Consider the following 56,423-nt stretch of genomic DNA (forward strand, 5'->3'; position numbering starts at 1 on the left):
GGTGGATCAGTCCGACGCGGTTGATGCGGTGACGGATCTGGTGGATCAGTCCGACGCGGTTGATGCGGTGACGGATCTGGTGGATCAGACCGATCTCGTTGACACGGTGACGGACGTGGTTGACCAAACCGATGCCGTCGACGCGGTCACCGACGTGGTGGACACGGTGACGGACCTGGTTGACCAGACGGACGCGGTTGATGCGGTGACGGATCTGGTGGATCAGACCGATGTGGTCGACACCGTGACCGACCTGGTCGATGAATCTGATGTGGTAGACGCCGTCACGGATCTGGTGGATCAGACTGACGTTGTCGATGCGGTAACGGACTTGGTGGATCAGACCGACGTTGTGGATGCGGTCACCGACATTATTGATTCGGCAGACCTGGACTCCGTCGACAGCACAGACGGTTCCCATGATCCGGGTCCCATAGCGCGGTTCTTCAAATCCCTCTGGGACCTCTTCTGGGGCGCAATCATGTTTGTTGTCAATCTCGTTGGACAGGTCATCGAAGTAATCTTCGGCGGGCCGTCCGGCAACGGCTGGTGGGATCTGTAACCGATGGCCACAAAGCGAGAGGTCCGTCCCCCGCAAGACGCCGCAGCGCCGAAGTCGAAGGCTCGCACGAAATGGACACGTGCCAGTGAAGTGCTGATCAGTGCTTTGGTGATCGTCATCGTGTTGGTCGGCGTCGTCGGATCACTTCCAAAGTCAGCGATAAAGAGCACTGCCGCACCGGTTGTCACCCCAATCGCGCGTGCATCAGGCCTGGATCAGAGTTGGGGCGTGTTCTCGCCGAATCCGCCAAGAATAGTGACTGAGTTGGAAGTCCACGTCGTGATGAGCGACGGTGAAGACCGACTGTGGCGACTCGATGCCGACCGTTCGCTCCCCGAGTATCGCTGGCGCAAGTTGAAAGAGGCGGTAATCAAGCACAAAGGGCTTCGCCGCGGATTCGCGCAATGGGTGGTTAGCCAGGTGACCAACAAGACCGACAAAGTGCGGCCGGCCCAGGTACTCATCATCATGCAGACAGAGACCTTGCCGCTGCCCGGTAAGGGCGAGCCAAAGAAAGTAAGGAAGTTGCTGTACAACGGCAAGGTGGCGAGGGCGAAATAATGCTCCAGAAGCTCGACGCTCGCCGGCGCGGCCAAACGGTAATCGAAGCCTGGCGCGGATTTTGGTTTCGCGTCGAACCCGCGTACACAATCGGCTTGATCCGAATCGCCTTTGGCGCGTTGGTAATTCTGTGGGCGCTCGAACTCAAGACCAACCTTTACATCCGATTCGGCACCGAAGGCGTGCTCCCACGGCCGCCTTCTTCGGCGTATACCTGGAGTATCTTCGAGCGGTATTCCACCGACACCGCACTGCTTGTCGGGTGGATCGTGCTGATTGTCGCGGCCATCGCATTGACAGTCGGTTGGCACAGCAGAATCGCCGCCATACTGGTCTTTATCCTGATCGTTTCGTTCGAGCGTCGCAATCCATGGGTTTTCAATGCGGGGGATATGCTCATTCGCATCGAGGCGCTTTTCCTCGCTCTGGCCCCAAGTGGAGCGGCATTGTCTTTTGATCAGCGGCGCCGAACGGGATCATTCTGGTCGGCTCAGCACCGCACCGTTTGGGCACTGCGCCTGATTCAGATCCAGGTCTCAATCATCTACGTCTCCACGGTCATTGCGAAGCTGCGCGGTGAGACGTGGCAGAACGGTACGGCGGTGTTGTATTCGCTACGGCAGTACGACATGTTGATGATGCCGACACCGGCCTGGGTGACCGAGAACCTGGTGGTGGCAAACGCAATGACGTGGGGCACCCTGGTGATCGAATTGGCCATCGGTCTCCTGGTTTGGAATCGACGATGCCGCCCATGGGTACTCGCCGCCGGCGTTGTGCTGCACGTGTCGATCATGTTGACCATTGCGGTCGGCCTCTTCAGCTTCGCGATGTTCGTGCTGTACCTCGCGTTCATACCGCCCGAACGTGTCAAGGCGATGGCCGACAAGCTGAGCGACGCGCTCGACCGAATCGCCGTGCGGTTGAAGCGGCGAGGCCTCGCCCTAGTCGGAGACGACGCGAGCGCGCCCGGCCAAGACGACGTGGCCGTCCTCGAGGATCTCGATGCAAGCACTGATGACCGCGAAAGCAGCGGGCCGTCCGCGCGCAATGGCGATACCCCGATCGGGGCGCGAGCCAGCCGCCAACGTCTCGACGCTGGCCACCCGGATCGACGGCTGAACGGCTCGCATCGCGCCGCCAATCCGGCTCCCAGCCCTGTGTCGGTACCTCAGCTTGGCGCCGACGACGGACCAGCCGGCCGCCACGCCCGCACTGCCCAGACGAGGGCGAGGAACCCGTCCACCGACTAGCCGTGCCCCCGGGCTGAACACGTGTTCGGCCGCCAAGGTGCCAGTCGGCGCTAACGTGGTCGTCGATGAAGCACACACTGTCGTCGAAACTGGTCGCGCTGGCGGCTGCAGCTCTTTTGGTGTTGGCCGGTTGCGGCCGCGAAGCGCCCGAGGACCCGGCGCCGTCCACACCGCCCGGGCCCAGTAAGGCCGCCACGGACTTCGCCGAGACCCTGAGGCAGCGGGTGACGGGTGATGCGCTGTCGGCGCATCTGATCAAGCTGCAAGAGATCGCCGACGAGCACGACGGCAACCGTGCGTTGGGCACCCCCGGCTACGACGCCAGCATGGACTATGTCGTTAACGCGCTGCAGGACAAGGGTTTCGATGTGCAGACCCCAGAATTCGAGGTGCGCATCCCGTTCGCTGAGGAGCCGGCGCTCACCGTGGGCGACGCCACCATCGCCGCCAAGCCGCTGAACTTCACCATCGGCACCCCGCCCGAAGGCGTATCCGGGCCGCTCGTACCCGCCCGTGTCGAGGACTCGCCGGGGTGCACTCCCGCTGACTACGACGGACTACCCGTCGCAGGTGCCGTCGTGCTCGTCGACCGCGGCACCTGCCCGTTCTCCGAGAAGGAGAGCGCCGCCGCCGAGCGAGGCGCGGTGGCGTTGATCGTCGCCAACAACGAGGACGGTGACGAGATGGGCGGCACGCTCGGAGAGCACACCGAGGTGAAGATCCCGGTCATCAGCGTCACCAAGGCCGCCGGTGAGCGGTTGCGCGCCGACCCGGCCAACACCACCATAAAACTCAACGCCGGCGTGCGCACCGAACGCACCCGAAACGTCATCGCCCAGACCGAGACCGGCTCCACCGACAACGTGGTGATGCTCGGCGCCCATCTGGACAGCGTCCCGGAGGGACCCGGGATCAACGACAACGGTTCCGGGGTGTCGGCGGTTCTGGAAACCGCGCTGCAGTTGGGCAGCTCACCGGACGTGAACTACGCAGTGCGGTTCGGCTTCTGGGGCGCCGAGGAACTCGGTTTGCTCGGCTCCAGCGACTACGTGTCATCGTTGAGCGTCGATGAGCTCAAAAACATTGCGCTGTACTTGAACTTTGACATGATCGCATCACCTAACCCGGGCTACTTCACCATCGACGGTGATCAGTCCGCGCCGCCCGACCCGAGCCAACCCGTTCCCCGGGTGCCCGAGGGTTCGGCGGGTATCGAGCGCACGCTGGTGTCGTATCTGGAGAACGCCGGAAAACCGCCCGCCGACATCAACTTCGAAGGCCGCTCCGACTACAGCAGCTTCACCATCGCAGGCATTCCGGCGGGCGGCCTGTTCACCGGCGCGGAAGCAGAGAAGTCTGCCGAGCAGGCTAAGAAGTGGGGAGGTCAAGCGGACGAACCCTTCGACCCGAACTACCACAAGGCATCCGACACGCTGGAGAACGTCAACCGGATGGCGCTGGAGATCAACGGAAAAGGCGTTGCGTACGCCGTCGGGATCTACGCGCAGGACCAGGGCGGCCGCAACGGTGTGCCGATCCGTGACGACCGCACCCGGCACGCCCTCGAATCATGATGAGGTGGGCGGCACTCCTCGCGGCGGCCGCGGTGCTGACGTCATGCTCGACGGCCGATGACCAGGTATCCGCGCCGGAGTTCGCCCGTGGGTTGGCCGAGGCGGTCACCGCCGACGGGATGTACACCCACCTGCAGAAACTGCAGGAGATCGCCGACGCCAACGACGGCAACCGGGGTCAGGGCAGCGCGGGTCTGCAGGCCAGCGTGGACTACGTCGCGCAGGTCCTGCGGGATAAGGGTTTTGACGTCGAAACACCGGAGTACGAGCGGCTCGACCGGATGGCGGGCGGCGACCCGTCGATGACCGTCAACGGTCGTGAGCACAGCGTCGATCAAGCTTCGCTGCTGATCACAACACCGCCGGGCGGTCTCAAAGCCGTCACCCTGCGACCCGGGAAACCTTCCGGGTGTCGTACCGCCGACTACGACGGGGTCTCGGTCAAAGGGGCGATTTCGGTTGTCGACGACACCGGATGCTCCGTGGTCGACAAGCAGAATGTGGCGGTTTCGGAGGGCGCCGTCGGGCTGCTCGTCGTCAGCGACCCGGGTCAGCGCGGCAGCCCGCCCGACCTGTTTCCCGCGGGCTACTACCGTGAGCTGACCGTCCCCGTGGGGATCATCGACACGGGCACCAACGCGGCGCTGCGTCGCACCACCGCACAGGTGTCGCTGGTGCTGGATAGCAAGCCGGTGATGGCCAAGGGCCGAAACGTGGTGGCGCAGACCAAGACCGGCAATATCGACAACATCGTGGTGGCCGGGGCCCACCTGGACAGCTCGGCGGCCAGCCCCGGCATCAACGACAACGGCTCGGGGGTCGCTGCGCTGTTGGAAACCGCGTCGGCACTGGGAGCCCAACCGCGGACGGCCAACGCGGTGCGGTTCGCATTCTGGGGCTCGGAGAAGAACGGGCTCGCCGGCGCGACGAGCTACCTGCAAGGTCTGTCCGCCGAAGAACTCAACCAGATCGCGCTGTACCTCGACTTCGACATGCTTGGGTCGTCAAACGCCGGCTACTTCACCTTCGACGGCGATCAGTCGGCGCAACTCAACCCCGATATTCCGGTGGACTCCGTGCCGGAAGGGTCGGCTGCGATCGAGCGCACCCTCGCCGGGTATCTCTACTCGGCGGGTGCGCGGCCTGCCGACATGCCGCTGAGCCGGGTCACCGACTACAACGCATTTCTGACCGTGGGCGTGCCGATCGGCGGCTTGACCGCAGGGTCCTCGCAGCGCAAATCCGAAGCGCAAGCTCGTCTTTGGGGCGGGCAGTCCGGTGTCGCGTTCGATCCGAATTACCACACCAGACGCGACACCATCGACAACATCAACCGCGATGCGCTTTCGGTGATGGGTTCGGCAGCCGCGTTCGCGGTCGCGACCTACGCGCAGTCCATCGAAGGGGTCAACGGGGTACCGGCTCTGGCGCAGCGAAATCGCGGCGCTCGTTAGCGTTGCGAAACCCGAACAGCCGCATCCCGTGGTACACCAACAGCGCGGCGATCGAGCCGAGCGCGATGCCGGTGAACGTCAAACCGCGGGCGTGCCAGGTGAAGTCGGCGATACCCACGACCAACGGTATGGCGGCGGTCATCTGGCCGACCAACTTGACGTGTCCGAGGTTTTCGGCGACCAGCGCGATCACCGCGGGCAGAAGCATCGGCAGCACAGCCAAGCTGAATGTGGGCGACTGGCCGCCGGCGCCAGGTTGAAGCCGATCAGCGCGACGACCGCTCCGGTGACCACCGGCGGCAACGTCACGTCGATCCAGTGGGTGCCGACGATGTGCACGACCATCCCGATCAGGATGAGCGCGACGCCGACCGCGACCAGACCACCCAACGCGCTGCCGGTTCCCTGTGCGCCCACTGCCGCGGTCACCGGGGCGATCACCGCGAAACTCGAGCCTGGTGTAAGACGCTATGCCAGCGGAGCCACAAGTGAGAACGCCAACACCAGACAACCGATGATTCCCGCGGTCGGAATCGCCCTGCGCCCCAGCGTGAACGCCGCGGCGTTGGCGATCGCGTAGTACACCAGCACGGCGAACGAGGATACGGCGATCACGCTACGCACATCGACCACCGCCGCCAGCACGGCCACCACGGCGCCGACGGCGACCTCGGCGCGGTGGGGGCCGCCGAAGCGCGGGTGCACCGCGGCAAGGGGGCGGGGCAAGACCCCGTCACGCGCCATCGCCAGCGTCGTACGCGATACCCCGAGGATGAGCGCCAGCAGCGAACCGAGCGCCGCCACCGCGGCACCCGCACGGACCACCGGCTCGAACCCGCCAAAACCAGCCGCCGTCACCGCATCGGCCAGCGGTGCCGTCGCCGAAGCCAGTGTCTGGCTACCCAATTCGGACAGCACGGCGACCGCGACTGCGGCGTACACCACCAACGTGATCGCCAGGGCGATCGGGATGGCACGCGGGATCGTCCTTGCGGGTTCGCGCACCTCCTCGCCGAGCGTGGCGATCCGCGCATAGCCGGCGAACGCGAAGAACAGCAGCCCGGCTGCCTGCAGCACACCGCCTGCCGAGACGTCATCGCCGAACGTCAGCCGCGCCGCGTCGACGCCGCCGAAGCCCAGCACGAGCACGACCACCGCGGCCAACACCGCGAGCACCACCGCGACCAGGGCGCGGGTCAGCAGCGCCGACTTCTGAATGCCCGCGTAGTTCACCGCCGTGAGCACCACGACCGCGCCGACCGCGACGGCGTGCGCCGCGCCCGGCCACACGTAGTAGCCAACCGTCAACGCCATCGCAGCGCACGACGCGGTCTTACCGCCGATGAAGCTCCAGCCGGCGACGTTGCCCCAAAACGAGCTGAGCCGCTCCTTGGCGTAGACGTAGGTGCCGCCGGACTGCGGGTACAGCGCGGCCAGCCGAGCCGACGAGGTCGCGTTGCAGTAGGCGACGAAAGCGGCGATCACCAACCCGACCAGCAGGCCGGAACCCGCCGCGGCGGCCGCGGGAGCGAACGCGACGAAGACGCCGGCACCCATCATCGAGCCCAGCCCGATGGTGACGGCGTCGAAGGTTCCCAGCCGCCGATGCAATCCGGGACGCTCCGGCGTGCTCACGCCGAAATGCTAATTCAGGCTGCGTCGCCGTGCCCCACCAGCGATTCACGCACCGACGTCGTCGCCGACGCGAGGACGACGGTCAGCAGCACGACACCGGAGAGCACCGCCAGCGGAATGGTCCACAGGCGGCGGGATAGCAGCGCGCTGTGGCACTCGTCGACGTAGTCGGATTCCCCGACCGCTTCGGCGGCCTGGGTCAGATCCGAGATGTACCCGGTGCCGCAGTTGATCTGGAACCCCCACTGGTCATAGGTGTCGAGGTAGACCGGGAAGTTCATCGCGAGCAGGGCGACGCCCAAGAGAATGGAGGCCACGATTCCGGTGTAGGCAAGGCGGTGATGCCGTTGGCTCAAGTGTCCCCCCGTCAAGTCATACAAACGTCAGAGAAGAGCAGCACGGGCCACGACGCAATCGATCCGAGATAGGAAACCGCCAGGTCGATGCCGCTCATGTGCTGCAGATGCTCGGTGTGCGTGCTGGACCAGAAGACCCCGATGACCAGGTAGGGGGTGCCGATGACCAGGGCGAGCACGATGAGCTCGCCGACCGTCACCCGGAAGCCCAGGACCTTCCGCAGCGCGCCCAACACCCCCATTATGTTAATGACTATTCTTCCGACTGCCAAAGATTTGCTCATGATCTGTAGGCGAACCCGGCCGATATGTGTCCATAAGGTCCGTTATCGTGAATGCCATGTCGCCCAGCGGGTCATCCAACCCGGACACGGTGCGACGTCGGCCGAAGGACCGCAAGGCCCAGATTGCGCAGGCGTCGGCCGAGGCCTTCAGCGGGGTCGGATATTACGGCGTAAGCATGGAGGCTATCGCGTCGCGCGTCGGCATCTCCGCGGCCGCGCTGTACCGCCATTACGCGAGCAAGTACGAGCTGTTCCGTGATGCGGTGTTGAGCCTGGGCCAGCAGTTGGTGGACTGTACGGCGTTCGCCGACGGGGTCGAACTCGACGATCCGCAGGCCCTGCTCGACCAGTTGGTCGCGGCGCTCATCGACACCGCGATGCGAAACCGGACATCCGGCGGGCTGTATCGGTGGGAGGGCCGGTACCTGCGCGGTGACGATCAAGCGTCGCTGATTGCGCAGATGCGCGTCGTCAACCACCGAATCCAACGGCCGCTGCGCGCAATTCGTCCGAGCCTCACCTCACGGCAGCGATGGACGCTGTCCAGCGCGGTACTGTCGGTGATCGGCAGCATCGTTGATCACCGGGCCAAGCTGCCCGCCGTCCAGGTCCGGGCGCTGCTGGCCGACCTGGCCGGGGCGGTGCTCACCACCGATCTGCCCGACCTCGTCGAGGCCGAACCTGCGCCGCGGGTGCGCACGCCTGCCGACTCGTCGAAGTACGAGGCGCTGTTGACCGAGTCGATGTGGTTGTTCCACATCAACGGCTACCGCGAGACCAGCATGGAGGACATCGCAGCGGCGGTGGGCATGCCCGCGTCAGGCATCTACCGGTACTTCTCGGGTAAGAGCGACATCCTCGCCGCCGCGTTCCGGCGGGCAGCCGACCGGTTGTCGGCCGAGCTGGCGACGATCACCAGTACCATCCCCGACCCTGAGGACGCGCTGACCGCGGTTATCGACGCCTACGTCGAGCGGTCCTTCAACCAGCCCGAGCTGGACTACGTCTACTACGCCGAGCGGCTCAACATGACCGCCGCTGACCAGAAGATCCTGCGCAACATGCAGCGCGCCACCGTGGAGGCGTGGGTTCACCTGGTGGTCGCGGTCCGCCCGGAATGGACGCCCGGTCAGGCGCGGTTCGCCGTACACGCTGCGATGTCGTTGGTGATCGATCTGGGCAGGCTGACCCGCTACGACAATTCGCCACAAAGCCACCTGGTGATACAACGGGTACTGGATCTGACGTTGTTGGGCCGCTACCGGTTACGTGCGACGTTGCCCGCGAGGTAGATCAGGTAGCCGACGGTGCCGGCGATGGCCAGTTTGCGGGTCTTGCGGGCGGCCAGGCCGAGGCCCAGCGCGGTCTCGATGGCACCGTTGATGTAGATCTGCTGGCGGCTCTTGGTCGCGAACGCCTGTTCGGTGATCGACTCGAACAGCTCAGGCTTGGCGAAGTGTGCCAACCCGGTCCCAGCGAGAGCTAAACCGGCAAGGGTTGCGGCACGCGAGTTTGTTCCTGATTCGTCTTGGGGCACAGCGGGTGTCCTCTCTGATCACGCAATCTGATAGTCGCTCAACGGAAACTGTGCCGCCTCTTTGAGAGCGGTGCGCGTCGACATCGGCCGGAGCAGTGACGCCTCCCCAGCCGGGTCGAAGTAGTAGGAGCGCGACGGCGCGCAGTTACCGAGCGTGAGCACCGAATCCCCGATGAGTTCGGTCATCCGGTCCAGGTAGCGGGTGTTGGCGTGTTCGGTGACTTCGAACGTTTTCGCGTTGCGGCGCTTCATCTCTCCGAGCAGTCGGTCCATGTGCCGCATCTGGTATTCCATGGTGTTGAAGAAGTTCAACCCGAGGAATGCGTAGGGGCTGGCCAGGCTCAGATAGTTGGGGAAACACGGTACCGCCATGCCCTGGTAGGCCTGGAACCGGTTGTCGCGCCACCACTTTCCGAGGTTTCGCCCGTTGCGTCCGACAATCTCGATCGCGGGGAAGTTGGCCTCCCACAGGTCGAATCCGGTGGCCAGCACCAACGTGTCGATGACGGTCTTGGTGCCGTCGTTGGCGACGATGCCGTCGGCCTCGATGTGTTCGATGCCGTCGGCCTGCAAGTGCACATGCGGTTTGGTGAAGATCCGGTAGTAGTCGTTGGAGAAGGACGGCCGCTTGCAACCGAAGTCGTAATCCGGCGTCAGCTTCTTGCGCAACTCGGGATCGCGCACCGAGAAGAACCGGTGCATCTTGGCTAGATCGGATGCCGCGACGTTGAGACGACGGAACAGCAACTGCCGGTGATGGAGCACGACGTAGATGAAGAACTCGTAGAGCGAGTCGGTGACGGCGCGGAGAGCACGCTGCGCCAACGGAACCCGGGCGAACAGCCGCTTCGCGCGCGGTGAGAACCGGAGGTCGAGCTTGGGCACCACCCAGATCGGGGTCCGCTGGTAGACGGTCAGGTCGGCCGCCTTCTTGGCGAGCTCGGGTATCAGCTGTACCGCGGTGGCGCCGGTGCCGATGATCGCGACCCGTTTACCGTCCAGCTCGTAGCCGTCGTCCCAGGCGGTGCTGTGGATGATCTTGCCGGCAAAGCCGCTGAGGCCTGGGATGTCCGGAGTATTCGGCTGGGAGAGAAACCCCGTGGCGGTGATCAGATAGCGCGCAGTCAGCGTCTCGCCGCCGGCCAGCGCGATCCGCCAGACCTCGGCTTCTTCGTCCCAGCGCGCGCCTTCCACGGTGGTGCGGAAGCGCATGTGTCGGCGCACGTCGTATTTGTCGGCGACGTCATTGGCGTACTGCTTGATCTCGTCACCGGTGGAGAACAGCCGCGACCAGTTCGGGTTCGGCTCGAAGAAGTACGAGTATGTGGTCGTCGGGACGTCGACGGCAAGCCCGGGGTAGCGGTTGACATGCCAGGTGCCGCCCAGGTCGTCCTCACGGTCGACGATGAGGAAGTTCTCGTAGCCCAAGCGCTTGAGTTGGATGGCCGCACCGATTCCGGCGAAACCGGCGCCCACGATGACGGCGTCAAACTGCTCGGAAAGCATGTGAAAAAGGTACCCCAGGTACCGACTAATTCTACGCGCGCCTCGGCGTCGTGATCATCCCTTTATCGTGCCTGTGCGCGGCGGATCGAGGGTTGCGATGCAGGTCACGGCCCGGTCGCCCTCGGCCCAAGTTTCGGCAGTGGGATAGAGCACATACATCTGAATTGTGTCGTCTTCCATTGCGGCGGGCGAGTAACTGGCCAATTCGGGACCGCACTTATCCGCGTAGTCGTCAATGGCATCCTGGCCCGGGAAATCGCCGTCGGGCATCAGCAACACGGCGAACACCTCACCGGCATGCGGCTCGTCGCATCCGGTGGTCTGCACCGTCAGCACCCGGGTACCGCTGGGAATCTCCTTGAGGCAGTCGCCGACCTTCACGTCGGTCGCGGTGACGGTGTCCTTACCCACGATCAGGAACAACGCGATGATGGCGCCGACCACGAGCACGATGACCCCGACGATGACGCCGAGGACGATCAACAGCACCTTGGTGCGGTTTGACTTCGGGTTCTGCGGGGGCGGGTAGTAATAACCACCCGGCGGCGGCGCCGAGTACGGCGGGGGAGGAGGCGGCGGGTACTGCTGCCCACCGTACGGCGGCGGAGGCGGTCCGTACGGCGGCGGTTGGCCCGGCGGGGTGGTCACGCGAGCAAGCGTAGTGCGGCATCGACCGCCATGGCGGATACATCGAGCGACTTGGACCCCAGGTCATGGCGGGCTCCGGTGACCTCGACGATCTCGGTGCGCGCGGCGATGAGCGCCGCCGCGGTACCCAGCTCGGCGATGGTGCCGAACGCGTCAGAGGTGCCGTGGGTGAACACCGTCGGCGTGGTGATGCGCGGCAGGTGCTCGGTGCGCAGGCGTTCCGGTTTGCCGGGCGGGTGCAGCGGATAGGAGAACAGCGTCAGCACGTCGATGTCGACCGCCTGGTCGGCGACCACAATGGAGGTCATCCGGCCGCCGTACGAATGCCCTCCGGCGACCATCGGGCCGTCGGCCAGCGTGCGGGCCACGGCGATGGCCTCTGCGACGCCGGCTTGATCCGCGTTGGCCGATCCGGACGGAGGGCCCTTGGGCCGGCGGCGCCGGTACGGCATGTTGTAGCGCACCGCCAGCCAACCGCGTCGCGCCCACTGGTCGCAAATCCGCGTCAGCAGCGGTGAGTCCCTGCTGCCACCGGCACCGTGGGTGAGTACGACCACCCCCGTCGGCGCCGTGGCGGGTTCGTGGGCGATGCCTGCGATCTGATCGAGGTTCATCTGGTGAGCCTGAACAGCGGTGAGACCGGTCCATGGCCTTGTCCCAACGGGTAGGCCGCGTTGAGACATTCGGTGACCCAGCGCTTTGCGAACGCGACGGCATCGGGCACCGAGTAGCCGTGGGCCAGCGCGCTGGCGGTCGCGGCGGCCAGCGTGTCACCCGCCCCGTGGTCGTGGCCGGTGTCGATGCGCGTGGCGTCGAACTCGAAGAAGTCCGTGCCGTTGAACAGCAGGTCCGGGCTGTGCGATGACGTCCGCAGATGGCCACCCTTGACCAGCGCCCACTGCGGCCCGAGCGCGTGCAGGGCACGCGCGGCGTCGTGCTGGGTCTCGGCGTCGACGACCTCGATACCGGTGAGCAGCCGAACCTCGTCCAAATTGGGTGTCACCAACGTGGCCAGTGGAAACAGTTGGTGCCTAAGGGAATCCAACGCGCTGGGATGCAGCAGTGGGTCGCCGTGCATCGATGCGCACACCGGGTCGACCACCAACGGGACGTTTCCGACGAGGCCCTGCCGGCGCCAGACGTCAGCCACGGTGTCGATGATCGCCGACGACGCCAGCATGCCCGTCTTGGCCGCCTGCACCCCGATGTCGGAGGTCACCGCTTCGATCTGACCCGCGATCACATCGAGGGGAACCTCGTGAAAACCCTTGACGCCCAACGAGTTCTGCACGGTCACCGCGGTGACGGCAACGAGGCCGTGCACGCCCAGCAGAGCGAACGTGCGCATGTCGGCCTGGATGCCGGCGCCGCCGCCGGAGTCGGAACCCGCGATCGTCATCACCCGCACCGGGGTGGCGCCGGGTTTTGGGACGGGCAGAAACGGTTGGTTCATGCCAGCGGAAGGTAGACGCGGTTGCCGTGCTCGGCGAACTCCCGGGACTTCTCGGCCATGCCGGCTTGCCTGGCGGCGTAGTCGCGGACGTCCTGGCTGATGCGCATGGAGCAGAACTTCGGACCGCACATCGAACAGAAGTGGGCGGTCTTGGCCGGTTCGGCAGGCAGCGTCTCGTCGTGGAACTCCCGCGCGGTGTCCGGGTCGAGTGACAACGCGAACTGGTCGTTCCACCGGAACTCGAACCGTGCGCGCGACAGGGCGTCGTCGCGGTCCTGTGCATGCGGATGCCCCTTGGCCAGGTCGGCGGCGTGTGCGGCGATCTTGTAGGCGATGACGCCGTCCTTGACGTCCTTACGGTCGGGCAGGCCCAGATGCTCCTTGGGCGTGACGTAGCACAGCATCGCGGTGCCGGCCTGCGCGATGATCGCCGCGCCGATGGCCGAGGTGATGTGGTCGTAGGCCGGTGCGATGTCGGTGGCCAGTGGACCCAGCGTATAGAACGGCGCCTCTTCGCACAGTTCCTCTTCCAACCGCACGTTCTCGACGATCTTGTGCATCGGCACGTGGCCGGGTCCCTCGATCATCACCTGCACGCCATGGGATTTCGCGATCTTCGTCAGTTCACCGAGCGTGCGCAGTTCGGCGAACTGGGCGGCGTCGTTGGCGTCGGCGATCGACCCGGGGCGCAGCCCGTCGCCGAGCGAGAACGTCACGTCGTAGCGGGCCAGGATCTCGCACAGCTCCTCGAAGTGGGTGTAGAGGAATGATTCCCGATGATGGGCCAGACACCAGGCGGCCATGATCGAGCCGCCGCGGCTGACGATGCCGGTGACCCGTTTGGCGGTCAGCGGAACGTAGCGCAGCAGCACACCGGCGTGCACGGTCATGTAGTCGACGCCCTGTTCGCACTGCTCGATCACGGTGTCGCGGTACAGCTCCCACGTCAGCGCGGTCGGGTCGCCATTGACTTTCTCCAACGCCTGGTAGATCGGCACGGTGCCGACCGGCACCGGGGAGTTGCGCAGGATCCACTCGCGCGTGGTGTGGATGTCGCGGCCGGTGGACAGGTCCATGATGGTGTCGGCGCCCCAGCGGGTGGCCCACACCATTTTGTCGACCTCTTCGGCGATCGAACTGGTCACGGCCGAGTTACCGATGTTGGCATTGACTTTCACCGCGAACGCCTTGCCGATGATCATCGGCTCGGTCTCAGGGTGGTTGTGGTTGGCGGGTATCACCGCGCGTCCGCGGGCCACCTCGTCGCGCACTAACTCCGCAGGAACACCTTCGCGCGCGGCGATGAATGCCATTTCCGCGGTGGTCTCACCGGCGCGGGCGCGCTGCAGTTGGGTGCCGCGGTCGCGTTCGACGCCCGGCCGCGGCGCAAGCCCGCGCTGCAGGTCGAGGTCCGCGGCCGGGTCGGTGTACGGCCCCGACGTGTCGTACAGGTCGAAATGTTCGCCGTTGGACAGGTTCACTCTCCGAAACGGGACCCGGGCGCCGTCCTCGAGTTCCCGGTAGCTCTTGGTGCTGCCCGCGATGGGGCCGGTGGTGATGGACGGAGTTGCCACGGAAGTATCCGACAGCGCCATGGAAATCCTCTCCCTACGCCGGCATTACCCGGTCAGGTTCGTACGGTCGACGGGCCCACCCGTCCTCTCAGCGCACTGGGCGTGCACTCCCGTGTATGGACGCTGCCCACGGTAGCGCAGAGGTCAACCAAACGGGAGACCGCTAGAACGGTGGGTCGGCGTCGTCGGGCAGCGACGGCGGCTTTGGTGGCGGCTCCCAGTCAGGTGGAAGCTCTTCCGGTTCCATCGGCTCGTTGATCCACGGGCACCACGGACTGGTACTGGGTTTGCCGCCCTTGAACAGCAGGAGATATTTCCGCGACCTGTTCCGCCACTTGCGAAGTTCGATCTCTTGTCTGCGGGCTCGATCGCGGTAGCGAATGGCGGCGTTGATTGGCCGCTCTTCTCGAAGTTTGTTGCGGATTCGCTTGATTCGGGCCGCTTTGTCGCGTGCGCGACTGGCCTTGCGCGCCGTGGGTGCCGCGCAAGCCGGCCGCATCTGGGGAAACAGTTCGGCTCCGCCCGGCGTGGTGCGGTAGGTCCGTCCGGTCGGGGAGGTCCACACGATGGTGCCGTCGGCCAGCTGTTCGTCCTTCCAGCCGCCCGGTCCGCCATGGAAAGTCTTGAGCCGGTGGTGTTGTCGGCAGTAGTCCGCCAAACCGGACGGCACCGTCAAACCGCCTACGGTGGGGTTGGCGTGGTTGAACGGTGTGGTGTGGTCGGTGTCGCAGCGGGCCGCCGGCCGGTCACAACCGGGGAATCGGCACGTCAGGTCGCGCAGCCGGACCCAGCGCGCCACCTCGGCCGACGGCTGATACCGCGTCGCCTCCTCTTCGGTGACGGTGGGCGGCTCGATCAACCGCACCGCCGCGGCGGTATCGGCGAGTTCGCGCACGTGGGCGGCGTCGATCACGCCGAAACCCTCCAGGTAACCAGGTTCTTCGCCCTCACCGGTGACGGTGTCCTCGCTGGCGATCACGTTGATGACCGTCCGAGGACCGTTGTCGGCGCCGTCGGCGCCGCGTGCCGGGCACTCCGGTCGACCGCAGTCGCATGGCAGCCCGCGGCCTTCGCTTAGCGCAAGTACGGCATCGGCGCGCCGCTGGTCCATTGTCCGGGAATCCTTGGCGCACACTGACATCGCCAGCTGTGAGATCCGTTGTTCGAACGCGGCGGCCGCGGTGGCGCTGATGCGCCCATTGAGGTCTGCGGTGCCGTCGGGCCGCGCGGTCGTGCTGACGTAGCGGCGTCTCTCGGCCGATTCGCGCCGCTCCTTGGCGGCGTCGGGATCTATCTCCCGCACCAGCTTGTCGACCGCGTTGATGAGCCGCCGGCGCGACCAGCTCGACCACTCGATCAGCCGGGCAGCCAGGCGTTGGTCGACCTGTTCGATCAGGTAGTCCTCGACTAACTCGGTGCGGGTGATGATCAACTGCGTCGTCGGCCAATCGATGTCGGCGTCCTCGAGCAACTCGGCGATCATGGGCAGCCGGGTGTCCAGCGCCTCTGCCTGCGAGACCAGTCGACTGGCGGCCATCGGCGCCATGTTCATCGCGGCGCCCACCTCGGCGCAAGTGCGGGCGAACCCGGTGATCACGGCGTAGCCCGGGTCGGGGTCAGCGCCCTCGGCTTCTTCGGTGCGCACCGACAACAGGTCCCCGATGCTGGCCATCCGGCGCGCCATCAGCATCGATTCTTCGCGGTGGGTCGACTCGATCTCCGCGATCAGCACGTCGGCGCTCGGGTATTCGAACAGTTGTTCGATCAGCATGTCTCGATGATGCCACGGCCCACCGACAAGTTCGGCGGTCGTCCACAGAAATTTTCAGGACAGCTCCACCAGCACCGGCGCGTGGTCGCTGGGTGACTTACCCTTGCGTTGTTCGCGCACGATCTCGGCGTGGGTCACCCGTTGCGTCAGCGCGGGTGAGCCGAGGATGAAGTCGATGCGCATACCGCGGTTCTTGGGAAACCGCAGCTGCGTGTAGTCCCAGTAGGTGTAAACGCCGGGTCCGGGCGTGAAAGGCCTTACCACATCGGTGAATTGGCCATCGACGATGGCGTTGAAGGCTGCCCGTTCGGGTTCGGTGACGTGGGTGCTGCCCTGGTAGAACTCGACACTCCACACATCCTCGTCGGTGGGCGCGATGTTCCAGTCCCCGGTCAGCGCGATCTGGGCGGTCGGATCCTCGGCCAGCCAACCGGCTGCAGCGTCACGCAGCGCGGCAAGCCATTCCAGCTTGTAGACGTAGTGCGGCGAGGCGATGACGCGTCCGTTGGGCACGTACAGGCTCCACACCCGCACGCCGCCACACGTCGCCCCGAGCGCACGCGCTTCGGCGGCCGCCTCCACGTCGGGTTTATCGCTCCATGTCGGCTGACCCTCGAACCCGACCTGTACGTCGTCGAGGCCGACGCGCGACGCGATCGCAACGCCGTTCCATTGGTTGAACCCGCAATGCACCACTTCGTAACCGGCGGCCAGGAACGGCATGACCGGGAACTGCTCGTCGGAGCACTTGGTCTCCTGCATGGCGAGCACATCGACGTTGTCGTGTTCCAGCCAGTTCACGACGCGGTCGACCCGTGCACGGATCGAGTTGACGTTCCAGGTCGCCAGTCGCATGGCTACAGGCTACGAAAGGCCCGCGAAGACATGGCGAACAGCGGTAGCGTTCGTGGCTATGAAGCGCTGCGTCGTCGCCACGGTGGTCGCGATGCTGACGGCGGCGGGCTCGATGGCGTTGGCGCCGCCGGTGGCTGCCGGCTGTCACTACGGGGGAGCCTTCATCAGCAAGTGCGACGGCCCCATCCAGCCGGACGGCACCTGGGAACGGTGCGTCGGAGTGCCCCGGGTGGTGCACAGCGGCTTCAGTACCCACCTCGTGCCCGTAAAGCACTGTGGTCTGATGGGCCCCGGCCAGCAGCACGCGGACCTCGCGTTCGCCGACCCGCCAACGCATATTCCCGGCTGACTACAGTCTCAGGGCGTCAGCGCGCATATACCGCGAGCGATGGTGCTCGATGAAACCCATCGACTCGAACAGCCTTCTGCCGGGCGCGTTGTCAACCAGCACCTGGGCGTACGCGTGGGAAGCACCGCGGTAGTGGCCCCAGGACAACACGGTCGAGCACAGGCGCCGGGCGTATCCGCGTCGAAGCGCGGCCTCGACCACCCGCAGGGCCGAGATGCCCACCCACCGGCCGCGGTCGATCGTCGTCGTCACCGCGGCACGGGCGACGGCCGCACCGGAGACCGTGGCGAACACGGCCTCGCCGTCCACGACGGAGGTCAGTACGTCGACTGGCACGTCGCGCTCATAGAGCCGACGCCATTCGTCGCTTGGATCCGCGGCGAGCAGCACCGCCGGGTCGTGTTCTTCGGAGGGGCCGAGTTCGCGTGCGAACACCACGGTTTCGAGATGCGGCTCCGCATCGGCGAGCCGGAACAGCCGGTCCGGAATCGAAAGCCACGGCGTGAGTTCCCGCGCGGCGTACCACTCGAGGATCTCCGGCAGCGCCGAGGCGGTGGCGTCGAACCCCAGCGGCACAGCCGAATTGCCGCGGTGGGTGTGACCGTTTGCGGCCCGCAGGAACCAGCCTTCGATCCACCGTTGTTCGACGCCGGGCCACGCCATCGCGGCTGCGTGCTCGAGCTTGCGGATATCGGCGGTGCGCACCGTTGCGGGGGGCAGTTCTCGAAGCACCATCACGTCGTCGGCCGGAACGGCCACGACGTCGCCGGTTTTGGTGCGCACGGTCAGCGTCGGGCCGACCTCGAGTAGCTGGCCGATCACGTCGCTCAGCGGCGGTTCGGAACCGGCAGGCAGCCGATAGCGGATCACGACACGAGCCCCGACCGGCGGAATCTGCATCAGTGCCCGAACGGGTCCGGATCCTCGCCGGGCATCCACGTCAGCCCCGGCACACCCCAACCGTTCGACTTCACCGCGCGTTTGGCGGCGCGGGCATGCCTGCCGACCAACCGGTCCAGATACAAATACCCGTCCAGATGGCCGGTCTCGTGCTGCAGCATGCGGGCGAACAACGCGGTGCCCTCCACGGTGATCGGGTTGCCGTCGGCGTCGAGGCCGGTCACCCGCGCCCAGTCGGCGCGGCCGGTCGGAAACGACTCACCGGGCACCGAGAGGCAACCTTCGTCGTCGTCATCCGGATCCGGCATGGTCTCGGGCACCTCCGATGTCTCCAGCACCGGGTTGACCACCACACCGCGGCGGCGGGTGGTCTTGCCCCGTGCATCGGCGCAGTCGTAGACGAACACCCGCTTGGCGACACCGATCTGGTTGGCCGCCAAGCCAACGCCGTTGGCAGCGTCCATGGTGTCGTACAGATCCTGGATCAGTTCCACGACATCGGCCGGCAATGAACCGTCGTCGTTGACGATCACAGGTTCGGTAGCGGTGTGCAGGACGGGATCTCCTACGATGCAGATCGGTACGACGGCCACGGGGAAAGCTTAAGGCGGCAACCCTTAACCCCCGACTCGCGGGCGTATCTGACGCATCACACTACGAACCCGTGATTGAATGAGCGCCGAACCACAGCGATGTAATTTCGATTGTCGGAAGGGTCCAAGGGCGAGATGGACGGCGCGATCGCGCGGACTGAGCAATCCGGGGACGACTCTGATCGCGGTGACGGGCTGACCCGCCGAGAGCACGATATTTTGGCGTTCGAGCGCCAGTGGTGGAAGTACGCCGGCTCCAAAGAAGACGCCATCAAAGAGCTGTTTTCGATGTCGGCCACCCGCTACTACCAGGTGCTGAACGCGCTGGTCGACCGTCCCGAGGCGCTGGCAGCCGATCCGATGCTGGTCAAAAGGCTGCGCCGGTTGCGGGCCAGCAGGCAGAAGGCGCGTGCGGCGCGTCGGCTGGGTTTCGACGTCACCTGATCTTGAGGGGCCGGACGGGCCGATACAGTGGGCGCAATGAACCAGCGAAACTCATCCCGCCTACCGCTGCGCGCCATGGTGATGGTGCTGCTGTTTCTCGGCGTGGTGTTTCTTCTGGTCGGTTTTCAGGCGATGGGTTCTGACGACGACGAAGACGCCGAGCAGTCGACGATCGCCACGAGCACCATCACCACGACCCCGAGAAGTCCGACGGAATCGCCGGAAGCGGCCAGGGCCGACGTGCGCGTATACAACGTCTCAGAGGTCCAAGGGGCTGCCGAAGCCACCGCCACCCAGCTGCGCGACGCCGGCTGGGACGTCACCGAGACGGGCAACCTGACACTGCCGGAGGTGCCGGTCACCACGGTGTATTTCAGCGACGCGCCCGGTGAGCAAGAGGCCGCCGATGAAGTGGGCAGACTGTTGGAAGCGCCCGTGGAACCGCGGCTACCCGAACTGATTGAGCAACCGCCGGGCGTGGTTGTGGTGGTCACCGGCTAGGCTCTTGCCCATGCTCAAGACCGCAGCTGCCGCCGCCTTGTTCGCCGTTCCCGCTCTTGCGCTGAGCGCATGTGCCGCACCCGAACAACCCAGCGAAACGCCGGGCACCACGCCGTCGATCTGGACCGGTTCGCCCTCGCCGACTGCCGCGCCCGGCGCGCAGCAGGAGGGTCAGGGCGGCGAAGGCGGTAGTGAGACGTTGACCGCCGATCTGAAGATGGCCGACGGCAGCACCGTGGCCACGGCGGACTTCGAGTTCGCCAACGGGTACGCCACCATCACCGTGCAGACCACCCAAGCGGGCAAGTTGAACCCCGGGTTCCACGGTATGCACATCCACTCAATCGGTAAGTGCGAGGCGAACTCGGTCGCCCCCACCGGTGGCGCGCCCGACGACTTCAATTCCGCGGGTGGACATTTTCAGGTGCCCGGTCACACCGGACATCCGGCCAGCGGTGACCTCACCTCGCTGCAGGTCCGTGAGGACGGTTCAGCGCTCCTCGTGACGACGACCGACACGTTCACCGCAGAGGACCTGCTGGCGGACGAGAAGACCGCGATCATCATCCACGAGCAATCCGATAACTTCGCCAACATCCCGCCGGAGCGCTACCAGCAGGTCAACGGGAACCCGCCACCCGACGAAACCACCTTGGCTACCGGCGATGCCGGAAAGCGCGTGGCGTGCGGTGTTATCGGTACCGGCTAGCAGCCACATAGATTTCGCCGGATCGCCCCGGCCGACCGTCGGGGTGGAATGGGAGTTCGCGCTCGTCGACGCCGAATCCCGCGATGTGAGCAACGAGGCCACCCACGTCATCGAGGAGCTCGGCGAGAACAACCCGCGCGTGCACAAGGAACTGCTGCGCAACACCGTGGAGATCGTCACCGGCATCTGTGATTGCGTGCCGGATGCGATGGAGGACTTGCGCGAAACACTGGTGGCTGCCCGCAGAATCGTGCGCGACCGCGGGATGGAGCTGTTCTGCGCGGGTACGCATCCGTTCGCGAAATGGTCGGCGGGCAGCCTGACCGACGCGCCGCGCTACGCCGAGCTGATCAAGCGCACCCAGTGGTGGGGTAGGCAGATGCTGATCTGGGGTGTGCATGTTCACGTCGGCATTTCCTCGGCGCACAAGGCCATGCCCATCATCACCTCGCTGCTGAACCACTATCCGCACCTGCTTGCGCTGTCCTCGTCGTCGCCGTTCTGGGACGGCGAGGACACCGGCTACGCGTCGAACCGGGCGATGATGTTTCAGCAGCTGCCGACGGCCGGGTTGCCCTTTCACTTCCAGACGTGGGCGGAGTGGGAACGCTTCGTCCATGACCAGAAGAAGACCGGCATCATCGACCACATGAACGAAATCCGTTGGGACATCCGGCCTTCACCGCATATCGGTACCGTGGAGATCCGAGTCTTCGACGGTGTTTCCAACCTTCGCGAGCTGAGCGCACTGGTCGCGCTGACCCACTGTCTGGTGGTCGATTTGGACCGGCGCCTCGACGCCGGCGAGCGGCTGCCGACGATGCCGCCGTGGCATGTGCAGGAGAACAAGTGGCGCGCAGCGCGTTACGGCCTGGATGCAGTGATCATCTTGGATGCCGAGAGCAATGAGCGGTTGGTCACCGAGGATATCGACGAGCTGCTGAACCGGCTCGAACCGGTGGCCAGGCTGCTGCACTGCAGCGACGAGTTGGCCCGTGTCGCCGACATCTACCAGAGGGGTGCGTCCTACCAACGGCAGCGCCGGGTCGCCGAGGAGCACGACGGCGATCTGCGTGCGGTGGTCGATGCGCTGGTCGCCGAGTTGGACATCTAGTCATGCCCGCGATGCCGATGTTTCCGCTTCAGGTGGCGATGCTACCCGGCGAGGAGTTGCCGCTGCGGATCTTCGAACCGCGCTATACCGCACTGGTTTCGGACTGCTTGGCTACCGATGACCCGTCGTTCGGCGTGGTGCTGATCGAGGCGGGTCGTGAGGTCGGCGGGGGCGACGTTCGCACCGACGTCGGGGCGTTGGCCCGCATCGTGGAGTACGCCGACCACGGCGACGGGCGCTACCGGTTGCGCTGCGTGATGGGTGAGCGGATCAGGGTACTCGAATGGCAGCCCGACGACCCCTACCCGCGGGCGGCCGTCGAGCCGTGGCCTGATGAGCCTGGTGAGCCGGTCGGTGTCGACGCGATCCGTGACGTCGAGGATCGCATGGTGGCGTTGTTCGAGAGGATCGCCGCTGCCCGCGGTGCCGAGGTCAACGGCCGTGACATCGTGGTCGGCGCCGACTCCTCAGGGGACGCGGGGATGTGGTTGTACGCGTTGACGTCTCGGCTTCCGATCGGGCCGGCCGACCGGTATGCGGTGCTGGCGGCACCGAGTGCGTCGGCACGGTTGGCGGCGCTCGGCGACGCGGTCGAGACATTGACGGCGATGGTGGAGTTTCAACTGTCGTCCGAGGAGTAGCGCCTAATCCCCAAGCGCACGCTCGGCGGATCAGGAGACGTCGAACTGCTCGTTGCGAAGACGCTCGAGTGCTCGTCCGTCGGTGAGTTCGTCGCGCCTCTCTGGATGCTTCCAGTAGTGCCGGACCATCCAATACAGCGCGGCGCCGCTGGGCGCGTATCCACTGGCGTTCTTGACGACGATAGGCTTGTCGTTCTTGATGACGAAGACAATCGGGTGTCGGTCCTGCTTGTTCGCTGATTCGTCCGTGATGTCGATGATGTCGTCCCAAGAACTCTGCCGGATGAACACAATGTCGACGTTTTCCACTCCCTTGGGCCCTAGCCGCAGGTGGCCGGCTCCACGCCGGTGAGCAATGCCGATCAATCCGGCCGCCGCGATGATAACCATGGTGCCGATAAGTACCGGGTCGAATATTCGATCCGCGCTGGTCAATGGAAGGTCCACTGCGCCTTGGGGAACGAAGATCACGAAAAGCGTACCGCTCACAACGGCCGCGACGAATGCGATGGTGACCAGCCAAACTCCGACTAAGTCGGACAGCAGAACGGTCCCCGACGGATCGAACGTTGCCCGCAGTGGCAGCGTCATGAACTGAGCACGCAAACCCAAGACGGTGAAGCAAGAGCATAAGACCGCGGCGCCGAGCGTGATTGCCGCCGTTAGGTACTCGGCGTGTTGCAATTTGTCAAAAGTCAACACGACGGCCGCCACCGCTGACGCGGCGCCGAGGAGTATCCCGAGCGTAATTAGGACGTTGCGGTCGCGCCAATTCTCGGGCTGCGGAAGCTCGTTTACTGGCAAATCGCCGCACCGACCTTCGCGCCGACATCCTTCATCCATTCCCCAGCCGTATAGGAGAAAGTGATAGCACCCAAGGGAACCGTCGCAAGTTGTGCCCCCGGCGGCGCAACGATAGTGCCGAGACCCGCGCCAAATGCGCCGCCTGCCACGTCTCCCACGACCTCGAACCCGCCGGCGAATCCCGCAACACAGCGGTCGTACGGTGTTTGCGCCGAGCCCATCTCGTACACCGTAGATAAGATGCCTAGCGCGGGTCCACCAAACTTCGCGCCGGCTCCGACCTTGTCTACCGCGTCCATGGACAACATCGGCAGCTTGCCTCCACGACCGATATGCGCCTCCAAACCTGTCAAGGAGTGTCCGACGGCTTTTGGACCTGCGCCCGTGAAGAACGGATTATCGGGAGGCAGGACGCCGTGACGGCCGTCAGGCAGTGTGAATGCCGCGGTGCGGTGGCCATCTGGTGTTTCGGTCGCGTTGAAGACGGTGCCGTCGGCCCATTCGATGTCGGTGTGCTTGATGTCATCGAGTGGATTGGTCCACGACGTCGTGCTCGAGATGATGTTGCCGCTGGCGTCGTAATGGCTGTCGGTCACTTTGGGGACCAACGGACCGCCGAATTCCCAGAGCACGTGCTTGCTGCCGTCTTGCATCGTCAAGGTCTTTCGGTACTCGTCGTCGTTGACGATCTCCTCCTTTGTCTCTCGCACGGAGGTCGCCATGTCTTCGCCGCGGATGGTGGCCTGTTGGAACAAACCGATGTGGTCACCAGGATCGGGTACGTCGTCATCAGGCTTTTTGACACCGGGAATCATCATGCCGCCCAACCCGTCCGAAGTCGGCGCGGTGAACCCGAACGGTTGAGCCGCCGCGCTGACTTTGGCGGCGGTGCCGTCGTCGGCCTCGCCCACCGCTTGCAGCAGACCGTTGATGACGCCTTGCTGGACAGCCGCCTGTTCCATCAATTCTGCGACATCGTCGGCAGACATCGGCGCGGGCTTGATCAGTACAACCCAGTTGTCCGAGACATGCAGCCGACCCTGATCTATCTCGTCCGCCTTGTTGAGGAGCGCCGACCGTGTGTCGACGATCCAACTCGCGCCCTCCTTGAGGGCGTAGCCGATTGCGGTGGTGTATTCGGAAAAGCGATCTGCATGATGGCGCGCGCGCTCGAGCATCTCCGCCGCCGCGTCATGCGCCTGCCCGGACCACACCTTGGTTTCCGGCATGACATCGAGACTGTTGTGGATTCTGGTGACGGCCTGCGCCACGTTTGCTCCGGCGGATTCGACCGCGGGACCGGTGAACGACAACGAGTCTGGTTTCCAGCCTTCCAGCCGGGTGCGTGACGGCAGCATGCGGGATCAGATCCTGCCGAAGCGTTCTGCGAGGGCCGAGTCGGTCGCCTCGTACGTGTTGCCCGCACCGCGGACTGCCTCGCCCATCGTGGCGACATTCGCGGCGATGGCGTCGACCTGCTCGGCCACGTGCGCGCCGACCAGTCGCGCGGCCCACTGCGTGCTTGATCCGTTGAGTCCATCAGCAGCAGTGCGGACCTTGTTCCCAGCATCTGCCTCTCGGAGCGCTGCACCCGCCACGTCGACTTGACCGGCGAAGGCTCGCAAGATTTCGGGATCGACCTCCATGGAGTTGAAGCTACCCGACGTCAGCGCTCGTCCCGCGCGCTAATTTTCGGTCGAACCTCGCCTCAGCAGACCAGCCGGGCGTCAATGAACTCGGTGCGCGGCGTGTTCTCCGCTGATTCGTCGGAACCGCAGCGGCCGTAGCGATCCATGAGTTCGGCCGCGGAGGTTGTTGCGACCTCCCACCCCTGTTCCGTCAGCCACTTAACCACGTCGGTGCGCTCCTCGACGTACCACAGGTCCTCGACATCGAAGACGTTCTCGTCGTCGGTACCGGATTCTTCCCGTAGCTTGCGCATCTGTTCACGCCGGCCGGCCAGGTAATCCGCATCGAAGAAGCCGGTCCCGAACGCTTCCACGGCGATGCGGCTGCCGCTCGCGCTGAGTTCATGGATGCGGTCGAACAGCAGATCCTGGCCGTCGGCCGGTAGGTAGGGCAATAGCCCTTCTGCCGCCCAGGCGGCCGGTTCAGCGTCGTCGAATCCGGCGTCCAGCAACGCCTTCGGCCAGTCCTGCCGCAGATCGATGGCCACCTGCACATACCGGGCTGCCGGCCGGACATCGTTGGCCCGCAGCGTCTCGGCCTTGAACGCCAAGACTTTCGGCTGATCGATCTCGTAGACGACGGTCTCGTCTACCCACGGTAGCCGCCACGCCCGCGAGTCCAGCCCGGCGGCCAGGATCACCACCTGCTCGATACCGTTGGCGCCCGCGGCGATGAAGAACTCGTCGAACCACTTCGTGCGCGACGCCGCATAGTCCGCGATGGAGCGGATCCGCTTCACCACGTACGCGGGCGGCAACTGCCAGCCGCGCGCCATGGCGGCGTCGATGAACATCTGCGCGTACGGATCGGTGAACAGCGGGCACTCCGAGGCGTTCTCCTGGGCGCGCGACCACGCCACCCCCAGCGCCGTCGCGCCTACGCCCTCGGTGACATCCCAATGGTCGTCGTCAGTTCTCGCCATTCTGGTCGAGTTCCCTTTCCGCGACAGCTTCACGCATTTCGTCTCGGGAGAGCAGATCGTCACGGAAGCTGTGTTCGCGGTAGGCCAGCTGTCCCACCCGGTTCGCGATCACCGGCGCAGTGATCACGGCGAACAAACCTGTCAGGATCAGCATCCCGACATCGGCGTTACCCCGTAGCCGAATCACCGCCCCGGTGAGCACCAGCAGCAACCCAAGGGTCTGAGGTTTGGTCGCAGAATGCATGCGCGTCAAGGTGTCTGGGAATCGGACGATCCCGATAGCCGCCGTCAGCGCCAGCGTCGAGCCGCTGAGGATCAGCACCGCGGTGATGATGTCCGCGACGTTCATCGCGCCCCCCGTCCACCGCGTGGTTTCTCGACATCTGGAACACGGAAACGCGCGACGCTGATCGTGCCGACGAACGAGACCAACGCCATGGCGGCAAGGGAGTAGGTGACGGTGGAGTCTTGGCTGTACGCAGCCCACGTACCGATGCCGCACATCGTCACCGCCGTCAGGGTGTCCAGTGACACCAACCGGTCCAGCGTGCTCGGACCTGCCAGCATCCGATACATCGTGACGCCGGCGGCAGCGCTGAGCAGCACGCCGGCGATCATCCACACGTAGCTCACGCGGACTCCTTGTCGGCCGCCGGACGCCAGTCCTCGTCGCGTTCCAGCGCCGCCTTCAGCATTCGCTCCAGCGTTGCCATCTGGTCGTGGAAGTCTTGGACGCGTCGCTCAGTGTGTGCGTTGAGCACATGGACGTAGACGACCCGGCGCGCCTGGTCCACCTCGAGTGCGATGGTCCCCGGGGTGAGGTTGATCAGGTTCACCGCCATCGCCAGCACCAGGTCGGATTTCAGTGCGAACTGCGCACGCAGCACCGAGCTGACCGGCGGCGGGCCCGGCTTGACGGATAGCCAGGCCACCTCGATCGAGGACTTCACCAACCAATAGACCATCTGGATCACCAGCCGAAGCAACGACAACGGGTGCAGTTTGCCTTCGACAGGCACCACCGGCAGCGGTAGCAGCAGCGTGATCACCAGCGCGACCCCGAGACCACCGAGGAAGTTCGCCACAGAAACGCTGCCCCACAACAGCATCCACACCAGGGTCAGTCCGGCCAGCACGCTCAGCCGCAGCAGCGTGGCCCTCATCGGTCCACCACCAACACGGCGGAGATGTACTGGTCACGGTTCAGCACCTGATCGGCGGCGCGGTCGCTGTAGGCGATGATCGGGCCGGCGAAGATGGTCAGGGCCAACCCGACCAGGATGAGGCCGGCGGTGGGCACCAGCATGCCGACCGGCATACGGCCGACGTGGAGCCGGTCGGCGAACTCGACGTCCTCGGAGTCGTCGAGCAGCACCGCAGGCGTCGCGGCCGCGAGGTGCCCCTCGGGAGCGTCGGACCGGGTCCGCCAGAACGCCTTCGTCCACACCCGCGTCACCACGTACAGGGTGAGCAGGCTGGTGACCACGCTGCCACCTACCAGCATCCAGGCCAGTACCGATCCGTTGTCAGCACCGGCCTGCATCAGGGCGACCTTGCCGATGAAGCCGGAAAACGGTGGAATACCACCGAGATTGAGTGCGGGCACCACAAAGACGAACGCGAGCAACGGGCTGGCCGCGGCCAACCCGCCCAGCCGCTGAAGTGTCGACGCGCCCCCTTGCCGCTCGATCAGGCCGACGACCAAAAACAGCGTCGTCTGCACGACGATGTGGTGGGCGACGTAGTAGATCGCACCCGCGGTGCCCAGATCACTGGACAGCGCGATGCCGAACACCATGTACCCGATGTGGCTGACGAGCGTGAACGACAGCAGTCGTTTGATGTCGCTTTGGGCGATCGCGCCCAGAATTCCGACCAGCATGGTCACCAGCGCGGCTACCAGCAGCACCGGGTCGAGGCCGCCGTTGGGGAACAGCAACGTGTGGGCCCGGATGATCGCGTAGACACCGACTTTGGTCAGCAGGCCGGCGAACACCGCGGTGACCGGTGCGGGCGCGGTGGGGTAGGAGTCCGGTAGCCACGCCGAAAGGGGGAACACCGCGGCTTTGATGCCGAACGCCACGAGCAGCACGGCGAACATCGCGGTGCGGGTGCCACCGCTGACATGGTCGAGGCGCACAGCCAGTTCGGCCAGGTTCAGCGTTCCGGTGGCCGCGTAGACGAACGCGATGCCGAACAAAAAGATCATCGACGAGACCATCGACACCATGACGTAGGAGGCGCCTGCCCGTACCCGGTCTTCGCTGCCGCCGATGGTCAACAGCACGAAGCTGGCCGCGAGCAGCACCTCGAAGCCGACATACAGGTTGAACAGGTCACCGGCGAGGAACGCCATGCACACGCCCGCCGACAGCACCAGATAGGTGGGCAGGAAGATCGACACCGGTTGGCGTTCGTCGCCGTCGCGGATACCCTGCCCGATCGCGTAGAGCATGACGGCGAGCAGCACGATCGAGGACACGACGAGCATCAGCGCCGACAGCCGGTCGACCACCAGCGTGATGCCCAGCGGACCGATACCGGCGACCGTGGGGCCCCAACCGCCGACGTGTAGCGCCATGGTGCCGCCGCCGTCGGACAACCCGAGCAAGACCGAACACACCACCACCACCGCCGACAACGCGACGGTGGTGATCAGGCGTTGCAGCCGGACCCGCCGTCCGGCCAGCAGGGTTGCGGCAGCGCCGAGCGTGGGAATCAGCACCGGCAGCGGCGTCAGTACGCCCGCGAGGGTCATCGCGACCCCTCGTGTCCGGGCAACGCGTCGATCTCGTCGGGCGCGTCGGTGTCCTTGTATATCCCGGGTGTGGACGGGCGGTCGGCGTCGATGGTGGTGGCTTCCTCGTCGGACAGCTGCGAAACCCTGGTGTCCTCGGGGTCGTCGCTGACTTCATCGACCGTGGTCAACCGATAGGAGCGGTAGGCCAGCGCCAGGACGAACGACGCGATGCCCATGGTGATGACGATTGCCGTCAGGATCATCGCGTGGCGCAGCGGGTCGGCCATGTTCTCGGAGGCGTTGCTGGTGGCGCCGCGGATCGGCGGGCTGCCCGCCTTGCCGCCCGCGGTCAGAAGGAGCAGGTTGACGGCGTTGCTGATCAGCAACAGCCCCATCAGCATCCGGACCAGACTGCGTTCCAGCAGCAGGTACACTCCGGCGCTGGTGACCCCGCCGATCACCAGGAGCTGAACGGTGTAAGAGGTCATCCGACCCGCGCCTGTGTGCTTCGAGCCGAACTCGACTCGGCCAACTCGACGTCAAGGCGCGCGCCCAGGCTGCGTAACACGTCGAGAACCAGGCCGAGCACGATCAGGTAGACCCCCGCATCGAAGAACAGTGATGTGACGAGCTTGACGGTGCCCAACACCGGCACGTCGAATTCGAGCACCGCCGAGGACAATGCGGGCGCGCCGAGTAGCAGCGAGCCGACCGCGGTGCCCGCCGCCAGGGTGAGGCCCGCACCGAGCACCTTACCGGCGTCGAATGGCAGCGTTTCGCCGAGTTCGTAACGGCCACCGGCGATATAGCGCAACACCACGGCGAGCCCCGCGGTCAGACCGCCCGCGAAGCCGCCGCCGGGAGTGTTGTGGCCCGCGAAGAAGAAGTACACCGACAACACCATGATCAGCGGGAAGATGATGCGGGTCGCCACTTCCAGCACCAGGGACCGGTGTTGCGGGTCGCGCAGGTCGCTGCCGCGCAGCCAGGTGATGTCGCCGACGGCCGGGCTGATGTTGATGAACGACGCGATCCGGCCGATGTCGGGCTGGCCTGCGTCGGCGACGCGCGGTGGTGTGCCAAAACGCCGGTGCCGGAACACCATCGACGTCACCCCGGTGGCCGCCACCAAGAGCACCATGATCTCGCCCATGGTGTCCCAGGCGCGGATGTCGACCAGAAGTACGTTGACGGTGTTGGAGCCGTGGCCGCGGAAGTAGGCGGCGTCGGGCAGCAGTTCGGAAACCGAAACCCCGGTGCGCGCGGCGGCTGCGAAACTCGCCAGCGTGACGACGGTGGCGCCCACCGCCAGCGCGAGCACGGCGCGTGGCAACCGGCGCGCGTTGACGTGGGCCCGGTCGGCCTCCGCGGGCAGGGTCCGCAACACGAGGACGAAGACGACCAACGTGAGCGTCTCGACCAGGAACTGCGTCAGCGCCAGATCCGGGGCGCCGTACACCGCGAAGATCGCGCCGCATCCGTAGCCGGTCACGCCGACCAGCAGGGCGGAAGCCAGCCGGTTGCGCGTCACGGTCAGACCGATCGCGGCTGCCAGCATGACGAACCCGATCACGGTGTTCAGCGGGAGGTCCCACATCGCGAAGGTCGGGCGGTCGCGCGCCCCCAGGGTCAGCCCCACCGTCGGCACCACGACGAGCGTGGCCAAGATCGCCGACTGGGTCGCCGGAATCGATCCACGCTGGGTCAGGGCCGTCACGCGCACCGACCACACGTCGAGTGCGCGGATCACCGCGTCGTACATGTGGTCGGCGTTGCCCAGCGGTGTCGGGGCGGTGCGCATGCGCCGCAGCTGCTCCCGCCCGACGTAGGCGGCAGTGCCGGCGGCGAGCACCAAGATCGACAGGTACAGCGGCAGACCGAAGCCATGCCACAGCGCGAGCTCGTAATCGTCCACCCCGCCGGGAACCGTGTCGGCGTAGTCGTCGAGGACGTCGTCGATGCGCGACGGCCACAGCCCCAAGGTCAGCCCCGCAACCGCGAGGATGGCCGGTGGGAGCTGGAAGCTGACCGCCGGACGGTGCATCTCGGCGACCAGCTTGCTGGGTTTCGATTGCCCCTTGCGGCCGAACGCGCCGAACAGGAACCGCAGGCTGTAGATGACGGTGAACACCGACCCGAGCACGATGCCCGCCAGCACGAACGGCGACGCGGCGCCCAGCGACGGGCTGTGCAGCACGGTTTCGAAATCCGCTTCCTTGGCCACGAAGCCGAAGAACGGAGGCAGACCCGCCATACTCGCCGTCGCGAGGACAGCGATGGCCAGCAACGGTTTCGCACGATCGCCCAGCCACGCCAGCCGCCGGATGTCACGGGTGCCGGTGGCGTGGTCGATGACTCCGACGACCATGAACAGGCACGCCTTGAACATCGCGTGCGCGACGAGCATCGCCAGCCCGCCCAGCATCATGTCGCTGCCGCCGCCGCCGACCATCACGGTGATGAACCCGAGTTGGCTGACCGTGCCGAACGCCAGGATCAGCTTCAGGTCGTACTCGCGTACCGCGCGCCAGCCGGCCAACAGCATGGTGAGCAGGCCGAGCGTGAGCACGACCGGACGCCAGATCGGGAAGTCCGCGAACCCCGGCGCCATCCGCGCAATGAGATAGACGCCGGCCTTGACCATCGCGGCGGCGTGTAGATAGGCGCTCACCGGGGTGGGGGCGGCCATCGCGCCGGGCAGCCAGAAGTGCAGCGGCACGATGGCCGACTTCGACAACGCGCCGACGAGGATCAGCACCAGGCCCACCGAGGCGGCCATCCCGGTCGGCGGCGACGCGATCAGCTCCGAAAGCAGGTAGGTGCCCGCGAGGTTGCCGAGCACGACGATGCCCACCAGCATCGCCAGCCCGCCGAAGGTTGTGACCAGCAGCGCCTGGGTGGCCGCGCGTCTGCTGGTGGCACGTTCGGCGTAGTGGCCGACCAGCAGGAACGACAGCACGGTGGTGAGCTCCCAGAACACGTAGAGCATCAGCATGTTGTCGCTGACAACCAGGCCGAACATGGTGCCCGAGAACGCCACCATCTCGGCGGCGAAGCTGGGTAACCGGTTCTCCATGCGGCCGTCACGGCGGTGAAAGTAGGGACCGCAGTAGAACAGGATCAGCGAACCGATGCCGAGCACCAGCACGGCCAGGATTGCCGACAACGAATCGAAGCGCAGCGCCACGTTCATCGACAGCTCGGGCACCCAGGCCACGTCGACCGTCTTGGACTGGCCGGCCCCAGGCCAATTCTGTACCACCCAGATCAGCGAAACCGCTGGCACCATCGCCAGCGGATAGAACGCGCGCCTGCCCCACCGGTACACCAAAAGCGGCGCCAACGCGGTTGCCACCGCATGGGCGAGCAAGATGGCGAGCATGGCACTCCGATCGGGTCGTCTGGTCGTCATCGGCCGTCAGGCGATGTGCAGACGCGGGGTGTCAGCCGGTGTCAAGGGCTTGTCTGGCTAAGGTCGGGGCCATTCTACGTGGGCCGATGGCGCACCTTCGCACCGTATGTGCAGTGGGCAGTGTGATATTGAAGCCGCGTCACCACCATCCGGTCACGTCGGAAAGTTGGCGTGCCAGTTCGTCGGTCAGCGTCCGCACATAGGTCGACGAGAGGTGGTGGGCGTCGTGGTAGACGAGTACGTTGCCCTCGACGGCACGGCAGATGTCGAGTCGGCACACCGCGTCGGTGAGGTCCAGTAGCACCATCGACCGGTAGCGGTCGGCGTAGTCGAGGGTGGGGTTGCGCTCGGTCAGCGCTTCGTGGCGCGGCAGCCCGCAGGACTCCGCGTCGCCGCCCTCTGCCAGACAGTCCACCGGCGCAAAGAGCGTGCCGTCGCGGAACATCCACGGGGTGTCGCGTAGGCCAAGGATCGCGATGCCGTTGGCGTCGAGGGCATCCCAAATGCCGAGATAGCCGTCGGGCACCATGTCGCCGGGCCCGTCGGGATGGGGCCGCGTCGTGGTCGTGAACACGAAGTCAGGCCGGTCGGCGGCCAGGGCGGCCATGGCTTTGTGTACCCACGACCGGCACTCGGGATAGGGCTCATGCGTGACGGCGTTGCGTGGATCGTCGTCGCTCGTGAGCGGGCAGCCCATCTTGAGGTAGGTCACGACGCGGAAGCCGTGGCGCACGCCGAGTAAGTCGAGCGCGGCGATCCAATGTTCTGAGTGCGAACCGCCTGCCAACGCGATCGTGCGCGCCGCGCCGGCGTCGCCGTACACGCACCGGATCACCTCGGTGCTGTCGAACTCGGTGATGCAGCCGTCGGTCGTGGTCGGAGGAAGATCCTCGGCGGCCTCCAGGATGGTGGGCCGCATGGGCAGGTCGGGCACGCGCACGGGGTCGAGCAGCGCGCGGGCACCGGGATAGTCGCGCGGCGACAGGGACGCAAGCTCATTGCCGTTGGCCCGGATGTCCGCGATGTGGTTGCGCCACCCGAACGACGCTACGCACAGCGCCACGACCAGCAGCACGACGGCGCCGCCCAGCCACGGGTGGGCCTTACGGTCTTGGGCACCGCTCACCTGGCGCAGCGGATCCTCGACGAGCCGCAACGTCAGGTAGGCCAGCAGCAGCGAAGCGGCGAACAGCAGGATGCCGCCGCGCAACCCGACGGTGTCGCGGTCCAGAAACGTCATCGCGAAGATCAGCAGCGGCCAGTGCCACAGGTACAGCGCATAGGCCATGGCGCCCAACGTGACCAGCGGTGCCGCGGCCATCAGCCGGTTCGGCCACGGCAAGCCGGCCTCGGCGCCGGCGCCGCTGAAGATCAGCAGCAGCGCGGCGCCGACGGGGACCAGGGCCCACGGTCCCGGGAACTGTGCCGCGCCGTCGAGCAGGACGCCGCAGCTGAAGAGCATGGCCAGCCCGGCCAACGCAGCGGCGACGCGCAACCAGCCGGGCAGGCGCACGGCGGAGATCGCCGCGGCCGCCAACACGCCGGCCAGCATCTGCCATGCCCGGGCGAAGCTGTCGTAGTAGGCAGTGGCCGGGTCGAGATGGTGGGCCAGCACTGCGTAGGCGAACGAGGCGACGGTGGCGGCGGCCGTGACCGTGACCAACACCTGACGTCGCCGCGCGCCCCAGCCGCGCTTGTCGGCGGCGATCATCACCAACCAGGCGAGAAGCAGCATCGCGACCAGGAACTGGCCCTGCACCGACATGGACCAGATATGTTGCAGCGGGCTGACGCTCTGGCCGGCCCGCAGATAGTCGCCCTCCGTGACGGCCAGATACCAGTTCTGGAAATAGCCGAGGCTGGCCAGGCTCTGATCGGCGAACGCCTCCCAGCGCGTCTGCGGTTGGATCAGCACCGTCAGCGCGGCCGCGGCGGCCAGCACCACCACCAGCGCCGGGCCCAGCCGGCGGACCAGCCGAATCAGCGCGCGGGGTAACGGCTCGTCGGCGCCGGGTTCGGAGGCCTGCCGCAACAGTCGGCCGCCGAGGAAAAAGCCGGAGAGCACCAGGAAGACGTCGACGCCGCCGGAGACCCGGCCGAACCAGATGTGATAGATGACGACGAGCACGATCGCGATGCCGCGCAACCCGTTGAGATCGTCGCGGACGCCACGGCGCACCGTCGGGGCAGCGGGATAGAACTGAACGGCGGGCACGCGGATCCTAGGGGCGGTCGAGCATCACGCCCGGTCGCTAGGGCGGAGGTGGCTTAAAACTATCGAAGCCGCGTACCCCCAGGCCAGCTGGGCTGGGCATCAGCGGGTGGCCGAGCACGCCTTCGTGCGATTTCGGCGCGCTTTCGGACCCGCACGGGGCGTTAGCGCGCCGAAATCACGTGCCGAACGCCCGCAGCGACTGCACCTGGGCGGCGTCCAGCGACGGACGCACGGCCTCGCGGGCCTTGGCGACATCGGCGGCCGTCACGTCGGCGGCGTCGATGGAGCGCCGCATCGCCGTGAGCGCCGACTCGCGCAGCAACGCGACACAGTCCGCGGCGCTGTAGCCGTCGAGTTCCTGGGCCACCGCATCGAGATCCACATCGTCAGCCAGCGGCACCGATTTGCCTGCGGTGCGCAGGATCTCGCGGCGGGCCTCGGCGTCCGGCGGTTCGACGAACACCAGCTTCTCGAGCCGCCCGGGCCGCAACAGGGCCGGGTCGATCAGGTCGGGCCGGTTCGTCGCGCCGAGCACCACCACCTCGCGCAGCGGTTCGATGCCGTCGAGTTCGGTGAGCAGCGTGGCCACCACCCGGTCGGTGACACCGGAGTCGAAGCTCTGCCCGCGCCGAGGGGCCAGCGCGTCGATCTCGTCGAGGAATACCAGCGACGGCGCGGAGTCGCGGGCGCGTTGAAATAGTTCGCGCACGGCCTTTTCCGATGAGCCCACCCATTTGTCCATCAGCTCGGCGCCTTTGACCGCATGCACCGACAGCCGTCCCGTACTGGCCAGGGCGCGCACCACGAACGTCTTACCGCACCCGGGTGGGCCGTAGAGCAGCACGCCGCGCGGCGGTGCGACCCCGAGTCGGGCGAACGTGTCGGGATGCTGCAGCGGCCACAGCACCGCCTCGGTTAGCGCCTGCTTGGTGGCTGCCATGTCGCCGACGTCGTCGAGCGTCACCGAACCGACCGAGACCTCTTCGGTGGCTGACCGCGACAGCGGGCGGATGACCGACGTCGCGCCGATCAGGTCTTCTTGGGTCAAACGCGGCGGTGCGTCCTCGGCGCTGGCCCGTGCCGCCGCCCGCAGCGCCGCCTCGCGCACCAGGGCGGCCAGGTCGGCGACCACGAAACCCGGTGTGCGACCGGCGACTTCGTCGAGCTCCAGGTCGTCGGCGGGGACGTCGCGCAGCAGCACTTCCAGCAGCTGTTTGCGGATCGCGCCGTCGGGCAGGGTGAGCCCGAGCTCGCGGTCGCACAGATCGGGGGCGCGCAGCCGGGCGTCGACGTTCTCAGGCACCGCCGAGGTGGCGATGAACGCGACCCCGCGGGTCGCCACGGCGTTGCGCAGTTCGGCCAGGATCAGCGACGCCACCGAGTCCGCCGCTGACGGCAGCAGCGCGTCGATATCAGTGATCAGCAGCACGCCGCCGTCGTCGCGCACGGTCTTGACCGCCGATGCCACCCGGTTGAGCCGGTCTTCGGCGGCCAGCGCCCCGACGTCGGGTCCATCGAGTTCGATGAGTCGCCGCTCGGCGCACACGGCACGCACCATGGTGGCCTTACCGACTCCGGCGGGACCTGACACCAGCACGCCGAGATTGGCTGCGGCGCCGAGTGTTTCCAACAGCTCCGGTTGATCGAGTGCGAGCTTGAGCCATTCGGTGAGGCGTTCGGCCTGGGGTTGGGCACCCTTGAGGTCGTCGATGCTACGCACCGGCGTCGAATCCGATGGGGCCGGGGACGACGTCGACGCCGGCGTCGGGGTCGATGCCGAGGACGACGTCGACACCGCCCATGCCACCGCCGTATTCGGCTGGACGCTGACCGGTCCGCTGGGATCGGTGCCGGTCACCGTCAGCAGCTCTGAGGTCCAGGTGATGCCGACCGACGACGCCAGCGCCGCGGTGGCCCGCGAGGTGGGGATGTCGGGCCCGAGTTCGCGGGGCAGCAGCGACACCGTATCGCCGACCGTCATCACCTTGCCCAGCAACGCTTGTCGTAGCGTCTGCGGTGAAATCGACTGCGACGTGAGCTTGGAGCCCGTCACCGTCACCGACCGTGCGCCGTAAACGGTCACCGGAGCGACCAGCACCGAGGTGTCTTCGCGTAACCCGGCGTTGGACAACGTGACGTCGTCGAGCAGCGCCGTGCCCGCCGGGGTGCCCGACGGCGCCGCACCCACGACCGCTGCAGTGGTCCGAGAGCCGGTCAACGACACCGCATCCCATTCCCGGAGGCCCAGCGCCGCAATCGCTTCGGGATGCAGCCGGACCACGCCGCGCCGGGAGTCCAGCGCGGACGTGTTCAGCCGGGCGGTCAGGCTGAGTTGCTGGTCCGCCACGTCAGGAGCCGGGCCTGCGTAGTCCGAGCCGCAGCATCGAGCGTCGGTGCGGCTGGGCGCGGCGGATGGCCCGGCGCGCCGCGCGCTGTTGACGTGGCCGCTCGTCCCATACCTCGGGGTGCTGCGCCAGGAACCGTTTGGTTCGCACGGCGAACGGGATGTGGATGACGTAGGCGGCGATGATCAGCAGGATCACCAGGTAGCCGAAAAAGATCGCGGCCGCCACACCCATCGCCAGCAGCGCAAGCAGCGGCGCGACCATGTTGGGCGAGACCGAGAAGGTGTGGATCTTGCGCATCGGGATGGTGCTGACCACCAAAAGTGACACGCCGATCATCCAGATGACCACCGCCCACTCCGACGTCCACCAGCCCTCCCCGAACTGCATCTTGGCGGCAAGCGGCCCGATCGATCCGATCGCGCCGGCCGGGGCGGGCATCCCGACGAAGTACTTTTTTTCGTAGGCGGGCTGGTCGATCTCGAGCATCGCGTTGTAGCGCGCCAACCGCAACACGATGCACACCGCGTACAGCAGCACCACCATCCAGCCGATCCGCGACTGTGACAGCAGCGTGGCGTACACGATGAACGCCGGTGCCACCCCGAAGTTGACCGCGTCGGCCAGCGAGTCGATCTCCTCGCCCATCCGCGAGGTCGCCTTGAGCGCGCGGGCCATGCGCCCGTCGAGCGCGTCGAGAATGGCCGCGACCGCGAGAAACGCCATCGCCTCGGTGGGCCGGTCGTCCAGCGCCATTTTGACCGCGGACAGGCCCAGGCAGATCGCGGCCACGGTCATACCGCTGGGCAGGATGCGCAGGCTGACCACGCCGGGCTTGACCCGAGGTTTGATCACGGAGCCGCTCCGGCGGCGACATCGGATCGCAGCTCGGCCAATACCGTTTCGCCGGCCAGCGCGCGTTGCCCGGTGGTCACCAGGACGTTCGCATCGGCGGGCAGGTAGGTGTCCAGCCGCGAGCCGTAGCGGATCAACCCGTAGGTCTGGCCCATGGCCAGCGTGTCGCCGACCTTGGCGTCGCAGACGATGCGGCGTGCGATCAGCCCGGCGATCTGTACGGCGATCACCTCCACCCCCGCGGGGTCGCGGATCACCATGCTGTTGCGTTCGTTGTCCTCGCTGGCGGCCTCGAGTTCGGCCGAACCGAACAACCCGGGCCGGTGTACGACGGCGGTCACCTGGCCCCCGATCGGTGCGCGCTGCACGTGCGCGTCGAACACCGAAAGGAAGATACTGATGCGCGGCAAAGGTGTTGGCGGCAAACCGAGTTCGGCCGGCGGCGATTTCTCCTCGATGAGGCAGATCAGCCCGTCGGCCGGTGCCACGACAAGACCAGGACGGGTCGGCGCCACCCGGGGCGGATGCCGGAAGAACGCTGCGTTGGCGGCTGCCGACGACAGCCCAGCCCGGCGCAACCACGGGTTTTTCCAGCCGAGCGCGGCGACCGCGAGGCTGGCGCCCACGAAGGGCAGCCCGGCGCGGTGCATCGGCGGAATCGTGGTGCGCACCAGCGCCGCGAGCCGCTCGGGGCCTGATGTGAGGTCGGGGCGTCTGGCCATTGTCCCGCGATTCTACGGGCGGGCGGTGCGGCCTAGACGGCTATGCCAGGTCCCACACCCGCACCTGCGTGCCCTCAGCTACCTCCGTGACGTCCTCGTCGATCTCGAGCAGACAGTTCGCCGACGCCAGCCAGCGCAGATGGTGCGAGGCGGGCGGGCCGTAGCTGGTGACCGTGCCCGCGTCGGCGTCGAACACGCCGCGGCGAAACTGCCGCTTACCGCGCGGCGAGGTCAGATCCTCGGTCAACACCGCGGTGCGGCGCGGACGCTCCGGGTGCGGCAGGCCCATCGCAGCGCGCAGCGGCGCACGCAGGAACACCTCGAACGACACCAGCGCGCTGACCGGGTTGCCCGGCAGCGTGACGATCGGCGTGCCGGTGTCTGATATCGCAGGCAAGCCTGCTCCGGTGTCTGATGTCGCAGGCAAGCCTGCTCCGGCGACCCGCCCGCAGCCCTGCGGCATCCCCGGCTGCATCGCGACCTTGACGAAATCGACGGAGCCGCCCCGGCCGGATGTCGTCGGCGGCCCGACTCCGAACGCCTCCTTGACGACCTCGTAGGCGCCCGCGCTGACCCCGCCGGTGGTGACGATCAGATCGGCGTCGCCGACGTGGCGGGCCAGTGTGTCGCGGAACGAGTCGACGTCGTCGCCGGACATCGCCGAGGCCACCACCTCGACGCCGGCGTCGCGCAGGGCGGCCGCCAGCATCACCGCGTTGGACTCATAGATCTGGCCGGGCTGCAGCGGTGTGCCCGGTGCGACCAGTTCGGTGCCCGTCGACATCACCAGCACCCGTTGTCGCGGAATCACGGTGAGCTCACCGAGTCCGAGCGCCGCCGCCAGACCCAGCGCTGCCGGGGTGACCAGATGTCCACGGCGCAGCACCGTGGTGCCCGCCGTGACGTCCTCGCCCGCGCGGCGGATGTGCTTGCCGGGCGTCGCGGTGGCGCGCACGGTGACGGTGTCGACGCCGCCGTCGGTCGCCTCCACCGGTACGACGGCCGTCGCGCCGGAGGGCACCGGTGCCCCGGTCATGATCCGGTGTGCGGTACCGGGTTTGAGCGTCAGCACGTCGGTGCGGCCCGCCGGGATGTCCTCGGCGACGGGCAGCACGACGGGTTGCTCGGGTGTCGCGGCGGCCACGTCGTCGGCGACGACGGCGTATCCGTCCATGGCGGAGTTGTCGAACCCCGGTAACGCCAGTGGCGCGATGACGTCGTCGGCCAGCACCAGTCCCAACGCGCCGGCCAGTGGCACTGCGACCGGCGAGCGGGGCACGATGAGGTCCGCGACGGCGCGCTGATGCTCCTCGACTGAACGCATCAGACGGGGAAGGTGACGCCGGTCAGCTCTTCGGACATGGTCCACAGCCGACGTTGGATGTCCTGGTTGTGCGACTGTGCGCTGGACGCAACGACTTTCGGATGTCCGCGTAATTCTCCGATACCGTCGGGTCCGTAGTACTGACCGCTGTGCACGGCAGGGTCGGTGGCCGCGCGCAGCGTCGGCAACGCGCCCATGTCGGCGGGCTGGGTGACGAACTTCCAGATGAAGCCGGGGATGAAGTCGGGCAGGTGCCGCATGAGTTCAGTGTCCGAGAACCCGGGATGGGCGGCCGCCGCGATGGTGGGGGCCGCCTTGGCCTTCAGCCGGCGCGCCAACTCGTAGGTGAACAGCAGGTTGGCCAGCTTGGACTGGCCGTAGGCCGCCACCCGGTTGTACTTGCGCTGCAGATGCGGATCCTCGAAATGGATGCGCGCCAAGGCGCGGTGCCCCACGCTGCTGACCGTCACGACCCGCGACCCGCCGACCGGCAGCAGGTTCTCCAACAGCAGCCCGGTCAGCGCGAAGTGGCCGAGGTGGTTGGTGCCGAACTGCATCTCGAAGCCGTCTTCGGTGGTCTCGCGCCTCGGCACGTACATCACACCGGCGTTGTTGATCAGCAGATCGATGCGGGGATGGGCCGCGCGAAGTGCGTCCGCGGCCTTGCGGACGCTACGCAGCGACGACAGATCGAGCTCTTGCACCGTGACGTCGGCGTTGGGGCTGGCCGACTTGATCCTCTCGACGGCTTGCCGGCCCTTGTCCAGATCGCGCACGGCGAGCACGACATGTGCACCCTTGTCGGCCAGCACCGCCGCGGTGTCATAGCCCAATCCGGAGTTGGCGCCGGTGACGATTGCCACCCGCCCTGACTGATCCGGCACATCGGCTGCGGTCCATTTGGCGGTCATGGCATCAACATACTGCGCCCGTCGTGCGTCATGCTCGAATCATGGATCTGCTTGAACCCGCCCATCCGCCGAGCCGCAAAGCCCCTCTGGTCTGGGCGATCGGCGCGGCGATTCCGTGGCTGGGCCTGGCGTTCGCCCAGCTGGTGTGGCTGATCGTCGATTTCCGGGTGTGGTGGCTGCACGCGTTGGCGGCCGTGCTCACGGCGGTGGGCATCGTGGTGTTCGTCATCGTGGTGCCGCTGTGGCGGTATCGGGTGCACCGCTGGGACATCGATAGCCGAGCGGTGTACACCCGGTCGGGTTGGCTGGTGCAGGAGCGCCGGATCGCGCCGATATCGCGGGTGCAGACCGTCGACACCGAACGCGGGCCGCTGGACCGGCTGTTCGGCCTGTCCACTGTCACGGTGACGACGGCGTCGTCGGCGGGTGCGGTGCGCATCGTGGCGCTGGACGCCGAGGTGGCCGACCTGATCGTCGCCCAACTCACCGACGTCGCGGCGCTCGGCGCGGAGGACGCCACATGAGCGCGCCGCCCGCCGCCCGCAACGAGGTGTGGCACCGGCTCAGCCCGCGCATGCTGCTGGTGCATCCGGTGCACGAGGTGATGCGCCAGATCCCGGTGATCGTCGGGTCGCTGGTGCTCGGCTCGGCGACCGGTAACCCGACCGTGGTGGTGATGGTCGTCGCGGCGACGGTCGCGTTCGGCGTGGCGCGGTGGTTCACCACGACCTACCGGATCGGGCCCAGCGATGTACAACTGCGCACCGGCGTACTGCAACGCAAGGTCCTGGCGGTGCCGCGCAACCGAATTCGGTCGGTGTCCACTGAGGCCCGGCTGCTGCACCGGCTGCTGGGGTTGACGGTGCTGCGGGTGAGCACCGGACAGGAGGCCAGGGGTGACACGGTGTTCGCGCTCGACGCCGTCGAAGCCGAGGAGGTGCCGCGGCTACGCGCTGTCCTGCTGGCCGAGTCGTTGGCTGTCGCCGACGAGGAACAGGGGCCCGCGGGCCGGGTGCTGGCGCGGTGGGACCCGTCCTGGTTGCGCTACAGCCCGCTGAGTTTCACCGGCCTGGCGATGATCGCCGCGGCCGCCGGCCTGATCTATCAGATGGGAGCCGGTGCGGCGCTGCAGGATTCGGAGGCCGCCCGCTCCGGCCTGGACACTGTCGCGCAGTGGGGTGTGGTGGCCACGGTCGCGGTGACGGTCGTCGTCGTGCTGATCGCGTCGGTTGTGCTGTCGGTGCTGCAGTCGCTGCTGAGCTACGCGAACCTGGTTCTGCGGCGCGACGCCGAAGTGCTGCACTTGCGGCTGGGCCTGGTGCGGGTGCGCGAGCACACCTTCGACATGCGGCGGCTGCGCGGAGGCACGCTGCGGGAGCCGTTGTTGGTGCGGTTGTTCGGTGGTGCGCGGCTGGATGCGGTGATGACCGGTGTCGGCGGTGAGGGGGAGGCGTCGTTGCTGCTGCCGCCGTGTCCCAGGCCGACGGCCGAAACGGTGCTGTCGGATTTGATCGAGCGCCCCGAGGTGGTGAGCGGTCCGCTGCGCGCGCACGGCTCGGCGGCCACGCGGCGGCGGTGGACGCGGGCGATGGTGGCCCCGGTGGTGCTCGCGGTCGTGCTGGCCGTCGCCGCGGCGCCGATATGGGCCTGGGTGTTGTGGGCGATGTTCGCGGTGTGCTGCGCGCTGCTGGCCCACGACCGGTCCCGGTCGCTGGGGCACCGGGTCGGGGACGGCTGGTTGGTCGCGCGCACCGGCAGCCTGCAGCGGCGCCGCGACTGCATCGAGGCGTCGGGCATCATCGGCTGGACCGTGCGCCAGACGCTGATGCAACGCCGCGCGGGGGTGGCCACGCTGATCGCGGCGACGGCGGCGGGCGTCAAGCACTATCAGGTGATCGACGTACCCGCGGAGTTGGCGTGGTCGATCGCCGCCCAGGCGTCGCCGTGGCTCGACGACACCGAGTGGGCTCGGGCGGGGTCCGAGTTGCGCTGAAACGATTGCCGTTTAATGTCGGGCAATGGCAATCGGTGGAGTGCTCTTCGACATCGATGGTGTCCTGGTGACTTCGTGGAAACCTATCGAAGGGGCGGCGGCGACGCTGCGCACGCTCAACGATCACCAGGTCGCGTGCTCGTATCTGACCAACACCACGACGCGCACCCGGGTGCAGATCGCTGAATTGCTCACCGAGGCGGGCATGGTGGTGCGTCCCGACGAGGTGATCACCGCGGCGGTGTTGACGGCCGAATACGTCCGCGACCGTTTTCCGGACGCTCGGTGCTTTCTGGTCAACAGTGGCCAGATCGCCGAGGATATGCCCGGCATCGACATCGTGTCCTCGAGCCAGTTCAGCGGACCCGAGACGCCCGACAGACCCGACGTCGTGCTGCTCGGCGGCGCGGGACCGGAGTTCGGCCATCTGACGCTGTCGTGGGTCTATGACTGGATGGCTCAGGGGGTGCCGGTGGTCGCCATGCACCGCAGCACCGCATGGACCACCACCGACGGGTTGCGGATCGACACCGGGATGTACCTGATCGGGATGGAGCAGACCTCCGGCCGCCAGGCGACGGCTGTCGGTAAGCCCGCGCCTGAGGGGTTCCTCGCTGCCGCTGGCCGTCTGGGTGTCGAACCCGACGAGATGTATATGGTCGGTGACGATCTCAACAACGACGTGCTGGCAGCGCAGGTGGTCGGGATGACAGGGGTGTTGGTGCGCACGGGCAAGTTTCGGCAGGACACGCTGGACCGTTGGGCCGCAGACGAGTTCGCGATGCAGCCCAACCACGTGATCGACTCGGTTGCCGATTTGCCGGAGCTTCTCGGGCTGGAGCGATGACCGTGTGGGAGCGGATGCAGCAGGCGTTGCTGCGGCGCGGCATCAACACTGTGTTCGAACTCATGTTGTGGATTGCGTTGTTGTACACCGTGATTGGTGTCGCGTATGCGATGTTGCACATCGAGCTGATCGGCCAACTCAAACATGCGCTCAGCGCCCAGTTCACCGTGTTCGCCAACATCGCGGCGCTGGTGGTCACCGTGGCGTTCTGGCCGGCCCTGCTGGCCAGCTCGCTGCTCTGCGGTGTGGCCGGCTGCGGGCTGCTCACCTAGTGTGATTTCGGCGCGCTTATGCACCCTCAGCGGGTTGTAAGCGCGCCGAAATCACGAATTCAGCGTGCGGACCGCTTCGATACGCGCCTGCAACTGCTCGGTGGTGGCCGCTGCCACCGGCGGGCCACCGCAGATCCGGCGCAGCTCGTTGTGGATCCAGCCGTGTGGCTTGCCGGTGCGGTGATGCGCGATCGACACCAGCGCGTTGAGTTCTCGGCGCAGCTCGCGCAGCTGCCCGTGGCGCGCGATGTGAGCCGCCCGCTGCACCTCGCCGCTTGCAGTGCGTTTGGTCAACTGCTCTTCTTGCCTGCGCCGCAGGAGGTCTCGCATCTGCTCGGCGTCGAGCAGCCCGGGGATACCCAGGAAGTCGGCTTCCTCGTCGCTGCCTGCGGGCGTCGCGGTGCCGAACGACGAGCCGTCGAAGATCACCTGATCCAGCTCGGCGTCGGCGCCCAGCGATTCGAAGCCGTTGTCGAGCTCGCTGGGCTCGGACTTGCGGGGCTCGACGTACTCGTCGTCACCGTCGGTTTCGCGGTGGGGCTTGCCGAGTACGTGGTTGCGCTCGGCCTCCATCTCACTGGCCAGCAACAGCAGGTTGGGTACCGAGGGCAAGAAGATGCTAGCGGTCTCCCCAGGTCTACGGGACCGCACGAAGCGGCCGATGGCCTGGGCGAAGAACAACGGCGTCGACGCGCTGGTGGCGTACACGCCGACGGCCAACCGCGGCACGTCGACCCCCTCGGACACCATCCGGACGGCGACCAGCCAGCGGCTGGTGCCCGCGGCGAACTCGCTGATCCGGTCCGACGAGCCGGGGTCGTCGGAGAGCACCACGGTCGGCGCCTCGCCGGTGATCTTGGTGAGCAGTTCGGCGTAGGCCCGCGCGGCGGTCTGGTCGGAGGCGATCACCATGCCGCCGGCGTCGGGCATGTGCTGGCGCTTCTGCTGCAGCCGTCTGTCGGCGGCGGCGATGACGGCCGGCATCCATTCGCCCGCCGGGTTCAGCGCGGTGCGCCAGGCGCGTGCGGTCTGTTCGGCGGTCAGCGGCTCACCGAGGCGCGCCGAGTGTTCTTCGCCCGCGCTGTCGCGCCAGCGCGCCTCACCGGAGTAGGCCAGGAAGACCACGGGCCGCACCACGCCATCGGCCAGCGCCTCGGCGTAGCCGTAGGTGTGGTCGGCCACCGAGCGCTGTACGCCATGCCCGTCGGGCTGGTAGGCGACGAACGGGATCGGGTTGTCGTCGCTGCGAAACGGCGTACCGGTCAGCGCCAGCCGGCGGGTGGCGTCGCTGAACGCCTCGCGCATGGCCTCGCCCCAACTCTTGGCGTCCCCGCCGTGGTGGATCTCGTCGAACACCACGAGCGTGCGATAGTTCTCGGTGCGCACCCGGTGGCGGGTCGGGTGGCTGGCCACCTGCGCGTAGGTGACGACGACCCCGTGGTACTCCGACGACGTCTGCGCCGACGAGTTGCTGAACTTCGGGTCCAGCGCAAGGCCGACCCTCGCGGCGGCCAGTGCCCACTGGATCTTGAGGTGATCGGTCGGCACGACAACGGTGATGCGCTCGACGGTGCCGTCGCCGAGCAGCTCACCGGCTACGCGCAGGGCAAACGCCGTCTTACCGGAACCCGGCGTCGCGACCGCCAGGAAATCGCGCGGCCGGGCGCCAAGATACCGCACCAAAGCCCGACGCTGCCAGCCTCGCAAAGCCTGGGTGTCGGGCGCTGAATTAGCCCGCACCCAAGACTCCTCACTGATCGGTAAGCAGCCTAACGCAACGGATTACGCGTTCGCATCTTTCCCGCGTCAAGTGTCGATAAAGAAATTGTCGTTGCGAATGAACCACTCGCGCCGCTCGTCTTCGGTCATGTCCCCGAGCTGCGCCATGCCCTCGAAATAGTGTTCACGCGGGGCGCCCGGAGCAAACAACATCAACAGCGATGCCGGCGCGTCGGCGTCGTTTCGGAAGCCGTGGATGCCGCCGGGCGGAACATAGAGAAAGTCGTTGCGGTGCCCGTCGGTCCAACCGGTGCCGTCGTAGAGCGTGACCGTACCGGACAGCACGAAGAACGCTTCGGACATCGCACGGTGAAAATGAGGTCCCGGGCCACCGGCTTTGGGCGCGATCTCGACGCGGTAGAGCCCGTAGTCGCCGTCGGTGGCCTGCTGATTGGCCAGATAGTGGTATTTCACCAGGCCGAACGAGTCGTAGTCCGCTGGATCGTCGCCGCGTTTGAGCCACGCGCTGACCTCCGGTTCGTCCTCGGTGTACCGGGGCGGAGGATAGGGCGGCACGACAAGTGACATCGGCGTCGAGCCTAGCCCTCGGCGACCTTGCACTCTCCCTGGTCGAGTGCTAAGAATGCAGTTGGCACTCGCGACCGGTGAGTGCTAGGTCGGGACGGTGAGGCAAGGGGCCGCACCCGCGGAGCACACCCAAGCCGTCCGTCGCGGGCACTGCACCCGGCCAACAGATGTGCCATCCCCAATCCGGAGGAAACACTTCGCAATGGCCAAGCAAATTGCGTATGACGAAGAGGCCCGCCGCGGCCTCGAGCGGGGCCTGAACGCCCTCGCCGACGCGGTAAAGGTGACGTTGGGGCCCAAGGGTCGCAACGTCGTTCTGGAGAAGAAGTGGGGTGCTCCCACGATCACCAACGATGGTGTGTCCATCGCCAAGGAGATCGAGCTGGAGGACCCGTACGAGAAGATCGGCGCCGAGCTGGTCAAGGAAGTCGCCAAGAAGACTGACGACGTCGCCGGTGACGGCACCACGACCGCCACCGTGCTGGCACAGGCGCTGGTCAAGGAAGGCCTGCGCAACGTCGCGGCCGGAGCTAACCCGCTCGGCCTCAAGCGCGGCATCGAGAAGGCCGTCGACAAGATCACCGAGACGCTGCTGAAGTCGGCCAAGGAGGTCGAGACCAAGGAGCAAATCGCTGCGACCGCCGCCATCTCGGCCGGCGACCTGCAGATCGGTGAACTGATCGCCGAGGCGATGGACAAGGTCGGCAACGAGGGTGTCATCACCGTCGAGGAGTCGCAGACCTTCGGGCTGCAGCTCGAGCTCACCGAGGGCATGCGCTTCGACAAGGGCTACATCTCGGGCTACTTCGTGACCGACGCCGAGCGTCAGGAAGCCGTCCTGGAGGATCCCTACATCCTGCTGGTCAGCTCCAAGATCTCGACCGTCAAGGATCTGCTGCCGCTGCTGGAGAAGATCATCCAGTCCGGTAAGCCGCTGCTGATCATCGCCGAGGACGTCGAGGGCGAGGCGCTGTCCACGCTGGTCGTCAACAAGATCCGCGGCACCTTCAAGTCCGTGGCCGTCAAGGCTCCGGGCTTCGGTGACCGCCGCAAGGCGATGCTGCAGGACATGGCGATCCTCACCGGTGGCCAGGTCATCAGCGAAGAGGTCGGCCTCTCGCTGGAGACCGCCGACGTGTCGCTGCTGGGCCAGGCTCGCAAGATCGTCGTCACCAAGGACGAGACCACGATCGTCGAGGGCGCAGGCGACAGCGAGGCCATCGCCGGTCGCGTTGCGCAGATCCGCAGCGAGATCGAGAACAGCGACTCCGACTACGACCGCGAGAAGCTGCAGGAGCGGCTGGCCAAGCTGGCCGGCGGCGTTGCGGTGATCAAGGCCGGTGCCGCCACCGAGGTGGAGCTCAAGGAGCGCAAGCACCGCATCGAGGACGCGGTGCGCAACGCCAAGGCTGCCGTGGAGGAGGGCATCGTCGCCGGTGGCGGTGTGTCCCTGCTGCAGGCCGCCCCGGTGCTCGAGGAGCTCAAGCTCGAGGGCGACGAGGCCACCGGCGCGAACATCGTGCGTGTCGCGCTGGAGGCTCCGCTGAAGCAGATCGCCGCCAACTCGGGCCTGGAGCCCGGCGTGGTCGCCGAGAAGGTGCGCAACCTCAAGGCTGGTGAAGGCCTCAACGCCGCCACCGGTGATTACGAGGACCTGCTCAAGGCGGGCGTGGCCGACCCGGTCAAGGTGACGCGTTCGGCGCTGCAGAACGCGGCGTCCATCGCGGCGCTGTTCCTGACCACCGAGGCCGTCGTCGCCGACAAGCCGGAGAAGGCAGCCGCACCCGCGGCCGACCCGACCGGCGGCATGGGCGGCATGGACTTCTAAGTCTGTCCAACGGAAAGGCCCGGTCCCTCTTGCGGGGCCGGGCTTTTTCGTGCGCGAACAGATCCGCCGAACGTGGGTTACCCGCACGCTTTTTCGCGCCAGCCGTGACACGAGGCCACACTCGGCGGGCCGCGCAGCGGGGTTACTTCTTCAGCGGCACGCAGTCGTGCAGGCAGTCCGGGCTCGTCGACGGCGATTGAGCCGTGGCTTTACGGTGCAGCACCGCGCGGGTCGGCGTGATCTGCAACGTGTCGTCAGCGGGTCGGCCGGTTCCGTCGACGATCAACGAGTAGCCGCCAGGTTCGCGCGGCGGCCAGAGCACCGTGACATCGCCGTGCGCGGTGACGTTGCGTTGTGTGGTCTTGCCGATGGATCCGACGTCGAGCGTGCCGTCGACGAGGACCGGGTCCACCGCGACGGTGTGCGCGCGGTAGTCGTCGCCGACGGTGATCAGGTAGGCGAAGTCGAAATCGGCCAGCGCGTCACCCAGCTTGTCGAGGTCGACTTTGACACTCATGACGTCGGCTCCGGTTGACGACCCCGGATCAACCGGCCGGGACGCGCCGCGGTGGGCACCCCGTGCTCGGCGATGACCTCACCGGACACGATGGTCGCGACATAACCGTCGGCGCGCTGGTCCAGGCGTCGACCACCCGCGGGCAGATCGTGGGCGACGACGGGCCGGTGCAGCTGCACCGCGTCGTGGTCGATGACGTTGAGATCGGCCTTGTAGCCCACCGCTATTCGGCCGCGGTCGGCCAGGCCGGCCACCCGCGCAGGCACCGACGTCAACTCGCGTACCGCTTCGGCCACCGACAGCCGGCCCGACGCGCGGTCGCGCGCCCAGTGCGCCAACATGTAGGTGGGAAAGCTTGCGTCACAGATCATTCCGTAGTGCGCACCGCCGTCACCGAGACCCAGCACGACGTCGTCGCGGCGGATCAACTCCGCCACCGTGTCGAGGCTGCCGTCGCGGAAGTTGGCCAGCGTGACGAGCAGCATCGCGTGCCCGTCGTCGTCGAGTAGCCGGTCGTAGGCCTCCTCGAGCGGGCTGACGCCGCGAACCCTGGCTCGGCTGGCGATGCTCTCCGAACGCGGAGGTTCGTAGTCCGGCGGGTCACCAAGGGGGAACATCCACTCGAACGCCTGCGCCGCGAACATCAGCGGGTGGCCGTCGGAAGCCGGGGTATCAGACAGGATCCGCTGGCGCACTTCGGGTTTGCGCATCTCGGCGACGCGTTCGGCCAGCGGCAGCGCCGCGATCTCGCGGTAGCTCGGGTACATGACGAACGGGTTGCCCGACAGCTCCAGCCCGAGCACCAGCCCGATCGGGCGGGGGAAGATCTGCGCGGTGATATCGCCGCCCGCTGAGTTGGCCTTCTCCACCATGGTCAGCGCGTCGACGAAGAACGGGTCGCCGGCGTTGCCGATGGCCAACGTGAACGTCACCGGAAGGCCGACGTCCTCGGCGACATCGAACACCGTCTGCAGCACGGGTTCGTAGTCGCCGGCGACCAGGTCGGGGACGAACTGGATCAGGCCGCCGCCGGCATCGTCGACGCCGCGTGCGATGGCCTCGATTTCGGCGCGGTCGGCGTCATAGCTGGGGATCGGCCGGCCGCTTTCGGTCTTGTGCAAAGTGAACCGCGACGACGCGAAGCCCAGCGCGCCGACCTGGACCGCTTCGGCGGCGAGCTTGCGCATCAGCGCGAGGTCCTCGGTCGTGGCCGGTTCGCGGTCGACGCCGCGCTGACCCATCACGTAGACGCGCAGCGGGGAGTGCGGCAGCAGCGCCGCCACGTCGATGTCGCGGTGTCGCGACTCCAGCGCGTCGAGGAACTCGGGGAACGTCTCCCAACTCCACGGCAACCCGTCCACCATCACCACACCGGGGATGTCCTCGACGCCGGCCATCACGTCGACCAGCACGTCGTGGTCTTCGGGGCGGCAGGGCGCGAACCCGACGCCGCAGTTGCCCATCACCGCCGTGGTCACCCCGTGCGCCGAGGAGGGGGTGAGCCGGTCCGACCAGATCGCCTGGCCGTCGTAGTGGGTGTGCAGGTCGACGAAGCCGGGCGTGACGAGCAGGCCGGTCGCGTCGATCTCGCGTGTTCCGGTGCCGTCCACCGCGCCGACGGCGGCGATCACGCCGTCCGAGATCGCCACGTCGCCGACGAAGGGGTCGCCGCCGAGGCCGTCGACGACGGTCCCGCCGCGGATCACGAGTTCATATGTCATACGTCGAATCTACGATGAGCCGGTGATCGATCACTTCGGAATCAACTGTGCGGACTGGGAGCGGTCGAAGGCCTTCTACGACAAGGTGCTCGGCGTGCTCGGCTACACCCGGCAGTTGGACTATCAGGTCGCCATCGGCTACGGCGCCGACGGCAAGCCGGATTTCTGGATCGCCGACATGACCAAGGGCGACGCGGCCGGACCCAACCGTGAGGTGCATTTTGCGTTTGAGGCCGTCGACACCGATGCGGTGCAGGCCTTCTACGCCGCCGCGCTCGAGGCCGGCGCCGAGTCCCTGCACGCGCCGCGGCTGTGGCCGGAGTATCACCCCGGCTACTACGGGGCGTTCGTCCGTGATCCGGACGGCAACAACATCGAGGCGGTTTTCCACGACTTTTCCGCTGGCGCGGCGTCGGCGGCGGACTGAGTAACGTCGGGGCATGGCTGACTCTGATGTTTCGGCGGTTCGCGAACTGCTGCGTGACATGTTCACCCGGCAGATCGAGCACGTCGAGGAGCTGACAGACGGACTGACCGATGAGGTTGCGTTCTACCGCCCGACCAACGAGGCCAACAGCATCTCCTGGCTCATCTGGCACAGCGCGCGCCAGCAGGATCTGCAGTTGTGCGCCCTCGCCGATACCGAGCAGGTGTGGTTCCGCGACGGCTGGGTCGACCGGTTCAACCTCGACCTGCCGCGTGGCGCGATGGGGTACGGCGACGGGCCGGCGGAGGTCGCCAAGGTGCGCGCGTCGGCCGATCTACTCGCCGGCTACTACCGCGCCGTGCACAAGATGACGTTGGAGTACATCGCGTCGGTGACCCCCGATGAGTTGCGCCGCGTCGTCGACGAGAACTGGGATCCGCCCGTCACCGCGGGCGTGCGCCTGGTGAGCATCGTCGACGATGCCGCCCAGCACCTCGGCGCGGCCGCCTACCTGCGCGGAATTGCGTGATCAAGTGGTGGCCGGCGGTCGGGTTGACCGCGATGGTTCTGCTCGGCTGGGCCGTGGGCAAATCATCCACCGGCATTGACGACTGGTTTCACCAGTACAGCAATAGCCCGACGCGTGATCTGCGAGGGTTCACCGATCCGCTGGCGCTGGTCGTCATCGTGGCTGCCACGGTCGCGTTTGCGATGTATCGGCGACGGTGGCTGCTGGCCGCCATCGCCGCGGTGCTGCCGTATAGCGCGTATCTGCTGGTGCAGGTGATCAAGCCCGTTTTCGGCCGGGAGAAGGGCGGCGGCCTGGCTTATCCGAGCGGGCACATCACGACGACGACCGTGGTGTTGGGGCTGTTCGTGCTGGTCACTGGCTGTGCGCTGTGGGCGCTGGTGTTTGCGACGGTGTATATCGGGTTGGCGGTTATCGGGGTCGGCACAACGTTTCACTACTTCACCGACACGGTCGGCGGGATGCTGTTGGGCACGTCGCTGGTCGGCATCGCGGCGCTTCTCGCGGCACCGAACTTGACGCGTGTCAACACGCGTGCGGTCTGGGTCACACGAGGTGGTTAGCATGGGGTTATGACTGCGACACCCGACGTTGAGCGGCCCGATACCAGCACCATCCACAACCCCGCGACGGGCGCGGTCGCCGGAACCGTGCGATGGACCGATCCCGCCGATGTGCCGCGGGTCGCGGCCCGGCTGCGCGACGCGCAGAAACAGTGGGAAGCGCGCGGGCCCAAGGGGCGTGCCAAGGTATTGGCCCGGTATGCGGTGTGGATGGGTGAGCACCGCGACGAGATCGAGGCGATGCTGATCAAGGAGACCGGCAAGTCGGCGGCCGACGCCGCTCAAGAGGTGCCGCTGCTGGTCATGATCGCGTCGTACTACATCAAGACGATGGAGAAAGCGCTGGCGCCGGAGACCCGGCCGGCGGCCCTGCCGTTCCTGGCGATCAAGAAGGTCGAGGTGCACTACCGGCCGCGTCCGGTGGTCGGCATCGTTGCCCCGTGGAACTATCCGGTGGCCAACCTGTTGATGGACGGCCTGGCGGCGTTGGCGGCTGGGTGCGCGGTGATGCTCAAACCGTCCGAGCGCACGCCGCTGACCGCCGAGCTGCTGCTGCGCGGCTGGCTGGACTCGGGGGCACCTGAGGTGATGGCGATCGTGCAGGGCGCGCGTGAGGCGGTCGAGGCCGTCGTCGACAACTCCGACTACGTACAGTTCACCGGTTCGAGCGCGACGGGCGCCAAGGTGATGGAGCGGGCGGCGCGCCGGCTCACCCCGGTCAGCCTGGAACTGGGCGGCAAGGACCCGATGATCGTGCTGGAGGACGCCGACGTCGAGCTGGCGGCCAACGCGGCTGTGTGGGGCGCGATGTTCAACGCCGGTCAGACGTGTGTGTCGGTCGAGCGGGTGTACGCGCTGGCACCCGTCTATGACCAGTTCGTCTCCGCGGTGGTGCGCGCGGTGGAGAACCTCAAGATGGGTGCGGGCGAAGGCTACGACTTCGGCTCGCTGATCGACGAGAGCCAGATCGAGGTGACCGAACGGCATGTGCGCGAGGCCGTGGCGGCCGGGGCGAAGGTGCTCACCGGCGGCAAGCGCCTCGACGGACCGGGCAGCTTCTATCAGCCGACGGTGCTCGTCGACGTCGACCATTCGATGGCGTGCATGACCGAGGAGACCTTCGGCCCGACGCTGCCGATCATGAAGGTCGACAGCGTCTCCGAAGCGATCCGGCTGGCCAATGACAGCCCGTACGGCTTGTCGGCATCGGTGTTCTCCAAGGACATCGAGCGCGCCAAAGCGATTGCGGTGCAGTTGGATTGCGGCGCGGTCAACATCAACGACGTGATCTCCAACCTGATGTGTACGACGGCGCCGATGGGCGGCTGGAAGGCATCGGGAATCGGGGCGCGGTTCGGCGGCGCGGAGGGATTGCGCAAGTTCTGCCGCCAGGAGGCGGTGGTGGCGCCGCGCACCAACGTCGGCGCGGGCGGCACGTACTACAACAACTCGCTCAAGGCGCTCAAGCGGTTGAACACGCTGATGATGAAGCTGGCGTTGGCACGGCCGCGCCGCGTCGCGAAGTAGCTCGGGGATCGCCGAAACCTTACCGAGGGTCGTTTGCCCGTCGGCGCAGAAATTCTCCGCCGGAAGGGCTTGAGTAAGTTCGACTACGGCAACGAGGTAAGGAGGGCACGCGTGCGGCTGGTGACGACCATGGTCTTGTGGCTCGTCACCACGATCCTTCTTGCCGTGGCCGTCCCGGCGATGTGGGCACAGCGCAACGTCGTCAGCGAGGACGGTTATGCCGCGCTCGCGGCCTCAGCGGCCAAAGACCCGCAGTTGCAGAGTGCGATGGCCGCCGAGCTGACACGACAGATCCTCTCTTTCGCGTCCGACAACGGGTACACACTCAACCGCGATCCGGTCCGCGGCGGAACCGTCGCCTACACCAGCAGCGCCGGCTTTCCCGGGCAGTTCGGCCAGGCCAACCGCATTGCGCACCGCTGGCTGTTCACCGATTCCGTGCAGCGCGAAGAAGGCTCCAACCGCTGGCTGATCGATATCGCCCCGATGCTCAACGACCCCTCGATCAAGCAGTTGCTCGGGGACATCGACCTCGACGTGCCCCAGACCCTGACCGTCCCGATCACGGTGCCAGAAACCACGGGGCTACATCCGGGGAAGCTGCGGCTGGTGTCGATGTGGGGACCGTGGGTCAGCGTCGGCGCGACGATCCTGACCGGCGTCTTCGCCCTGTTGACCCTGGCCGCGTCCCGATCACGCGGTAAAACGTTTGCCGCGCTGGGCGTTTCGGCGCTACTGGTCGGCGCCGCCGGGTGGGCGGGGTTGGAGGTGGCGCGCAGCCACGTCGACGACGCGCTCAACCAAACCACCGGCGACATCCGCCTGATCGCCGAGGTACTGGTCGGCCGCGCCGAAGACAGCCTGCACCACTGGCTGAACCTGACGCTGGCCGCCGGCGCAGCGCTGGTGGTGTTCGGGGTGCTGGTGTCGATGCTGGGTGGATTGCGCCGACGCGACGGTTAGCCCATCTTTGTATTGATACCGTCGACGCATGCCGTTCGTCTCGGACATCGTCGGCCCCCAGCAGCCCGTGCAAGCGTCGCCGCCGCTGGCCGCCGGGGCGCTGCGCCGCACGAGCACCATCGACACGCATCCGACCGATGACGGGGGTTCCGACGTCGACCTGCGCGCCAGCGACGTGGTGGGAGGCGGAGCCGACACACTCGACCGGGTCGCGATACATGCGCGCCTGCACAACCGCATCATCGCCGACCTTTCCGCCGTTCCGTACGACGACCGGCTGAGCCGGCTGGTAGGCCACCGCGTCGGCCCCGGCTTCCGCTCGACGGTGACTGAACTGCTGCCCGAGGATGTCGAGCGGGCCAGCCTTCTGAATCTGCTGCTCGACGACTGGGTGGGCGCGGCCCTGGTGTCCGGTTATGCGCTGCAACACACGGCTATCGAGCTCGGTGCCGAGCGCGAACTGCCGGCTGGCACCGTGGATCGGATGACGGGCATCTGCGCGGGTTTCGCGCCGGATGCGTCGCTGGTGTCGTACGCGCGACGCAACGACATCATCCCGACCGCGCGCGGCCCGGTTGCGCCGGTTCTTGACTCTGCGCATGCTGTCGAACCGTTGCGCCCCAACGGGATGCGTCGCTACCGGCGACTGGACCTGCATCCGGCGGATGCCGGATCAGCGGAGTTCGATGCCCACTTCCGTGACTCGCATGTCGACAGCGACGGGCTCGAGACGATCGTGCACGAGTACACCGTCACCGGCGTTGTGGATACGTCGACGCGGACCATCGCCTCGGTGCGGGCGGAGGTGCGGGTGTTGCCGTGGCAGGAATGTCCCGGCGCCATCGGAAGCGCCCAACGTGTCCAGGGGATTTCGCTGATGGAGTTGCGGGACCGTATCCGCCGCGAGTTCGTCGGCACGACCACATGCACGCACCTCAACGACACGTTGCGTGCGATCGGGGATCTCCACGCGCTCTTCGAGCTGCGTACGAGCCGCTAGGGTTCGATGATGTGTGACGGGTCTGGCCGCTTCTCGGGCGGCGCCTGACTGTAGTCGCCCCAGGGACCGTCGCGCTGTTCGACGGCGGCCCGAACGCCTTGGGATGCAGCGGTGTCGACGAAGCCGAGAGCATCGGGGGTGTTGCGCATCAGCCCGTCGAGGATGCCGCCGAGGGTCTGGGTGGAGGCCAGGCCCATGTTCTCGTAGGCCTGGTTGACGATCAGTTTCTGGGCCTGAAGCTGAGACAGCGGGATGTTGGCGAGCTTGGCTGCGATCTCGCGCACGCGGGCTTCGAGCTTCTCGAACGGCACCGACTCGTTGATGAGTTCGACTGCGGCAGCTTCCTTTCCGGTCAGCGGCTCACCGGTTAGGGAATGCCATTTGACCTTCGACAAGCTCAGCCGGTAGAGCCACATGCCGGTCAGGTAGGCACCCCACATGCGCGCGTATGGCGTGCCGATGACGGCGTCGTCGCTGGCGATGACGATGTCGGCGCACAGCGCGTAGTCGCTGGCACCGCCGACGCACCAACCATGCACCTGCGCGATGACGGGTTTGGACGCGCGCCAGATCGCCATAAACTTCTGATGCGGACTGGTTTCGCGGGCGCTGACCAACGCGAAATCCTTGCCGGGGTCCCAGCGACCGTCGGTGTTCATCGCCTCACCCCAGTGCTGGAAGCCGCCGCCGAAGTCGTAGCCGCCGGAGAAGGCGCGGCCCGCACCGCGCAACACGATCACAGCGACCGCGGGATCGCGTTCGGCCAGGCCGATGGCCTGCTCGATCTCGTCGGGCATCGGCGGCACGATGGTGTTGAGCTGATCTGGCCGATTCAGCGTGATGGTGGCGATCGGGGGTTCGCTGCGGTACAGAAGCGTCTCGAACTGCGGTGTCGACATGCCTGCAGTCTGGCGCGAGTGTCGGGTTGACGCACGCTTTCTGCGCTCAGACGTAGGTGAACCCGACAGTCGGCAAGGGGTGTAAAGTTCAGCCTCGCCCGACGGAGAGGTGGCAAATGAACCGCTACATCGCATGGTCAGTGCCCGTGGCAGCCGTGAGCCTGATCTTGGTCGGATGCTCCGGTGACAACTCCACCAGCACCGACGCCCCCACGACCGCCGAAGCGACCACAACCTCGGCGGCCGCAGCGGTTCCCGCCGAAGTCTTGGACAAGGCGGCCGCCGACTACAAGGCCTATGTCTCGAGCAACATCGACGAACTCGAGCGCGTCGTAAAGGTTTTCACCGATGCGGTGCGCGCAGGCGACCTGCAGGCGGCGCAGGACGCCTACGCGCCGTCGCGGGTGCCGTGGGAGCGCATCGAGCCGATCGCGGGCCTGGTCGAAGACATCGACCGCAAGATCGACGCCCGCGTCGACGACTTCGCAGGTGTCGACGATCCCGAGTTCACCGGCTGGCACCGGCTGGAGTACATCCTGTTCGAGCAGAACACCACCGAGGGCGCCGCCCCGTTCGCCGACCAGCTCGACTCAGACGTCGCGGCGCTCAAGGAGCAATTCCCCTCGGTCGAGGTGAAACCCGTCGACGTGGCCAACGGAGCCGCGGAGCTGATCGAAGAGGTGTCCGAAGGCAAGATCACTGGCGAGGAGGACCGCTACTCCAAGACCGACCTGTGGGACTTCGACGCCAACCTCCAAGGTGCCCGCGACGCGGTCGGCAAGTTGAATCCCGCGCTGGTTGAGGCTGATCCGGCGCT

General features: G+C 66.7%; 58 protein-coding genes, 1 pseudogene and 1 riboswitch (1 of these 60 running past the window's edge). Of the genes and pseudogenes, 24 read left to right on the top strand and 35 right to left on the bottom strand.

Annotated elements, in window-relative coordinates:
• From ABQE44_RS13310 to ABQE44_RS13330, 5 genes are all read left to right on the top strand, one after another.
• Nucleotides 1–562: hypothetical protein (locus tag ABQE44_RS13310; protein ID WP_448430238.1), on the top strand; the 562-nt coding region annotated here is incomplete at its 5' end.
• A 3-nt stretch (nt 563–565) separates the two neighbouring features.
• Nucleotides 566–1,123 (top strand): hypothetical protein, encoded by a 558-nt coding sequence (locus tag ABQE44_RS13315; protein WP_448430240.1) that lies wholly within the window; start codon nt 566–568, stop codon nt 1,121–1,123.
• A complete protein-coding gene (locus ABQE44_RS13320) occupies nt 1,123–2,376 on the top strand; it encodes an HTTM domain-containing protein (protein ID WP_448430242.1) in 1,254 nt (417 codons plus the stop codon). The genes ABQE44_RS13315 and ABQE44_RS13320 overlap by 1 nt, the downstream gene beginning before the upstream one ends.
• Nucleotides 2,377–2,441: 65 nt before the next feature.
• Nucleotides 2,442–3,950: a M28 family metallopeptidase gene (locus ABQE44_RS13325; RefSeq protein ID WP_448430244.1), complete on the top strand. Its 1,509-nt coding sequence runs from the start codon at nt 2,442–2,444 to the stop codon at nt 3,948–3,950.
• Nucleotides 3,947–5,404: a M28 family peptidase gene (locus ABQE44_RS13330; RefSeq protein ID WP_448392378.1), complete on the top strand. Its 1,458-nt coding sequence runs from the start codon at nt 3,947–3,949 to the stop codon at nt 5,402–5,404. The genes ABQE44_RS13325 and ABQE44_RS13330 overlap by 4 nt, the downstream gene beginning before the upstream one ends.
• Here ABQE44_RS13330 and ABQE44_RS13335 read toward each other — a convergent pair.
• The 4 genes and pseudogenes from ABQE44_RS13335 to ABQE44_RS13350 form a co-directional block, all read right to left on the bottom strand.
• A pseudogene (locus ABQE44_RS13335) lies at nt 5,358–5,860 on the bottom strand (solute carrier family 23 protein); the annotation flags it as partial. The gene ABQE44_RS13330 and the pseudogene ABQE44_RS13335 sit on opposite strands and share 47 nt — an antisense overlap.
• Nucleotides 5,861–5,872: 12 nt before the next feature.
• Nucleotides 5,873–7,039, bottom strand: coding sequence for an APC family permease (locus tag ABQE44_RS13340; RefSeq protein WP_448392377.1), 1,167 nt, complete (start codon nt 7,037–7,039; stop codon nt 5,873–5,875).
• Nucleotides 7,040–7,053: 14 nt separating this feature from the next.
• On the bottom strand, nt 7,054–7,356 hold the full coding sequence (locus ABQE44_RS13345) for a hypothetical protein (protein WP_448430246.1): 303 nt from the start codon (nt 7,354–7,356) through the stop codon (nt 7,054–7,056).
• A 50-nt stretch (nt 7,357–7,406) separates the two neighbouring features.
• Entirely contained in the window at nt 7,407–7,631 is a 225-nt protein-coding gene (locus ABQE44_RS13350; RefSeq protein ID WP_448392375.1) for a hypothetical protein, read from the bottom strand.
• A gap of 104 nt (nt 7,632–7,735) precedes the next feature.
• On the opposite strand from ABQE44_RS13350, the gene ABQE44_RS13355 reads away from it, so the two are divergent.
• A complete protein-coding gene (locus tag ABQE44_RS13355; RefSeq protein WP_448392374.1) occupies nt 7,736–8,971 on the top strand; it encodes a TetR/AcrR family transcriptional regulator in 1,236 nt (411 codons plus the stop codon).
• Here ABQE44_RS13355 and ABQE44_RS13360 read toward each other — a convergent pair.
• The 8 genes from ABQE44_RS13360 to ABQE44_RS13395 all read right to left on the bottom strand — a co-directional run bounded on the left by ABQE44_RS13360 (nt 8,938) and on the right by ABQE44_RS13395 (nt 17,023).
• A complete protein-coding gene (locus ABQE44_RS13360; protein WP_448392373.1) occupies nt 8,938–9,216 on the bottom strand; it encodes a DoxX-related protein in 279 nt (92 codons plus the stop codon). The genes ABQE44_RS13355 and ABQE44_RS13360 overlap by 34 nt on opposite strands.
• An 18-nt stretch (nt 9,217–9,234) precedes the next feature.
• Nucleotides 9,235–10,722, bottom strand: a complete 1,488-nt coding sequence (locus ABQE44_RS13365; RefSeq protein WP_448430248.1) for a flavin-containing monooxygenase — start codon at nt 10,720–10,722, stop codon at nt 9,235–9,237.
• A 54-nt stretch (nt 10,723–10,776) separates the two neighbouring features.
• Nucleotides 10,777–11,370, bottom strand: coding sequence for a septum formation family protein (locus ABQE44_RS13370; RefSeq protein ID WP_448430250.1), 594 nt, complete (start codon nt 11,368–11,370; stop codon nt 10,777–10,779).
• Nucleotides 11,367–11,984 (bottom strand): alpha/beta hydrolase family protein, encoded by a 618-nt coding sequence (locus ABQE44_RS13375; RefSeq protein ID WP_448430252.1) that lies wholly within the window; start codon nt 11,982–11,984, stop codon nt 11,367–11,369. Before ABQE44_RS13375 ends, ABQE44_RS13370 begins: the two co-directional genes overlap by 4 nt.
• On the bottom strand, nt 11,981–12,823 hold the full coding sequence (gene thiD, locus ABQE44_RS13380) for a bifunctional hydroxymethylpyrimidine kinase/phosphomethylpyrimidine kinase (RefSeq protein ID WP_448392369.1): 843 nt from the start codon (nt 12,821–12,823) through the stop codon (nt 11,981–11,983). The genes ABQE44_RS13375 and thiD overlap by 4 nt, the downstream gene beginning before the upstream one ends.
• On the bottom strand, nt 12,820–14,418 hold the full coding sequence (thiC, locus tag ABQE44_RS13385; RefSeq protein ID WP_448430254.1) for a phosphomethylpyrimidine synthase ThiC: 1,599 nt from the start codon (nt 14,416–14,418) through the stop codon (nt 12,820–12,822). Before thiC ends, thiD begins: the two co-directional genes overlap by 4 nt.
• A riboswitch (TPP riboswitch) is annotated at nt 14,412–14,521 on the bottom strand. (Overlaps the previous gene by 7 nt.)
• Nucleotides 14,522–14,560: 39 nt before the next feature.
• Nucleotides 14,561–16,153: an HNH endonuclease signature motif containing protein gene (locus ABQE44_RS13390; RefSeq protein ID WP_448430521.1), complete on the bottom strand. Its 1,593-nt coding sequence runs from the start codon at nt 16,151–16,153 to the stop codon at nt 14,561–14,563.
• Nucleotides 16,154–16,222: 69 nt separating this feature from the next.
• Nucleotides 16,223–17,023: an exodeoxyribonuclease III gene (locus ABQE44_RS13395; protein ID WP_448430255.1), complete on the bottom strand. Its 801-nt coding sequence runs from the start codon at nt 17,021–17,023 to the stop codon at nt 16,223–16,225.
• Nucleotides 17,024–17,081: 58 nt separating this feature from the next.
• Here ABQE44_RS13395 and ABQE44_RS13400 point away from each other — a divergent pair, with 58 nt between their 5' ends.
• Entirely contained in the window at nt 17,082–17,372 is a 291-nt protein-coding gene (locus tag ABQE44_RS13400; protein WP_448392366.1) for a CDGP domain-containing protein, read from the top strand.
• Here ABQE44_RS13400 and ABQE44_RS13405 read toward each other — a convergent pair whose 3' ends face one another.
• Both ABQE44_RS13405 and ABQE44_RS13410 read right to left on the bottom strand, forming a co-directional pair.
• On the bottom strand, nt 17,373–18,272 hold the full coding sequence (locus ABQE44_RS13405; protein WP_448392365.1) for an N-acetylglutamate synthase, CG3035 family: 900 nt from the start codon (nt 18,270–18,272) through the stop codon (nt 17,373–17,375).
• Nucleotides 18,272–18,865 (bottom strand): peptide deformylase, encoded by a 594-nt coding sequence (locus ABQE44_RS13410; RefSeq protein WP_448392364.1) that lies wholly within the window; start codon nt 18,863–18,865, stop codon nt 18,272–18,274. Before ABQE44_RS13410 ends, ABQE44_RS13405 begins: the two co-directional genes overlap by 1 nt.
• 135 nt (nt 18,866–19,000) lie before the next feature.
• Here ABQE44_RS13410 and ABQE44_RS13415 point away from each other — a divergent pair, with 135 nt between their 5' ends.
• Genes ABQE44_RS13415 through ABQE44_RS13435 form a run of 5 tightly spaced genes read left to right on the top strand, consistent with a single transcriptional unit; the run spans nt 19,001 to nt 22,274 of the window.
• Entirely contained in the window at nt 19,001–19,309 is a 309-nt protein-coding gene (locus ABQE44_RS13415; RefSeq protein WP_448392363.1) for a nucleoid-associated protein NapA, read from the top strand.
• A gap of 36 nt (nt 19,310–19,345) precedes the next feature.
• Nucleotides 19,346–19,810, top strand: coding sequence for a LytR C-terminal domain-containing protein (locus ABQE44_RS13420; RefSeq protein ID WP_448392362.1), 465 nt, complete (start codon nt 19,346–19,348; stop codon nt 19,808–19,810).
• A gap of 10 nt (nt 19,811–19,820) precedes the next feature.
• A complete protein-coding gene (sodC, locus tag ABQE44_RS13425; RefSeq protein WP_448392361.1) occupies nt 19,821–20,519 on the top strand; it encodes a superoxide dismutase[Cu-Zn] in 699 nt (232 codons plus the stop codon).
• On the top strand, nt 20,476–21,633 hold the full coding sequence (locus tag ABQE44_RS13430; protein ID WP_448392360.1) for a glutamate--cysteine ligase: 1,158 nt from the start codon (nt 20,476–20,478) through the stop codon (nt 21,631–21,633). The genes sodC and ABQE44_RS13430 overlap by 44 nt, the downstream gene beginning before the upstream one ends.
• 2 nt (nt 21,634–21,635) lie before the next feature.
• Entirely contained in the window at nt 21,636–22,274 is a 639-nt protein-coding gene (locus tag ABQE44_RS13435; RefSeq protein WP_448430257.1) for an LON peptidase substrate-binding domain-containing protein, read from the top strand.
• Between the two features lie 30 nt (nt 22,275–22,304).
• Here ABQE44_RS13435 and ABQE44_RS13440 read toward each other — a convergent pair whose 3' ends face one another.
• The 16 genes from ABQE44_RS13440 to ABQE44_RS13515 form a co-directional block, all read right to left on the bottom strand.
• Nucleotides 22,305–23,078, bottom strand: a complete 774-nt coding sequence (locus ABQE44_RS13440; RefSeq protein ID WP_448430259.1) for a hypothetical protein — start codon at nt 23,076–23,078, stop codon at nt 22,305–22,307.
• Nucleotides 23,069–24,436, bottom strand: coding sequence for a hypothetical protein (locus ABQE44_RS13445; RefSeq protein ID WP_448430261.1), 1,368 nt, complete (start codon nt 24,434–24,436; stop codon nt 23,069–23,071). Before ABQE44_RS13445 ends, ABQE44_RS13440 begins: the two co-directional genes overlap by 10 nt.
• Before the next feature lie 6 nt (nt 24,437–24,442).
• Nucleotides 24,443–24,724, bottom strand: a complete 282-nt coding sequence (locus ABQE44_RS13450) for a type VII secretion target (protein ID WP_448392356.1) — start codon at nt 24,722–24,724, stop codon at nt 24,443–24,445.
• Nucleotides 24,725–24,786: 62 nt separating this feature from the next.
• A complete protein-coding gene (locus ABQE44_RS13455) occupies nt 24,787–25,689 on the bottom strand; it encodes an SAM-dependent methyltransferase (protein WP_448430263.1) in 903 nt (300 codons plus the stop codon).
• The gene (gene mnhG / locus ABQE44_RS13460) at nt 25,676–26,038 is read right to left on the bottom strand and encodes a monovalent cation/H(+) antiporter subunit G (RefSeq protein ID WP_448392354.1); all 363 of its coding nucleotides are present in this window, start codon (nt 26,036–26,038) and stop codon (nt 25,676–25,678) included. The genes ABQE44_RS13455 and mnhG overlap by 14 nt, the downstream gene beginning before the upstream one ends.
• The gene (locus ABQE44_RS13465) at nt 26,035–26,322 is read right to left on the bottom strand and encodes a monovalent cation/H+ antiporter complex subunit F (RefSeq protein ID WP_448392353.1); all 288 of its coding nucleotides are present in this window, start codon (nt 26,320–26,322) and stop codon (nt 26,035–26,037) included. The genes mnhG and ABQE44_RS13465 overlap by 4 nt, the downstream gene beginning before the upstream one ends.
• Complete coding sequence (locus ABQE44_RS13470) at nt 26,319–26,852, bottom strand: Na+/H+ antiporter subunit E (RefSeq protein ID WP_448430265.1); 534 nt, start codon at nt 26,850–26,852, stop codon at nt 26,319–26,321. The genes ABQE44_RS13465 and ABQE44_RS13470 overlap by 4 nt, the downstream gene beginning before the upstream one ends.
• On the bottom strand, nt 26,849–28,447 hold the full coding sequence (locus tag ABQE44_RS13475) for a Na+/H+ antiporter subunit D (RefSeq protein WP_448392351.1): 1,599 nt from the start codon (nt 28,445–28,447) through the stop codon (nt 26,849–26,851). Before ABQE44_RS13475 ends, ABQE44_RS13470 begins: the two co-directional genes overlap by 4 nt.
• On the bottom strand, nt 28,444–28,917 hold the full coding sequence (locus ABQE44_RS13480) for a Na(+)/H(+) antiporter subunit C (protein ID WP_448430267.1): 474 nt from the start codon (nt 28,915–28,917) through the stop codon (nt 28,444–28,446). Before ABQE44_RS13480 ends, ABQE44_RS13475 begins: the two co-directional genes overlap by 4 nt.
• The gene (locus ABQE44_RS13485) at nt 28,914–31,811 is read right to left on the bottom strand and encodes a Na+/H+ antiporter subunit A (RefSeq protein ID WP_448430269.1); all 2,898 of its coding nucleotides are present in this window, start codon (nt 31,809–31,811) and stop codon (nt 28,914–28,916) included. The genes ABQE44_RS13480 and ABQE44_RS13485 overlap by 4 nt, the downstream gene beginning before the upstream one ends.
• Before the next feature lie 169 nt (nt 31,812–31,980).
• Complete coding sequence (locus tag ABQE44_RS13490; protein ID WP_448430271.1) at nt 31,981–34,056, bottom strand: acyltransferase family protein; 2,076 nt, start codon at nt 34,054–34,056, stop codon at nt 31,981–31,983.
• 175 nt (nt 34,057–34,231) lie between these two features.
• Complete coding sequence (locus ABQE44_RS13495; RefSeq protein ID WP_448430273.1) at nt 34,232–36,403, bottom strand: AAA family ATPase; 2,172 nt, start codon at nt 36,401–36,403, stop codon at nt 34,232–34,234.
• A 1-nt stretch (nt 36,404) separates the two neighbouring features.
• Complete coding sequence (gene pssA / locus ABQE44_RS13500) at nt 36,405–37,256, bottom strand: CDP-diacylglycerol--serine O-phosphatidyltransferase (protein ID WP_448430275.1); 852 nt, start codon at nt 37,254–37,256, stop codon at nt 36,405–36,407.
• Nucleotides 37,253–37,978 (bottom strand): phosphatidylserine decarboxylase, encoded by a 726-nt coding sequence (locus tag ABQE44_RS13505; RefSeq protein WP_448430277.1) that lies wholly within the window; start codon nt 37,976–37,978, stop codon nt 37,253–37,255. Before ABQE44_RS13505 ends, pssA begins: the two co-directional genes overlap by 4 nt.
• A 40-nt stretch (nt 37,979–38,018) precedes the next feature.
• Complete coding sequence (gene moeA, locus ABQE44_RS13510) at nt 38,019–39,302, bottom strand: molybdopterin molybdotransferase MoeA (protein WP_448430279.1); 1,284 nt, start codon at nt 39,300–39,302, stop codon at nt 38,019–38,021.
• Nucleotides 39,302–40,213, bottom strand: coding sequence for an SDR family NAD(P)-dependent oxidoreductase (locus tag ABQE44_RS13515; RefSeq protein WP_448392344.1), 912 nt, complete (start codon nt 40,211–40,213; stop codon nt 39,302–39,304). The genes moeA and ABQE44_RS13515 overlap by 1 nt, the downstream gene beginning before the upstream one ends.
• Nucleotides 40,214–40,254: 41 nt before the next feature.
• On the opposite strand from ABQE44_RS13515, the gene ABQE44_RS13520 reads away from it, so the two are divergent.
• Genes ABQE44_RS13520 through ABQE44_RS13535 form a run of 4 tightly spaced genes read left to right on the top strand, consistent with a single transcriptional unit; the run spans nt 40,255 to nt 43,325 of the window.
• The gene (locus ABQE44_RS13520; protein ID WP_448392343.1) at nt 40,255–40,737 is read left to right on the top strand and encodes a PH domain-containing protein; all 483 of its coding nucleotides are present in this window, start codon (nt 40,255–40,257) and stop codon (nt 40,735–40,737) included.
• Nucleotides 40,734–42,206, top strand: coding sequence for a PH domain-containing protein (locus ABQE44_RS13525; protein ID WP_448430281.1), 1,473 nt, complete (start codon nt 40,734–40,736; stop codon nt 42,204–42,206). The genes ABQE44_RS13520 and ABQE44_RS13525 overlap by 4 nt, the downstream gene beginning before the upstream one ends.
• 25 nt (nt 42,207–42,231) lie before the next feature.
• Complete coding sequence (locus ABQE44_RS13530) at nt 42,232–43,053, top strand: HAD-IIA family hydrolase (protein WP_448392341.1); 822 nt, start codon at nt 42,232–42,234, stop codon at nt 43,051–43,053.
• Nucleotides 43,050–43,325 (top strand): addiction module protein, encoded by a 276-nt coding sequence (locus ABQE44_RS13535; protein ID WP_448392340.1) that lies wholly within the window; start codon nt 43,050–43,052, stop codon nt 43,323–43,325. Before ABQE44_RS13530 ends, ABQE44_RS13535 begins: the two co-directional genes overlap by 4 nt.
• 51 nt (nt 43,326–43,376) lie before the next feature.
• Here ABQE44_RS13535 and ABQE44_RS13540 read toward each other — a convergent pair whose 3' ends face one another.
• The gene (locus ABQE44_RS13540; RefSeq protein ID WP_448392339.1) at nt 43,377–45,065 is read right to left on the bottom strand and encodes a DEAD/DEAH box helicase; all 1,689 of its coding nucleotides are present in this window, start codon (nt 45,063–45,065) and stop codon (nt 43,377–43,379) included.
• 66 nt (nt 45,066–45,131) lie between these two features.
• Nucleotides 45,132–45,632, bottom strand: coding sequence for a cupin domain-containing protein (locus tag ABQE44_RS13545; protein ID WP_448392338.1), 501 nt, complete (start codon nt 45,630–45,632; stop codon nt 45,132–45,134).
• 202 nt (nt 45,633–45,834) lie between these two features.
• Between ABQE44_RS13545 and groL the strand changes: the two genes are divergently transcribed.
• Nucleotides 45,835–47,460, top strand: coding sequence for a chaperonin GroEL (groL, locus tag ABQE44_RS13550; RefSeq protein WP_448392337.1), 1,626 nt, complete (start codon nt 45,835–45,837; stop codon nt 47,458–47,460).
• A 142-nt stretch (nt 47,461–47,602) separates the two neighbouring features.
• On the opposite strand, the gene ABQE44_RS13555 is transcribed toward groL, so the two are convergent.
• Nucleotides 47,603–47,977, bottom strand: coding sequence for a pyridoxamine 5'-phosphate oxidase family protein (locus tag ABQE44_RS13555; RefSeq protein WP_220691247.1), 375 nt, complete (start codon nt 47,975–47,977; stop codon nt 47,603–47,605).
• Complete coding sequence (locus tag ABQE44_RS13560; RefSeq protein ID WP_448430283.1) at nt 47,974–49,698, bottom strand: N-acyl-D-amino-acid deacylase family protein; 1,725 nt, start codon at nt 49,696–49,698, stop codon at nt 47,974–47,976. Before ABQE44_RS13560 ends, ABQE44_RS13555 begins: the two co-directional genes overlap by 4 nt.
• Before the next feature lie 22 nt (nt 49,699–49,720).
• Between ABQE44_RS13560 and ABQE44_RS13565 the strand changes: the two genes are divergently transcribed.
• The 6 genes from ABQE44_RS13565 to ABQE44_RS13590 all read left to right on the top strand — a co-directional run bounded on the left by ABQE44_RS13565 (nt 49,721) and on the right by ABQE44_RS13590 (nt 54,707).
• Entirely contained in the window at nt 49,721–50,125 is a 405-nt protein-coding gene (locus tag ABQE44_RS13565; protein WP_448392335.1) for a VOC family protein, read from the top strand.
• Between the two features lie 13 nt (nt 50,126–50,138).
• The gene (locus tag ABQE44_RS13570; RefSeq protein ID WP_448392334.1) at nt 50,139–50,654 is read left to right on the top strand and encodes a mycothiol transferase; all 516 of its coding nucleotides are present in this window, start codon (nt 50,139–50,141) and stop codon (nt 50,652–50,654) included.
• Nucleotides 50,651–51,217 (top strand): phosphatase PAP2 family protein, encoded by a 567-nt coding sequence (locus ABQE44_RS13575; protein ID WP_448430285.1) that lies wholly within the window; start codon nt 50,651–50,653, stop codon nt 51,215–51,217. Before ABQE44_RS13570 ends, ABQE44_RS13575 begins: the two co-directional genes overlap by 4 nt.
• A gap of 9 nt (nt 51,218–51,226) precedes the next feature.
• On the top strand, nt 51,227–52,744 hold the full coding sequence (locus ABQE44_RS13580) for an aldehyde dehydrogenase family protein (RefSeq protein WP_448392332.1): 1,518 nt from the start codon (nt 51,227–51,229) through the stop codon (nt 52,742–52,744).
• 111 nt (nt 52,745–52,855) lie between these two features.
• Nucleotides 52,856–53,707, top strand: coding sequence for a hypothetical protein (locus ABQE44_RS13585; RefSeq protein WP_448430287.1), 852 nt, complete (start codon nt 52,856–52,858; stop codon nt 53,705–53,707).
• 28 nt (nt 53,708–53,735) lie between these two features.
• A complete protein-coding gene (locus tag ABQE44_RS13590; protein ID WP_448430289.1) occupies nt 53,736–54,707 on the top strand; it encodes a DUF2889 domain-containing protein in 972 nt (323 codons plus the stop codon).
• Here the strand turns inward: ABQE44_RS13590 and ABQE44_RS13595 are convergent.
• Nucleotides 54,704–55,606, bottom strand: coding sequence for a crotonase/enoyl-CoA hydratase family protein (locus ABQE44_RS13595; RefSeq protein WP_448430291.1), 903 nt, complete (start codon nt 55,604–55,606; stop codon nt 54,704–54,706). The genes ABQE44_RS13590 and ABQE44_RS13595 overlap by 4 nt on opposite strands.
• A 116-nt stretch (nt 55,607–55,722) precedes the next feature.
• Between ABQE44_RS13595 and efeO the strand changes: the two genes are divergently transcribed.
• Nucleotides 55,723–56,423: the 5' portion of an iron uptake system protein EfeO gene (efeO, locus tag ABQE44_RS13600; protein ID WP_448392328.1), read on the top strand. Its footprint extends 223 nt past the window's final position; only the first 701 of its 924 coding nucleotides appear in the window; it begins with the start codon at nt 55,723–55,725; the stop codon falls past the right edge of the window.

The organism is Mycolicibacterium sp. XJ2546 (genome assembly GCF_053483195.1).

Coding starts and splice junctions, on each gene's coding strand:
- ABQE44_RS13480 (WP_448430267.1), bottom strand. CDS start 28,917: ATGACCTCTTACACCGTTCAGCTCCTGGTGATCGGCGGGGTCACCAGC.
- ABQE44_RS13395 (WP_448430255.1), bottom strand. CDS start 17,023: ATGCGACTGGCGACCTGGAACGTCAACTCGATCCGTGCACGGGTCGAC.
- ABQE44_RS13365 (WP_448430248.1), bottom strand. CDS start 10,722: ATGCTTTCCGAGCAGTTTGACGCCGTCATCGTGGGCGCCGGTTTCGCC.
- ABQE44_RS13355 (WP_448392374.1), top strand. CDS start 7,736: ATGTCGCCCAGCGGGTCATCCAACCCGGACACGGTGCGACGTCGGCCG.
- ABQE44_RS13330 (WP_448392378.1), top strand. CDS start 3,947: ATGATGAGGTGGGCGGCACTCCTCGCGGCGGCCGCGGTGCTGACGTCA.
- ABQE44_RS13520 (WP_448392343.1), top strand. CDS start 40,255: ATGGATCTGCTTGAACCCGCCCATCCGCCGAGCCGCAAAGCCCCTCTG.
- ABQE44_RS13590 (WP_448430289.1), top strand. CDS start 53,736: ATGCCGTTCGTCTCGGACATCGTCGGCCCCCAGCAGCCCGTGCAAGCG.
- ABQE44_RS13400 (WP_448392366.1), top strand. CDS start 17,082: ATGAAGCGCTGCGTCGTCGCCACGGTGGTCGCGATGCTGACGGCGGCG.
- ABQE44_RS13420 (WP_448392362.1), top strand. CDS start 19,346: ATGAACCAGCGAAACTCATCCCGCCTACCGCTGCGCGCCATGGTGATG.
- ABQE44_RS13325 (WP_448430244.1), top strand. CDS start 2,442: ATGAAGCACACACTGTCGTCGAAACTGGTCGCGCTGGCGGCTGCAGCT.
- groL (WP_448392337.1), top strand. CDS start 45,835: ATGGCCAAGCAAATTGCGTATGACGAAGAGGCCCGCCGCGGCCTCGAG.
- ABQE44_RS13435 (WP_448430257.1), top strand. CDS start 21,636: ATGCCCGCGATGCCGATGTTTCCGCTTCAGGTGGCGATGCTACCCGGC.
- thiD (WP_448392369.1), bottom strand. CDS start 12,823: ATGAACCAACCGTTTCTGCCCGTCCCAAAACCCGGCGCCACCCCGGTG.
- ABQE44_RS13475 (WP_448392351.1), bottom strand. CDS start 28,447: ATGACCCTCGCGGGCGTACTGACGCCGCTGCCGGTGCTGATTCCCACG.
- ABQE44_RS13530 (WP_448392341.1), top strand. CDS start 42,232: ATGGCAATCGGTGGAGTGCTCTTCGACATCGATGGTGTCCTGGTGACT.
- ABQE44_RS13485 (WP_448430269.1), bottom strand. CDS start 31,811: ATGCTCGCCATCTTGCTCGCCCATGCGGTGGCAACCGCGTTGGCGCCG.
- ABQE44_RS13515 (WP_448392344.1), bottom strand. CDS start 40,213: ATGACCGCCAAATGGACCGCAGCCGATGTGCCGGATCAGTCAGGGCGG.
- ABQE44_RS13320 (WP_448430242.1), top strand. CDS start 1,123: ATGCTCCAGAAGCTCGACGCTCGCCGGCGCGGCCAAACGGTAATCGAA.
- ABQE44_RS13470 (WP_448430265.1), bottom strand. CDS start 26,852: ATGAGGGCCACGCTGCTGCGGCTGAGCGTGCTGGCCGGACTGACCCTG.
- ABQE44_RS13455 (WP_448430263.1), bottom strand. CDS start 25,689: ATGGCGAGAACTGACGACGACCATTGGGATGTCACCGAGGGCGTAGGC.
- ABQE44_RS13375 (WP_448430252.1), bottom strand. CDS start 11,984: ATGAACCTCGATCAGATCGCAGGCATCGCCCACGAACCCGCCACGGCG.
- thiC (WP_448430254.1), bottom strand. CDS start 14,418: ATGGCGCTGTCGGATACTTCCGTGGCAACTCCGTCCATCACCACCGGC.
- ABQE44_RS13555 (WP_220691247.1), bottom strand. CDS start 47,977: ATGAGTGTCAAAGTCGACCTCGACAAGCTGGGTGACGCGCTGGCCGAT.
- ABQE44_RS13505 (WP_448430277.1), bottom strand. CDS start 37,978: ATGGCCAGACGCCCCGACCTCACATCAGGCCCCGAGCGGCTCGCGGCG.
- ABQE44_RS13570 (WP_448392334.1), top strand. CDS start 50,139: ATGGCTGACTCTGATGTTTCGGCGGTTCGCGAACTGCTGCGTGACATG.
- ABQE44_RS13560 (WP_448430283.1), bottom strand. CDS start 49,698: ATGACATATGAACTCGTGATCCGCGGCGGGACCGTCGTCGACGGCCTC.
- ABQE44_RS13445 (WP_448430261.1), bottom strand. CDS start 24,436: ATGCTGCCGTCACGCACCCGGCTGGAAGGCTGGAAACCAGACTCGTTG.
- moeA (WP_448430279.1), bottom strand. CDS start 39,302: ATGCGTTCAGTCGAGGAGCATCAGCGCGCCGTCGCGGACCTCATCGTG.
- ABQE44_RS13595 (WP_448430291.1), bottom strand. CDS start 55,606: ATGTCGACACCGCAGTTCGAGACGCTTCTGTACCGCAGCGAACCCCCG.
- ABQE44_RS13580 (WP_448392332.1), top strand. CDS start 51,227: ATGACTGCGACACCCGACGTTGAGCGGCCCGATACCAGCACCATCCAC.
- ABQE44_RS13405 (WP_448392365.1), bottom strand. CDS start 18,272: ATGCAGATTCCGCCGGTCGGGGCTCGTGTCGTGATCCGCTATCGGCTG.
- sodC (WP_448392361.1), top strand. CDS start 19,821: ATGCTCAAGACCGCAGCTGCCGCCGCCTTGTTCGCCGTTCCCGCTCTT.
- ABQE44_RS13315 (WP_448430240.1), top strand. CDS start 566: ATGGCCACAAAGCGAGAGGTCCGTCCCCCGCAAGACGCCGCAGCGCCG.
- ABQE44_RS13450 (WP_448392356.1), bottom strand. CDS start 24,724: ATGGAGGTCGATCCCGAAATCTTGCGAGCCTTCGCCGGTCAAGTCGAC.
- ABQE44_RS13535 (WP_448392340.1), top strand. CDS start 43,050: ATGACCGTGTGGGAGCGGATGCAGCAGGCGTTGCTGCGGCGCGGCATC.
- ABQE44_RS13545 (WP_448392338.1), bottom strand. CDS start 45,632: ATGTCACTTGTCGTGCCGCCCTATCCTCCGCCCCGGTACACCGAGGAC.
- ABQE44_RS13430 (WP_448392360.1), top strand. CDS start 20,476: ATGCCGGAAAGCGCGTGGCGTGCGGTGTTATCGGTACCGGCTAGCAGC.
- mnhG (WP_448392354.1), bottom strand. CDS start 26,038: ATGAACGTCGCGGACATCATCACCGCGGTGCTGATCCTCAGCGGCTCG.
- ABQE44_RS13525 (WP_448430281.1), top strand. CDS start 40,734: ATGAGCGCGCCGCCCGCCGCCCGCAACGAGGTGTGGCACCGGCTCAGC.
- ABQE44_RS13415 (WP_448392363.1), top strand. CDS start 19,001: ATGGACGGCGCGATCGCGCGGACTGAGCAATCCGGGGACGACTCTGAT.